Genomic DNA, 57671 nt, shown 5'->3' with positions numbered 1-57671 from the left:
TCTCCACCGCAGCACCCGGTGTGACCGGCACACCCTGCGTCTCGGCCGTGAGCAGCTCGTGAGCACCGTCGTCGTTGCGGATGTCGCGGGCCTTCAGAACCGCCGTCAGGGAACCCGCCGACGACTCCCTGGACCCGGTCATCAGCAGGGACGTCACCTTGACCCCGTCGGGGAGCACGACGTTCATGAAGCCATGGGCCTCCGTCTCGCCCTGCTGCTTCTCGACCATGTCGACGGCCTGGTCCCAGGCGGGTTTGGGGTCTCCCGTATTGGCATCCGGATAGGGCGTCAGGACGGGCACCAGCGTGAGGTGCATGACCGGCCTCGCGAGCCCGTTGATGATCGGGTTGATCTGGTTGTTCGCCAGGCCGGCGAATTCGTCCTCCAGCCGGTGGAACCGGTTGTTGAGGCCGTCGTCACCACCCGCCTGCACACGGTCCTGGTTGTCGATCCAGTCCTTGTGGCGGAACTTGGGTTGGTACTGCTCAACCATCACGGCCGTCCTTGCGTAGGCGGATGAAGGGGGACGAGAACGGATCGGCGACGTGGTAGGTAGGGAAGGTGTAGACGGGGAAGAGGTCGGCCCCGTCGGCCTCCAGCCCGGCCAGGGCGCGCAGCCGGTCGGTTCGGCATTCCACGCCGATCGGGTGGAACCAGTTGAGGATGTTGAGGATCAGGTCGTACTGCCCCTTGGTGACGGCCCCGGCGCCGGCCCCCGGCTCCAGCTCCGGCTTGAGCCGGATCTCGCACTGGTACGGCCGCAGGCCGCCTTCGCGCAGGTAGGTCGCTCTGATCAGGGCACGGCCGACCGTGACACCGGTGAGCGTGCTCACGGGGGCGGTGAGAGCCGAGAAGTCGGCGACGCCGTTGTCATCCGGGGTGGAGGACCAGACGACCTGCTCTCCCGCCCCGGTGCCCAGCGGCAGTTCGGCGACCAGGTGCGGCGGGGACGGCGGGTCCTGGCCGAGGTCTGCCGGATCGGCGAGGAGCACGGTTCCGCTGCTGAGCGGGGCCATGACGAGGCAGGGTCGGTACGGGGCCCCCACGGGGCTCGCGGCGAGGGCGGAGCCCCCGCGGCCCGGGCTGAAGATCTGCGGCAGCAGGCGGTCGGTGGCGACGTCGACGAGGTGCACGCTTCCGGCCGGCGAGGCCGAGTCCTCGGTGGCCGGGTCCTCGGTCACCACGTCCTTGGTCGCCACGTACAGCAACCCGCCCTCCCCGCTGAGGGTGAGCGCGGCCGGGACGGTGTCGACGGGGAAGCCCTCGACGGTGGCCGTGGGCTGCTCCGCGGGCGGACGGTAGACGCGGATCCGTCCGCCGCCGGCCGTGCCCGGGCACATCACGTACAGCTTGCTCCCGTCCCGGGTGACGACGGCGGCTCGCGCCTCGGTCTCGCCTGTCACGACGGTCTGCTCCAGGGTGAGCGTGTCGCGCTCCACGCGGCACCATCGGCCGCCCTCCACGATCACGTACAGGAAGAGGCCGTCGGGGGCGACCGCGATCGACCTCGGCGCGGCGGGCAGCGGCAGGGAGCCCGCTTCCAGACCGTTCGTCAGGAGGTGGGCGCGCAGGACCGGATGATCGCCCGCGAAGCCGACGTACAGCCGGTCGGCGTCGGTCGCCACGGCCGCCGGGCGGGGGCCGGTGATGTCGGGTGCGGCGGAGTCCAGGGTGACGGGGTCGAGGACCGAGACGCGGTCGCGCTGTTCGTGTGCCACGAAGAGGTGTCCGCCGCCGAAGGCGAGAGCTCCGGGGAAGGGGGCGACCGGTCGGGAGGTGTCCGGGGCGATGCGGGGGAAGCCGCCCGACTCGGACTTCCGCAGGGTGAGGGAGGTGACCCGGTGCGTTCCCGGCTCGGCGAGGTAGAGGCGTGCGCCGTCGTCGGAGAAGCAGGCGGCCGTGGGGTGGGCGGCGGGCACGACCCTGACGGGGGCGGACTCCCCTTCGACGAGTTCGGTCGGTCCCTCCACCTTCGCCTGTTCACCGGCGGCGACGGCCACACGCACCGTCTCGGGCTCCCCCGGCGCCGTCCCGGGCACGACCTCGATGTGGTCGAAGCCGGCGTCGAAGGCTCGCGCCGCGAGTGCCGGGGCGGTGAGTGCGGCGTGGTGGAGGACGAGTGCCCTGCCCTGGGTGTGCAGGTCGGCGGGTGGCGGGCCGGCGGTCGCGGCGGCCGGGACGTACGAGGTGAGCACGTCGAGTGCGCCGGGCGTGTCGTGGAGCCGGTCGAGCAGCCGGTCCAGGGCGTCGGAGGTGACCCGTTGCATCATCCTGTTCGTGTCGGCCTCCCCGTAGCGGACAGGGGTGGGAGACCGGGTGAGGTCGTCGGTGCGCACCCGCAGCATGTTCGGGTCGAAGTCGGTCGCGAGCGGGCCCGCGTCGTCCGTCTCCGTGGTGTCGCGACGGCCGGTGCCGCTGATGCTGTGCCCGGCCGCGAGGGCGGTGTCGGACAGTCCGATCCGGACGGAGCGGGTGCCGGAGGCGACGTGGCCGCGGCGCACGACCTCGACCCGGACGCAGACGTCGCCGGCGGCGCGCGCGAGCAGGGTGCCCGGCCGGTCCGGGCGGAAGGCGGCGTCGCCCGCGCCCGAGCGGAGGACCGTCCAGCGGGTCTGCACGTCGGGGAGATGGGAGGGGTCGGGCTCGATGCCGAGGTCCAGGTCCTCCCCTTCCCGTAGATCAGGGAGTCCCGTCACCGGTCCCGGGGTGGCGGGGGTGATGCGCAGGACCTCGCCGCGCGGCTGGGAGGCGTACACCCTGTGGTCCTGAACGTGCTGGACCCAGCCGAAGCCGGCCGCGTGGGCGAGCGCGGCGAGGTTCTCCGAGTGCAGGGTGTCGTGGTCCAGGAGCACGGCCCGGCCGACGGTGTGCAGGCCGGGGCCGGTGGCGTCGTACGCCTTGAGGACGCGGAGGGTGCCGGCCGGGGGCTCGGGCCGCGCGGCGAGCCGGTCGACGAGGGCGTCCAGGGTGTCGACGACGACGCGTTGCATCATCCGGCTGTCCTCGCCTCCGGCGAAGGTGAGGCCGGTCCGGTCGGGGTGACGGATCAGCCAGGCGGGGTCGAAGTCGGGCTCGTCCTGGTCGGCGGTGCCGACGGCGGACGCCTCGGTCGTGCCCTGGTCTCCGTCGGCGGTGAGGGAACGGCTCACCGGGAGCGTCTCCGGGAGGACGCGCAGCGTGTGGGTGCCGCCGGCTCCCGCGTCGCCGGGTTCCCGTACCTGGAAGGGCGCGGGGTCCTCCGGAGCGGCGGCGATCGGCGCCGCTGCCTGGTTGACGGCGTCCTGGAGGTTGCCGGGCGTGGGCAGCAGCCAGCGGTGGAAGATCCGGAGCCGGGCGCTGTACTGGTCGTCGCTCTCGCCGGTGACCGGTTCGAAGGTGGCGCGGGCGAGCCGGGTCAGCCGGACCTCTTCGAGGAGTCCTCGGTAGGGGGCGGGGTCGTCGTGGTCGTCCCGGCGTTCCGTGCCGTAGCCCATGACGAGGGGTGCGGTGCTGGTCAGCGGGCCGAGGGCCGGCCCGTGGGGGTCGGGGCGGTCGCTGCCGTCGGGGTCGTCGGGCGGCCCTCCGGTGACGCGGCGGGCGACTTCCGTTCCGTCCACGTAGAGGAGCGCGGTGGCGGACTCCCCCTGTCGGTCGACGACGCCCGCGACGTGGTGGAAGGCGCCGTCGCCCAGGTCCCGGTCGGCGAACAGGTCGACTTCCCTGCTGCCGTCGGAGAGGGAGAGGCGGACGTTGCGGTCTATGCCGCGGAAGGTCCCCACGGTGAGGGCCCATCCGGCGCTCTCGGGGACGTTGAGCGGGGCTCGTTTGGCGACGACGGTTCCGGTCGTGGTGACGTGGTCGGGCCGCACCACCGCCTCGACGGTGAAGGGGGCGGTGGCCGGAAGGTCGTAGTGCGCGCAGTTCGCGACGCTGATGCCTCCGGGGGCGGGCCCGAATCCGAAGGCGTGCGAGAAGCGCCCGGTGCGGCCGCTGTGCGCGCCCTCGTTGACGCCCCGGCGGTCGGGATCCCCGGGCGCGGCGGCGTCGACGACCGTGGCGACCTCGGCATCGGGGGCGGTGAGTCCGTTTGCTGCGTGGGGGGGGATGTCGTCCAGGTGGAAGAGCGCGAGCGTGTCCTCGTCGGGGGTGTGCGGGCGGGGCGGGAAGCGGGGTGCGCCCAGGTCGAGTCCGAGGAGGTCCAGGCTGGCGCCGTGGGCGGTGGTGGTGTCGCGCTGGGCCGTGACGTCGCGGAGGTGCCGGGCGAACTCCTCGTGCTCGGCCCCGATGACCCAGAGGAGTTTGGCGAGGTTCCCGAGGAGTGCGGTGACCTCCCAGGGGGCGTGGGCGAACGAGCCGGTGGGTTCGAGGGGGCGCAGGCCGACGAGTTGCAGGTCCCGGGCAAGGTCGCCCGTGTCGCCGGGGAGGGGGAGCGCGAGGGCGCTCCCGGTGCACCAGCCCGCCGGGATGTCGACGTCCACGTATTCCGGCTTGGCCCCGGGGGCCCGTCGATTTCGGTAGAGGACGCGGACGGTGAGCGGTGCCGTGATGTCCCGGCCGGGTGCGAGGAGGTAGCGGGGCAGCTCGGGGGGACGGCCGTAGCGCCGCTCGTAGGCCTGGAAGTCGTAGTCGGCGACGGGGATCGTGCCCTTCGCGGAGTCGCCGAGCGGGAGGACGAGCCGTTCCATGCCCCGGTCGTAGGGGGCGGGCAGCGCGGCCCCCATGACGTCGAGGACGTCGCGGGAGAGGGGGCCTCGGTAGGGCGCTGTCGTACTCATGTGGCCACGACCTGGATGTCGACCAGGGAGCTGTCCACGGAGAACTGGGCGATCTCGTCGGGTGCGAGGACGAGGTTCTCGCCCGCCGACAGCTCCTGGGCTCCGCCGTAGGTGGCGCCGCCGTAGTAGGTCTGGCCGAAGGCGGGGGCGAAGCGGCGCAGCCGCAGGTTCTGCACGTCCACGACTCCGGCGGCGGTGCGTGCGCTGAGGACGATGTCGGAGTAGAGGACGCCGTTGCCCAGGCGGAGTCGGTTGACCGCGCCGCGGACGGCGTCGAGGATCGCGCCCTTGGCGGCTTCCTGGTTGTGGCCCGCCTCGACGACGAGGGTGGCCCGCATTCCGATGTCGACCTGGTTGGCGGCGAGGACGGAGGGGAAGACGGAGACGGGCCGCCACTGGTCCACGGTCTCCAGGACCTGGTCGTACACGCCGGGGACGGACGTCTCCTCGCCGGTCCAGGGCCAGCCGGGTTCGGGGGCGACGACGATGTCGAAGAAGTACGGGGAGCCGGTCTGGCGCGGCCGGGAGAAGGCGCGGGTGCCGTAGCGGAAGGTGCCGTAGGCGCGGCGGGTGGCCTCGACTCCGCCGAGGGGGTCGAAGACCGCGGCGTCCCGTACGCCGTTGACGTCGAGGATTTCGGCGAGCAGGGCCTCCTGGGTCCAGACGGTGCGGGGCACGCCGAGCAGCCGTGCGCGGTAGACGCCGTCCGGCTCGCCGAGTTCCCCGCCCTCGAAGGCCGTCTGGACGAAGGGCGTGACCTCGGCGGTTCCCAGGTTGAGGTTGTGCCGGACCCAGGCGGGTTCGAGGCGCAGCTTCCTCCGGGTGTCGATGTTGCCGTCGGTTCCCCGTAGGACGGCTTCGGCGTCGACCGAGGCGGTGGCGCCGGTGGCGGAGAGGGAGACGGGCCGGTTGGTCCGGAAGGCCGGGGTGGGGGCGGGCTCGTCGGGGGCGGGGTCGTCGGGGACGGTTTCGACGACGGTGCCCTCCGGGAGCACGTAGACGCGGTCGGGTTCGGGCTGGGCGAGGGTCAGGCCGATCGTGCCGTGGGCGCGCAGCTCGCGGCGGGGCAGGCCGAGGTCCTTGCCGAGCAGGTCGAGGCTGGGTCCCTGGGCGGTGGTGACGAAGCCGGCGTAGTACTGGGCTTCCAGGGCGCGCCAGAGCTCGTGGGTGCCGACGGCGGCGGCGTCCAGGACCTTGCGCAGGGCGCTGCCCGAGGTGAGGTCGACGTCGTCTCCGAACATGGCTCTGGCGCGGGCCTGTTGGTCGGCGATGATCCGGTCGATGCCCTTGACGACGAACCCGTCCTCGGTGACGCCGAACCGTTCCTCGGAGGTCATGGGGTTCCCCTTGCTCGCAGGGTGAGGGCCGCGCCGGCGATGGTGTCGACGACCGCGTAGACGGTGTACTCGCGTGCCGCGTGTGCGGCGGCCACGCTCCCGCGGCGCGCCGCTGCGTCGAGGTCGGTGCGCGTCTCCAGGAAGCGGGGGTCGTCGTCGAAGAACACCTCGCGCACGTCGGTGACGCGCCCGTCCGAGCTGAGGCAGCGGACGAGTTCCATGGTGATGTGCTCCTTGCGGGAGGACAGGTCGTCGGCGTACGCGCCGATGGCGAGCCGGTCGAATCCGAACCGGATGTTGAGGCGGTCGCTGCCTGCCTGGGTGGCGACGGCCAACTCCAGTGCCTGGCCCAGGGCCTCGGCTCCGACGACGAGGGCGAGGTCGCGGGAGTGCCGGTCGAGGACGAGGTCGCCGTCGTCGAGGGCGAGGCTGCGGCCGAGGCTGGGGGCGCCGTCGCGGGTGTTCGCGCCGGGGAGGTACGGGCGGAGGTCGGGCAGGTCAGGGCCGCCGCCCACGGTGGTGCCGACGGCGTTCGCGAGCGCGCCGGCGCGGGGTGACGGTCCGGCCGCGAGGGGGCCGCCCGGCTGGCCGCCGGGCAGGCGGTCGGCGCCCGGCTCGGCATTCGGGCCGTCGCGGGGTTCCAGCGGTTCGCTACCGGTCATCAGAGGGTCTCCAGGAGGGTCTGACCAGGGTCGGTGACCTTCCAGGCACCGGCTCCCAGTCCGCTGACGGTGACGCCGTGGGCGGTGGCGAGCAGGACGGGCACGCCCCCGAGGGTGAGTTTCTTCGAGGCGCCGTCGGGCGTCGCCGGGGAGATCTGACAGGGTTTCGGCCCGTTGGCGTCGGTTGCCGGGCAGGGCGCGATCATGCCCGGTACGGCAGTGGCCGCGGAGCCGAACATGAGGCCGCCCTCCTTGCCGGCGAGGACGACGCCACTGCCCTTGACGGTGACCCGGGGATCGCCTGTGACGAGCTTCAGCTTTCCCTGGTGGGTGCATTCGATGACCGCGCCCTGGACGAGTACGAGGGGCATCAGGTGATCGCCACCTTTCCGTCGCCGACGGTGAGCGTCACTCCCTTGGAGGAGAGCACGACGCTGTTCCTTCCGCCGTCGACGGTGACGCTGCCGTCGGCGGCGATCTTGACGGTGGTCCCGGACGGGTGGCTGAGCACGAACCCCGTGTCGTCGATCGTCAGGCTGGTCCGGGACTTGTGGGTGAGCAGGAAGGCCTGGTCGTCGATGGTCAGGCTGGTCCCGGACTTGTGGGTGAGCAGGAAGGCCTGGTCGTCGATCTTGAGGCTGGTCCCGGACTTGTGTGTGAGCAGGAAGACTTCGGCCTCGCCTTCGGAGGGCCGGTCACCGACCGGTGTGCAGGCGGCTTCGCCGATCGCGACCTTCAGACCGATGGCTTCCACGACCCGGCGGCCGTCGGCGGCGATGAGGTCGTTGACGCCTTTGCCGGTCGGTTCCGGCAGGGGTCCGACGCTGAGGTCGGTGGGCAGGCAGAGCCACCAGTCGCCCTCCTTGGCCTTCGGGCGGTCCATCCTGCGCTGGTTGGACCAGAGGAAGCCGGTGACGACGGAGTCGTCGGGGTTGTCCCTGACCTGGTTGAGCAGGGCCCGCATGCCTTTGTACACCGGGACGGAGAGGCCCACCTTGTGCCAGGCGAAGGGCGAGGCGATCGGCTTGTCGTGCCGGAACGCGTCCCCTTCGGTGATCTCCAGGTCGACACTCGGCGAGGCGACGGCCTCGTTCGGGCGCTGACCGCTCTCCAGATCGGACACCCGCTGGTCCGGCTTGGCCCTGTCGATCCGGGCGACGTCGACGGAGGGGGTGAGAGTCGCGGCCTGCTGGATCTTGCCGGAGATCAGGTCCGCGACGGAGCGGGCGGTCGCCTTGCGGGCGAGCTCGCTGAGCCGTCGGTTGCCGTCGGTGCCGAAGGCCACGGCCCGCCCGGTGCAGGTGTATCCGTTGCGCGGCGAGAAGGTGTGGGTCAGCTGGAGGACGCGGAATCCCGTGAACGGGTTCTCGTACCCCTGGATGCCCGCCGCGACGAGTTGACCGGCCCGGAGGGTGGGCAGGCCGAGCACGGTGAAGTCGAACGCCTTCACCTTGGCCGGGTTCACCTCGTCGGTGAGGAGGTTCTGCTTGCCGACCGGCCCCAGGTCCACGGGCTGGAACTCGGCGAGCCGGACGGGGGTCATGGTCTTGAGGACCACCAGCGAGTCCTCGCCGGCGATGGCGGCGGTCAGGGCCGCCAGGTTGGGGACGGCGGAGATCGGGCCCGCGGGCGGGTGGGTGATCGCCTTGCCGAACTGCACCACGCCGTCCTGGACGAGGACTTCGGCACCGAACTGCCCGGCGATCTCCGCCAGCAGGGCGAAGGCGTTGACGGCCTGCTTCGCTATCTCCCGGTCGACGGTGTCGGGGCCGGCCCGGCCGACGACGTCCACGCCGGCGAGCCCGGCGATGTGCCGCACGGCATCGGCCGGCTTGGCGCACTTCATCGAGATCTTCGCCATGGGCGGCGTGACGCCGGGGTCCACCCGGGCCAGGAGCCGGTACGAGGCTTCCTCGTACCCGGTGAGGCGCATGGCGAGCGGCGGGTACCGGGTCGCCGACTTGATCGCCTCGACCCTCCCGGAGAGGACGACCTGCCGGCTGGAGGGGTCGTCCAGGTAGCCGAGGTGGATGTCGACGTCGATGCCGCCCTCCGCACCGGTCTTCTTCCCGAGTTCGGAGGCCAGGGCCTTGTGCACGTCGATCGGCAGGTCGGTGAAGGTGATGTCGAAGCTGCCCGGCTGGCCGATCTCGTACTTGATCCCGATCTCGGCGTCCGCCAGGACCTCGCCGCTGAGGACGTCGTTGGAGATCGACATGCGCAGGAGCGGGAAGTCGATCTTGTACCAGAGGATCACGCCCATCGCCGTGCCACCCCGATCACGATCCGGGAGCCGTAGTGGCCGCTGCCGTTGAGGTTGCCGCGTGCCACCGTCGCCTCGGTCAGTCTGATGGCCAGCGGGCCCGCCTCGTGGACGAGGTCCGGCTCGGCGACGAGCTTGCGCAGGAAGAGGACGCGCGGGCCGTCGGGGCCGGGGCCGGCGATCCTGAGCACCAGGTGGCCGGGCGGGCTGCTCTGCGGGGCCGGCGGGAACGGCTGGGGCGTGCTGCCCCACGCCGCGAGGTCGTACAGCGTCCCGGGCGGGTCGTCCTCGCCGCCCTCGAAGTTGGCGTACAGAGCGAAGTCGTACGTGGTGTCGCCCACGGGGCACCGGAAGACCTGGGGAAGTCCCTCGTCGGGCTCGATGGGCAGCCTGAGGAAACGCGGTACGTCGTTCACAGCCCACCTCCGAGCCGCTCGACGGCCAGTCCGAGGAAACGCGGCACGTCGTTCACAGCCCACCTCCGAGCTGGCGGCCGGGCGGGATCATCTCGCTCACGACGGGGATCGCGGTGGACCCGGCGGCCAGGGCGAGGTCCAGGGCTTCGCCGAGGATGGCGGTCAGGCTGGAGCGGGGGACCTGTTCGAGGTTGATGCTGACGTCGAGGGCGTCCCTCTTCTGGTTGGACTGGGTGAAGCGCAGGCTGGTGATCTGCATGTCGAGGCTGACGGTCATCCCGCAGACCACGGGCAGGCCGGCGACCTTCATCAGCGGCGCGGTGGATCCCGCGAGCGCGCGCGAGGTGAGCGCCATCGCCTCCAGGCCCTTCTTGGACAGGAGCCGGGTCCGGCCGACGAGCACGGCTTCGACGCCGATCGTCCTGGTGGTCGGCGACACCAGCTGGGTAAGGCGGCTGCCGGCGATCCTGGCCACCTGGTAGCCCTCGTTGAGGGTCAGGCTGGTGACCGTGAACAGCGGCACCGCGCCGATCAGGACGGGGACGTTCACACCGGCCGGCATGATCCGCGCCTACCTTTCCTGGTCATCTCGCCGATCCTCCTCGGACTCGGGCTGGGGCAGCCGCTTCAGCGACTGCTTCGGCACGTCTGCGGCCAGGTCCCCGGGAACGGCGCCCTGGCCGGGGGCGCCCGGGGCGGCAGGCGCCTTCGTGGCGCCTTCCTCGGGCTTCTCCGCCGGCGGTCCGGTCTCGGCGGGGGCCGCTTGCCCCTGCGCCGCCGTCGCCTTCTTCTTCGCCTTCTTCGTGGGCTTCTTCTTCGGCTGCTGCGTGCGCGGCGGGCGGGTCACCTCCTCGACGGCCTTTCTCCGCTCTTCCTCTTCCAGCCAGTCCAGGTGGGGGCTGTACTCCTCGAACCACTCGGCGAAGTTCTGCTTCTTCGCCCTCTTGGGCTTGGCGCCCTTCGCGCCCTTCGCGGCCCCTGTGCCCTTGGCCGCCTTGCCGCCCTTCGCGGCCCCTGTGCCCTTGACCGCCTTGCCGCCCTTCGCCGCCCCTGTGCCCTTGACCGGTCCGGGGTCGTGCCAGCCCTTGATGAGGTCCTCCTTGATCTTCACCATCTCCCGGATCACCCCCTCCTTGCCGCCCTCCTTCCGGGCCTCGACCAGCCGCCTCGTCACCTCCTTGAAGTAGTTGTCGGTGTGCAGCGTCTGATGGCGTGTCGCGGCCTGGGGGATGATCTTCGGGTCGCTGGAGGTACGCGGCAGGTAGATGCCGTTCAGCGGATCGTCGCGGGGCTGGATCCCCGCCCATTCGAGGATCTCCCGCGCGGGCCCGGCCCGGCGGTCGGACCAGGCGACGATGTGGTGCGCGTCGTGCCCGTAATGCTGGTGCTGACCGATCGCCTCCATGGCCTCCGCGAGGGCACGCGAGGCCCGCTCGGCCTCCGTCAGCGTGGGCCGCAGCCGGTCCCGGACGCTGAGCTCCCCCTGTTCCAGGACCCTGGCGTCCTTGCTCGCCTTCGCCTGGGCCGCCGCGAATTCCTCGGCGACCTGCCCCTTCGTAGACTCCTGGGTCTTGAGCAGTTCCTCGAACCTCTCCAGATGCTCCATCGCCGCAGCCGGGTCGGTCTCGTTCCTGCGCCGGATCTGGCGCAGCGCCGCCTCCATCGCCTTCGGGTCCTTGACCCGCTTCTTCGGAAAGCGCTTGCGCAGTTCCTTGATCCGCGCCAGCACCGGGGCCCGTTCGGCAGCGGTCGCCTTGACCGGAGGCCGGCGCGGCGGCCGCGGCACCTTCTCGGCCAGCTTTGCGGGGGGCCGGCGCGGCGGCGGCGCGACCCTCCGCCAGGCGTCATTCCTGCCGCGCCGGAGCTTGTCGAGGAACTCGCTGAACTCCACGGCCCTGTCGCCGGCGATCTCCTTCGTCCGGATCCTCTCGAGCCGCGCGAGCATGGCGTCGAGCTTCTCCCCCTCGCCGGAGGCGCGGATGTGCATCTCGCGGACGATGCCGATGCCGTACTGGTGGACGGCCTCCATGCGCCGGGGCTCCGCGGCGAGCAACGCCAGCAGGTCCGCCTTCACCTCGGCCCTGGCCCCGATCCGGCCGAGTCCGATCCGCTCCAGCAGGTGGGCGAACCGGCTCCCCTCGCCCTCCTTGAGCGCCAGGGCCACCGTGCCCACCTCGGCGGCCTCGAAGCCGTCCTTCCCGATCAACCGGCCGAAGATCTGCGCCAGTTCCGGTGTGAGCCCGCCCGACTTCGTCCCCAGTACGTACAGGACCTCGGCCTTCCGCTGGAAGTCGGAGACCACGGGGCCGAGTTGCGGATGCTCCACCAGCGAGGCCAGCGTGCTCCCCTTGGGCACCTCGACCTCGCTCAGGAGCGCGCCGAGGCGGGCACCGTCCTCCTCGGGCAGCAGGCGCAGCAGGTCCGCCACCTCGTGCTCGTTCTTGAGCCCCTTCAGTACGGTGCTGCCGCCGTGCAGGGCGGAGGCCAACCGGGTGAACCGGGCGGCGACCAGCTCGGCCTCGGTGGCCTTGAGCAGCTTGAGGAACCGCAGGATGGCGGCGATCCTCTCGATCTTGACCAGCGCCTCGACGACGGCCTTGATCTCCGTCATCCAGGTCAGCGCCTCGATGATCACGGCCCATTTGATCCTGGTCACGACTCTCGGGCCGACCCCGAGCAGGGCGGCTCCGCGCAGACCGTTGACGAGCGCCGCGCCGATGGGTGCGACGAATGTCTCCAGCTCTTCCTGCGCCTCCTTGTCACCGAAGTTGGCGCGGTGGCAGATGTACTGGAGGCGGATGAGGTGGTAGAGCCCGGCGAGGATCTTCTCGGGCTGGGTGAGCATCACTTTGAACGAGTCGAGCGTCGAGAGCACGAACCCCGTGACCGCTCGGGCGCTCTCCTCGAACTCGATCATCAGTTTGAGGCCGGGAACCGCGGTCTCCTCGTCCTCGACCGTCCGCTTCAGCGTCGCGTCCCGGTCCGTCCGCAGGTTGAACGCCTCGGTCACCAGATGGAGGAACTCGCCGGTAGTGAGCGGCTTGTGGTCGCCGAACTTCTTGCCGACCGCGGTGAGCAGCGCCCAGAGATCGGCGCCGATGTCGGCGAAGAGCTGTTCGTACAGGCCGTGCTGGATCAGTCGGTCCCGGACAGCGAGCAGCTCGGCCATGCTGTCCAGCGAACGCATGATTTCGACGATCGCGTGCCGCTGCTCCTCGAACGTCCAGGCCTTGACCAGGATTTGCAGGTACTTCTCCCTGGTCTTCTCGTCCACCAGCACGAAGGCGTTCGCGCTCATCTCGCCCAGCTGCGCGGCGGCCTTCTGGAGACTGTCGTCGTTCCCCGCGAGGCCGGCGTCGACCAGGCGGTCGAGGTCCTGGAAGGCGAGGGTCGCCAGCTGCTCCCGGGAGAGCCAGAGCTCCGGCGTCGACTTGCTGAGCCTGACCCAGCGCTTCCCCTCCTCCTTGGATCCGAACAGCCAGCCGCGCTCCTTGGTCCACACCAGCTGCACCCCGTAGCGGTGTCCGTCGAGCGTGGTGACGACGGGCAGGACGGTGAAGCCCTTGAACGTGCTGATCTCCTGGCCTTCGTACTGCCATTTCGACAGCGCGGCGCCCATGACCTCGTCGGTCACGGTCGGTGCGGTGGCGACGGCCCAGTGACGGCTGTCCCGGGTGCCGATCGGGCCCTCCAGAACGGCGAAGGAACGGGCGCCGAAGAGCTGGTCGCCGAGCTGGACCGCGTGGACGAAACTGCGCGAGCGGGCATAGCGGGTCGCCTCGCCGAGCAGGACGAGCTGGGTGGCGCCGATGACCATCACCGCCCGTCCGTCGACCGGGCTCTTGCCTTCGACGACTTCATCGCGGGTGTCGGTGACGACGTCGTCGGGCCCCTCGGTCGGCGCGTCCAGCGCCGCGGCCTCCCCCGGCGTGACGGGCTTGGCCGGGCCGGTCCGCGTCTCCTCCACCACCGTCGTGGCGACCTCCTCGGAAGGCTCCTCGGAGGACACTCCCAGGTCCTTGTCGGCGGTCGCCCCGGGCGCCGCCCCAACGGGCGCGGCGGGCGCGGGCGACGTCTGCGGACCGGCGGTGGGGGCCGGGCCGGTGGCGGAGGCCTGGCCGGCGGCAAGGGACGGACCGGTAGCGGGGGCCGAACCGGTGGCCGCCTCGGGCCGCGTCGCGGCGCCGCCGGACTTGGCGCTCTCGCCCTGGTCGACCGCTCCGGCGGTGTGCGCGGCTCCGCCCTTGCCCTCTTCCTCCGCTTCCTCCTTGTCCTGTTGCTGTTCCCGTTGCTGTTCCCCTTGCTGTTGCTGTTGCTGTTCGTCGTGCGCGTGCGCTTCCCCGCCGGCCATCGCCGCCCGGTCCCCCGTCCCTCCGTCGCCCGCGTCGGGCACGGCCACCGCGAAGGTCAGCACACTGTGTCCGCTCGTGGCAGGGGCCGCGGGAGCCTCGTCCATCTCGGGTGTCGCCGCGGTCCCCGCATCCGCCGACACCGGCGACGGCCCGGCGATCCCTCCGTCGAAGTCGTCCTCCGCCAGCGCGTCGGCGACCGCCCGGAGCAGAAGCCGTTCCAGCTGCCCTCCGTACGCGAACCGCTCCAGGTCCCCGGTGAAGGCCACCGACCGCGCCAGGTGGAGCCGCCGGTACGCCACGCCTCGTACCACCGTCTCCTCGACGGCGGGAGGTGCGGCTCCGGCGGCGGGGTTCACGGCCGTGCCCTCGGGTGGTCCGCCGCGTCGGCCGGGACGATGTCGGGGTACCCGGCGGCCGCCAGGCGGGCGCGGGCGAGCCGCAGGCGCGCCGCGACCGCCTTCTCAACCACGTCACCGAGGCGCTCCAGGGCGGCGGGCGAGGGGGTCCCCGTGATCGTCACGGTGATCGGGAAGTGACAGGTGATGGTGGGCATGGGAACACTCCGGGCCGGGGGTTCAGCTCAGGGCCTCGTGCAGGGCCTCCCAGATTTCCGCCACGAGGTCCTGGCGGGTCTCCTCGGCGATGTCTCCGGCCAGGACGACTTCGATCGGGAAGTAGAAGTGAAGGTCCGCCCCCGGACCGGAGACCACGACGGGCTCCGGCCCCGCGGCGTCGGGCGGCGTGGTCCGGGGTTCGAGCTGCTGGTCCGTCATCGGGTCCTCCGTACTCCGCTCAGGCGCTGGTGGCGGTGACGGCCAGGCAGACGCAGTTGAAGGTGGTCGTCGGCACGCCGTCGATCACGATGGTGCTCGCGGCGGACGTGATGTAGCAGTCGTTGAAGGCGATCTGCTGGAACGTCCAGTCGGTGCCCGAGGCCTCCTGGACACCGATGTTGAAGGTCTCGTGGTTCAGGGCGATCTGCGTGAGCTTGGCCACCGCGGGGCCGATCGCCTTCACGGCCATGGTGAAGGTGAAGGCCTTGGGCTGGACGATGTGGGCGACGTTGTCCGCCTCCAGCGAGTGCAGGGGCTGCACGGGGCTGTTGAACGTGGGGTTGAACGAGTCGATCGGAGTGATCACCGTCGTGCCGATCATCACGGTCAACCGGGTGTCCCACTTGACCTCGGTCATCACACGGCTCCTTAACCCTTGAGGGACAGATTGACGGTGATCCGGTGGATCACGCCCGCGTAGACGACGGAGACCGCCATGTCGATGCTCCGGCTGCTCCGTATGTTGCCGATGAGTGTCACCTCGTCGGCGGTCAGCGTGGCGCGGTCCCTCTCCAGCAGCACGAGGAGCGGGATGTGGATGTCGTAGCTCTCGATGACCCCCGCGGACACCAGGGGAGAGAGCACGGTCTGCACGAGGGTGACGACCGTGCGCAGGCCGGGCCGGTCGATGCGGAGGTCTCCGACGGCCTCGATCAGCGACGCCTTGATGCGGAAGGCGACGTCGTCGAGCGTCCGCACGATGTCGATGTACTTCTTGTTGCCGCTCGAGTTGGCGGTGAGTCCTTCGCCCAGATAGAGGCCGCCGCCGGGGAGCAGCGCCGGACTCGTCACCCAGTTGATGGAGCCCGCGACGAATGCGTCGATGTCGTCGACGGTGAAGCGGCCTGTCATGTCGATCGAGAGCGGCTTGAGCAGGAGGGAGATGTGCGGCTCGTAGCCCGCGATCGCTCCGGCCACCGCCGCGGCCACGTCGTCCTTTGAAGCCTTGTGGGCGATCAGGACCATCCGGTCGGTGTGGATCGCGCCTTGGTTGAGTCCGACCTGTGTGGCGACCGTCAGTGAATCGTCGAGCATGGCGACGCCGATTCGTTCCTTGCCGTCGCCTCCGGTGTTGGAGACGTCGACGACGTGCTTCGCGAGGAGTTCGACGGGGTGGTCGGTGGTGGGCGTCTGATTGAGCGGGGTGTTGGCGAGCACCACGATCTGCACCGCGAGTTCCTTCGCCACGGCCAGCCCTTTGTCCCAGTCCGGCTTGGTCTCCGCCACCTGGACACCCCAGATCCGGGTTGGGGGCGGAGTCTGCCGGAAGGCGACGGAGATGGCGGCGGCGAGGTCGCTGAGGCCGTGTGCCACGACGTTCTCCCCGGCCGCGTGCTCGGACGTCAGCCCCTTGTCGAGGGTCCAGTTGAAGGTGTTGTCGTTTCCCGCCGCCGTTGCGCTGATCGTACGGTCCTCGGCGGACTCGCCGTCTCCGATCGTCACGACCGTGCCGGCCGGGAAGTCGAACTTCGTGGTGAGGGTGGTGGCCTTGGCCGCGGCCTGCGTTGTCAGTTGCGCCACCCCCTTCGGGTAGGCCTTCGCGGCGGCGTCCGGATCGGCGAAGGGCAGGGCTGTGCTCGACGCGGCGCTGCCGATCGCGCCCTTGCCGATGACGACGATGTCTCCGAAGGCTCTGGTGGCGGGCGCGAACAGGTCACTGCTCGCTTTGACAGTGACGTAGTTGAACGGCATCGACTGCTCCTCACCGTGATCGCGACCGGCCGTCGCGGACCGGCCGCCGCCGGCTGTCGCCGGGGCCTTCAGGGCACCGTCTCGAAGACGGCTACGAATCCCTGCGTCGCCAGCAGCGCGCCGACCTGTTGCTGGGTCGCCTGTACTGCGGGGGTGTCGGGCGTGGTGGCGGGGAAGACCGCCAGCCACGCGCTGGAGGCGAGCAGGGGGCCGCCGTCGTAGACGTCGGGCCGCGGGCTCGCCGCGTCGACTGCCCGTCTGGCCTGGATGAGCCGGCGCAGGGCGTCGACGAGGTCGAGGCGGTCGAAGAAGAGCGCCGACACTCGCAGGGGGAAGCTGCGGGGCGGCGCGGTCGGATCGAAGGGGGGTGTGTCCGTGTACTCCAGTTGGTAGGGCCCTTCGAACGTCTCGGGTCGTGCCCCGGGGCCGGGGGCGGCTGCCCAGGCCTCCGATTCGACGGAGGCGAGAACACCGCCGCCGGCCGCCGTGCTGGCCACGACCATGGTTTCCAGCGACATGTCGATCCACTGCACTGCGGGTGTGGCCGGGATCTCGACGGTGGCACGGGCCTGTTCCGTCGCGGGGATCGTCTTGTCCCACGACCCGTGCACGGCGATCGAGGCGTGTACGGCGGTCTGGAACTCCTTGTGGAGGACCTCGACCGACTCCACCGACCTGACGTCGAGGAAGGTCGGGTCGTAGACGGAGACCAGCAGCGCTCGCGCGCGCTGGTGCTCCGGGTCAGTCCCGGGCACGAGGAGCGCGTTCACGTTCTCCGGCAGCAGGTACCGGAGCGTGAGTTCGTCCGTGAAGCCGTCGGTCGCCGCCATCTCTCTCTGCCGCCTTCCCCAGGTGTGCGATGCGGGTGAGCGGGCGCGCTAGCCAGTGTTGACGTCGGGGAGGCAGTACGCGCACCCGTCGTAGCCTCGGGCGAGCGCGTCATCGAGGGTGAAGTACGGGACTTTGCTCGCGGGGCCGAGCTGGTCCCAGAAGGGGCAGGTGGAGACGTGCACCTCCTGGCTGTGGGGGTTGCCGAAGAAGATGCCCTCGAACTCCGTCACCGCGGTGATCTCGATCGTGATGCGTCCGGCGACCTCGTTGTCCTGCATCTGGGTGGCGACGAAGTCGTAGTCCTTGAGGTTCACGGCCTCATGGGAGAAGTCGATGACGATCTCGGCCGCAACATCGGCGCCGGCTTTGAGGGTGAAGCCGTCCACGACCGCCGTGCTGCCGCCCTTCATCTGGAGGGTGGAGCGGACGTCTCCGGTCTCGGTCACCTCGACGTCGGTGAGGGAGGCCGAGTTCACCAGGCTGCTCAGGGTCTTGATGGAGATGCGCGTGTCTTCGGGCATCGCGGTCGCGTCGAGCTCCCACGAGTCGTTCGTGGCCTTCGGTCCGCCCCGGAGCCTGATGATCATCTTGTTCTGGCCGCCGAGAACGGACTTTCGGGGGTAGACGTTGCGCTGCCCCACGTTGTTGTCGTACTTGACGAGGAGGTGGTGGGGCACCGACTTCTTGAGCGAGACGAGGATGTCGGTGACGGCCGGGTCGTCCGCTCCGCTCACGACCGCGATCAGGCACTCGTGGTCGGCGATGGTGGGGGTCCAGGGGAACGGTCCGACGCGCACCGATCCGCCGGGCGGGATCACTTCGTGGATCGTCTCCTTGCTGATCGGCTTGAAGTGGTCGGGCCAGATCATCCCGGTCCCTGGGTCGCACCGCCAGGTCTCGACCTTGAACCGGTCGGCCTCGGCCGCCTCAGTTCCGCGGTTGTGCACGCGTACGTAGAGGTAGTTCGGATGCTTCTCGATGGGTTCCTGGTGACCCGCCTCGGGGTCGTCACCGGTGCTGACGTCCTTGTTCCGCACCCAGATGTCCGGTGAGACCCAGAAGGGATCGGTACTCGGAAGGATGCCGGTGTCGGCCGGACTGTCAGCGATGAACAGGTCGACGGGCCGCCGGGCCCACAGCCCCTGGCGGACGAACGCCTCGTCCATCATCTTGCTGTAGACACCGCCGGTGAGGGCGACGTCCGCGGCGATGCAGCGCTCGGCCAGCTGGATGGCGTTCTGCTTGCTGTCCCCGGTGTCCGCCGGTACGAGCGGCAGCATCTCCAGGATCGTCTTGATCATCTGGTCGGCTGCCGCCTCCCGCACGCCTGCGTCGCTGTTCGCCCCACCGATCCCGAGGTAGCACTGCCACAGGGCCGTGGCGAGCATGGACGTCCTCAGGTCGGCGGCGTAGCCGTCGAACCCCGCGTCGTCGAAGCGCTGGGACAGGTCGAGCCGTCGCACCGAGTTCGGCACGTCCTTCGCGTTGTTGTTGAAGGGGAACGTCTCGGTCCGGCGATGGAGGTTGGGGTTGAAGCGGTCGCGGTAGATACCGGCCATGGCGTCGCAGACGCTGTGCTCGTACTCGAGGCTTCCGGTAAGACCCGTGCGGAGCCACTGCACGACTCCGTGCGTGTACTCGTGCACGATGACGCCGAGGTCGGCGCCCCCCGGTACGCCGGTCAAGTCGAAACGGATCCGCGGGGGCGTCGTCGATCCGATCCATTCGCTCAGCCCGGCGCCCACGGTTCCCTGGGGGTCGACCTCGACCTTGGTCATCCTGTCGTTGAGGGCCTTGTTGCCCAGGTCGCGGAGGTAGCGGGCGAAGGTGTCGATCCAGAAGTAGACGTTTGCGCTCAGGAAGGTCTTGTCGTCGGGGTAGTTGGTGAAGACGAAGGTCGCTGTCGACGGCTCCGGCTGGGAGAAGGCGGGGGGATCCCAGTCGAGGCACCGGCACCAGTCGCCGTCAAGACGGAACTTTCCGCTGGGGTCGGCCGGTGCCACCTCAGCCTGGGCGTCGTGCATGAGGCCGACGAGGGCCGCGTTCTTCGTCGTGCTGTCGAAGGAGGTGTCCGACTCGGTGACCGGATCGGGCTGGAAGACCTTGAACGTCGCGGTGGCGTACCTGCCCGCGTTCTCAGTCCAGAGCAGTTCGCCGGCGACGGCGTCCACGACGACCCGGAAGTGTTCGAAGGGGCCGGTGGTCTCGACGACGAGGTCGTGGACGAGATGCAGCCGGCCGTCGGGGCGCCGCCTCCCTTGCTTCAGGAGTGCGAGGGTTGCGGTGGGCCGGTCGGCGTCCGGCAGCGCGGGCCTCGACGTGTCCCGCAGGTAGACGAGTTCGTCGCGGACGATCGCGGCGGAGTCGTAGTCCCCCCGGAAGGGGTCCAGCGCGGCCTTCCCTACGACGTCGGGCCCGCGGTCCTCCCGCACGTCCGGTGCCTCGGAGACGTCGATTTCCATCGTGTTGGCGACCTGCACGACGGCTGCCCGCCCGGTGTCGGCGGCCACCTGGAGCCCGGCACCCAGGACGCGAAGATCGTTGTGGAACTGCTGGTAGACAACGTTGAGCGTGGCCCTTCCCTCGTCGGCCGCGACCTCGCGGATCTCCGTACGATCGGTGCCGAGATCCTTCGAACGCTCGCGTACGAAGGTGTCGACGGCTCTTCGGGCGGTCGCCGCCGGGGAGAGAGTGGCTCCGGGGTCAACGTAGGAGCGCAGGACGCCGTCGGCGTCCCTGTGCTCCCCCACTCCGGGGACCAACCGCAGGGGCCGAGCGGCCCCGGCGTCGGGTTGGATTCTCTCGCGTCCCTCGTTCCTGCCCATGATGTGTTCCTCCGCACACGCGGATCGATGCCCCTTGCGGCCGCCGCGGGCCCGGTCAATCGAGGTACTTCGGGGCGTACGCGGACCACCCCCTCGTGGAACGCCGCAAGGTCCGGCTCTCTCACCCGGCTACGGCCACACGGATGATGGCTGGAAGCGGCAAGGCGTCTCCGCGGGGATACGGGTGTGCCGGGGAGCTCTCTCTGTAGACCAATTCTTTGAGGTGCGGCACGTCTTCGCAACGCGGACTGTTGGTAATTACGCGCCCCCTGAACGTTCAATAGAAGAAAGTGTAAGCACCCAGCTCCCGAGTAGGTGATCACTTCCACCAGCGTGCCGAGCGAGACGTCGCCGGGTGCCCAGCGGCGGAAGTAGGACGTCTCGCCGGTGCAGCGGTGCCGCCGCGCGACCAGCGCACTCGTCGCGGGCTCCTTCTCGTTCCGGTTCTCGTCGGGAGCGTCGTCGGGGCGGACATCGAGCCAGGCCCAGTCGTACTCGCGGGTGCCCTTGGTGCCGTGTCCGGTCCGCCGGCGCATCCACTGCCCGGGCCGCACCTTGTTGATCGTTTTACGGGCCTCCCACCGTCGCCCGGTCCCGTCGATGACCTGGTGGGTGGCGGGGATACCAACGGTGTAGCCGAGCCTCAGCGCCCGTATGCTCCGGCGTAGTTCGTGGCCGCAGTACACCTCGTCGCTCGCGAACCAGCGGGCCATCAGCCCGGCGGCGAACGCGTCGGGTGACCACTGCCAGCGCCTGCGGCTTCGTCGTGCAGTCCGAGCATTACCCCCGTGTCCTGGCGATCCCGCGCGACCTGGTCGGCGGCGGCGTACTCCAGGTGCCCTCCAGCGTCGCCGACATGACCAACCCCGAGACGCGGGCCGACGTCGACCGCTCCGTCCACAGCCCCGGCGCCGCGGCCGAAGAACGCGTGAAGCTGTTCAAGCTTGCTGGAGACGCGGTCGGCAGCGAATTCACCGGACATCACCACCAGTACGAACTCTTCTACGCCGGCGCCCCGTTCGTGGTGAAGGGCTACGCCTTCCGCACCTACGGATTCGACGGCCCGCTCGCCGACGTCGAAGCCTTCCTGTCGAGCTACGGCCTCGAGACCAACCCCGCCTGATCGCTGCACCAACCGGAGCAACGCAGCATGAGCAAGCCCGAGTACGAGTTCTTCCCGGTCGCCTACGTCCCCTACACCGTCTGCCCGGGCGACGGCCCAAAGATCACCGAGCGGATCCTCGCCAAGGGCCCGGACAGCGGTGTCGCCACTCGCATCCTGTGCTATGAGGCGATAGTCGCCTCGAACGCCGAGCGTCGAGTCATCTACGGCGGCCGCGATCACCCAGAGATCGCGGTGTTCGCCAACGGACGACTTGTCGCCGACATCCCCGGCGCCTGCGGCGAGACGATCCCGGACGCCGACCTGCCACTCCGTACACCCGATCGCCCGGCCGAACTACTCCTGACGCACCTTCCATGAAGGCGACCCGCCCAGGGACAACCCCGGCGGCCCACAAGCTGCTCCGTCCACTCCCCTGCGCCGCGTGAGACACGGACGGCGCTGCCTGCGGCGGCGCGGAAGGGTTGCCGCGGAGCAGGGAGGTCATGAATGCAAACGGTGAGGGTATGCGTGAGTGAACCTGATCATTCGCAGAAAGTGATGCCTGCCATGGCCGATACTCGGGACGTCGTCGAGCTCATCCTTCAGGACCACCGGCGGATGGAGGAACTGTTCCGCCAGATGCGCAGTGTCGAGGCTGACCGGACGGCAGCGCTCCAGGAGTTCGCCGACCTGCTGACCGCCCACGCGCTGGCCGAGGAGGCCAAGGTCTATCCCGCTCTGAAGAGGTACAAGAACATCGACGACGATGAGATCGAGCACGGCGAGCATGAGCATGACGAGGGTAACAAGGCCCTTCTGGACCTCCTGGAGGTGGAGGAGGTCGGCTCCGAAGAATGGGACTCCAAGCTGGAGGAACTGGTGGAGGCCGTCACCCACCACGCCGACGAGGAGGAGCGCACCATCCTCAACGGGGCGCGCGAGCATGTGGCCATGGACCGACGTGAGGAATTGGGAGTGGCGTTCCTGGAAGAGCGCGAGCGTCAGCTGAAGGTTGGCTGTGGCTCACTCGACAACGTTCGCCGCATCGTCAATTCCTGACCGCGCCCAGCGTGCGGGATCCCTCGCCGGAGCCAGGGCGGCGGCCCCGGCCCCGGGTCCGCGCGGTCGCGTGATCACCGGCAGGTGATCGACGCGATCGCGTTCAAATACCGCACGGGCAGGCAGGGGATGGACCTGCCCGAGCACTTCGGCTCACGCAAAGGCGCCCACAACCGCTGGCCACGGCAGCAGACCCCGACCGCGCCCTGCTGCGGCGCACCTGGCAGGGCCGACGAACTCGGCGCAGCGGTCTACATCAGCACCGACGCCAACGGAGACATCACCTTCCGCAATGCGCATCCAGCACCAGCGCACCTGCAGTACAGGAACGGACACCGTTCAGCGGCACCGCACACGCGAGCGGCGTCGGCAAGAGCTGCTGGCCCAGCTCACCTTCACCGCCCGCGTGGATCGCCTCACCCGCTACCCGTCGTTCCAGCTCACCGGCCGCACCATCACCGACAAGCGCAGACTGTTCGGGCAACTCGACGGACCCGGACCCCACTCGGCGCAGTTCGACCTTCTCGAATACTCCGACACCGAACTGTGCGTGGCCTACTCCTGGCTTTGCCCCACCGGGCCTCCAGCATCGCACTGTCCCTGCCCGTCACCGAGCACCAGCGACTCATCGACACCGCCCGCCTTCTGAGCCGGCGAGCAACCGGACTCCTCCGGGCCCCCCTCCTCACCGATGACATGCCATAGACCAGCTCACCGCCCAAGCCACAGGCATGGCCACAACCGCCTGCAGCCGACCGAGCCCTGCCATAGCGCCGCCACGACAAGACACCCCAGGCAAACCCATCGCAGGCCAAGAAGAAGCATCAGTACCTGCAGCGGCCGTCTGCGCGAGCAGCGGCATCACGTGGTGGCTGCGCCTGCTGTCTCGCAGGCGATAACGTGGCCGGCCCGAGGAATGATCCCTGGCTCAGCGCCGGGCCTGCACGCCTACCTGCCCTGGCGCAACGCCAACGCCCGCCACCGAGACGTCCTGGCCGCCGAACGCCGCGAACGCGCCCGGGTCCGCAGTGAGAAGGGCATCCGGTGGACACCCTCCTCAAGGCCGCACGCTGACGCCATGCCCTGCGTATCAGCTGAGGGTCTCGGCCGCCTTGGTCATCGGCCCTCCTGCGTCACCGGTGTTGATCGTTCCCGCCGGTTCCAGCAACAGGATCGCGGTCTCCTCGTCTGCCACGGGGCAGTGCTCGATCCCGCGGGGAACCACGAACAACTCCCCAGGCTCCAGCACCACATCGGCATTCCTGAGCTGGATGGTGAGCCGCCCGCTGATGACCAGGAACAGTTCATCGGTGTCCTCGTGGGTGTGCCAGACGAATTCCCCCTTCAGTTTGGCCAGCTTGACCTCGTAGTCGTTGAGCACAGCCACTTTCTTCTGCGCCCACAGCTCGCTGAACTGCGACAGCCTGTCAGCGAGATTGACGGGAAAAACAGACCTGGACATACGGCACCCTTCCTCACGGCCGGACAACCGGGAGGAACCTCTCAGTCCCTCCGGCCGGCGTCACGAGCCTGCCGCGTCTGGACTCCGCCGGTCTTGTACGTTCCTGACATGACCGAAGACCGACCCCGCACGTCCATCAGCGCCTGGAGGCCGTCGGTCCCTGGGATCACCGAGGTCTTCCACGCGCACTTCACCGACCACGCGTACCCGGCTCACACCCACGACACATGGGATCTGATGATCCTCGACGACGGCGCCGTCGACTTCGCACTCGACCGCCGCCGCCACGGGGCGACCGGTACCTCCAGTGTCCTCCTGTTGCCTCCCGGCGTCCCCCATGACGGTCGGACCGTCACAGCGTCAGGCTTCCGCAAGCGCAACATCTATCTCGACGAGACCGTACTCCCGCAGCGTTTGGCCGACCGCGCGGTGGACGCTCCGGTCTTCAGCGACGGGCTGCTGCGCCATCGGATCGGCCAGCTGCACGCCGCTCTCGCCCATGCCGGAGACGGCTTCGAAGCCGAGTCCCGCCTCTCGTTCATTCGGGAACGGCTCCACTTCCACCTCGATGCGCTCCAACCCCGCGCACCGGGGCGTGAGGCAAACCGGCTTGCCACCGAGCTGCGGGAACTACTGGACTCACGGATACACGCCGGCATATCCCTGCGCGAGGCCGCCGGCATCCTGCATGCACACCCCACCCACCTGATCCGCTGTTTCAAGCAGACATACGGCCTGCCGCCACACACCTACCTCACCGGCAAGCGCATCGATCAAGCACGCCGGCTTCTCCTCGACGGCCGCCGGCCCGCCGAGGTGGCCACAACCGTGGGATTCCACGACCAGGCCCATCTGAACCGACACTTCACACGCCACGTGGGCACCACACCCGCGCGTTACAAACGCACTCTCACCAGTGTCGACTCGCTACCTTTCCTTACGGATGAAGGTGGGGCGCGGGTGAACGACCGGGAACGAATGACCACAAAGGTGTCGACTGCCTACGGAGCTGTAGACGCACGTCGGCCGAGGAGCGTTCCCGGATGACGGGCACCGCGCGAAAGCCGTCCGTGGTCACACAGCCGGCCCACCTCGAAGCCGCGTTCCATGCAGGTGTCGAGGATGCGGGGCAGGGCGCCGAGGGCCGAGCGCCAGGCGCCCGGGGCGGAGGTGCAATCGGAGTCGTGGAGCAGGATGGTGCCGCCGCCGTTCAGATCGCGGGCGACGGTGCGGTGGACGGACTCCGGGGTTGCCCGGGCCGTCCAGTCCTCCCCCCAGCAGGTCCACAGGACCGGGGTGAGGCCGAGGCGGCGGGCCGCCAGGTGCGCGGCGGTCGACATGACACCGTACGGCGGCCGGAACAGTTCGGGTGGTCGGCCGGTGATCGCGGCGACGGTGTCGCGAGCGCGGGCGAAGTCGTCGTAAGTGGCGCGCGGGCCGCGCAGGAGCAGGGGGCGGTGCAGCCAACCGTGAACACCGATCTCATGGCCGGCCGCGGCGATCTCGCGGACCAGGCCGGGCGAACGGTGCGCCTGCTCGCCGAGCAGGAAGAAGGTCGCGTGGACTCCGCGCTCGGCGAGTAGTCGCAGGAAGTGGGGGGTGGAGTGGGGGTCGGGGCCGTCGTCGAAGGTCAGGGCGATGTGGTCCGGACGGCCTCGGCCCGCAAGGCGCGGCATGGCGCGGTTGCGCAGCGGTCCGAAGGTGGAGACGACGGGTGCGGCGTGGGCGGCGGCGAGCGCGGGCAGGACCGTCAGCGCGGCTGTGCGGAGAGTGTGTGCGGCGGTCATGAGTGGTGTCCTTCCGGCCGGTCGCTGTGATGCGGGCCGAGGTCGTCCGGGTCGAGGCCGTGACCGATGGCGCTCGCCAGGCCGTGGCCGTCGTATGACGTTGCGACGCCCGTTCCGACGGCGCACGCCCATACGGCGCACGCGGCTGCGACTGTGGTGGCGAGCCGCCGTGTGCTGGGCCGCCGACGGGTGGCGGGGCGGGCGCTCGGCTGTATGACCTCGGCACCGTGCATGCGTGCAATCTCGGCGGCCGGGCCGTCGTCCGGCGCCCCGGCGAACAGGGCGAGGCCCGTCTCGCGCTGGCGTGTTCCGCGCGGGCCGTCGATCAGGTCGTGCAGTACGGCCTTGAGGTCGGACCGTTCACGGATCCACACCGCCACGCCGGCCTCGTCCAGGGCGGCGGCGTTGGTCAGGCCGTGGCCGGGTATGCAGCGGTAGCCGGCGACGGGCAGGCCCGCGGCGAACGCCTCCAGGGAGGTGAGCCCGCCGGCGTTCTGGACGAGGACGTCGGCGGCGTGCATCAGGCCGGGCATGTCGTCCACCCAGCCGTAGACGTGCTCGATGCCGTCCGCGCGCAGTTGGGCGGCCAGGGCCTGGTTTCGGCCGCAGACGACGACCGGTATGGCGGCGCCGCAGTCGCGCACCTCCAGCGCGACCTGCCGCACCGGCCCGACGCCCCAGGATCCCGCGACCAGCAGGGCGAGCGGGCTGTGCGGAGGCAGCCCGAACCGGGCCCTCGCCCGGTCGCGTTCTTCTCTGCCGCAGGGCCTGAACCGGGGGTCGGTGACCGGCCCGCACACCCGTACGTCCACCGCGCCGGCGGACCGTGCCTGGGCAGCGGGCACGGCGTGGGCCGCGAGGTGAACGTCCACGCCGTCCGCCACCCACAGCGGATGCACCGAGAAATCGGTCAGATAGGTGAGGACCGGGACGGTGAGCCGCCCGGACAGGCGCAGGCTGCCCAGTACCCGGCTGGCCCCGGGATAGGTGGACACGACCGCTCCGGTCCCCGGGGTCAGAGCGCGCAGCACCCGGTCCTCGGCGGAGCGCAGCAGCGCCCGTGCCACCGGGCCGCCGCCTCCGGCGCGCTCGGTGCTGGCATAGATCCGCTGGTAGGCCCACGGCGCACGGACAAGCATCCGGTGGTAGCCCTCCTGGACGGCCCGGCCGAGCTGCGCGGGCAGCAGGTCCAGCAGGTCGTACCGGTCGACGGTGAACCCGTCCGCTGCGACGCGGCGGGCGAGTTCGGCGGCGGCGCCGTCGTGCCCCGCGCCGACACTCGCGGAGAAGATCGCGATCCGGCGGGAGGGCAGCGTGGCCTCGCTCCGCGGGCGCGGTACGGCGCCCGCGCGTGCGGGCACGGGGAGAGTCTGTCCGGCGTGGGGCATGGGGCTGGATCCTCCGGCCGTCGGGTGAGAGCGGGCAGCTCTACAAGATGTAGTAGTTCGCGTTTCAAAGCCCGGAGCATACCTCCTACAACTAGTAGGAGGTGACGCGATAGCCTGTGCGGGGCCAAGATGAGGAAGGGCGGATGGTGAGCGACCCCGAGGATGAGGAGACTGTGGGCGGATCCGGCAGGCGGGCGCGCGGCGAACTCGAGAGCGACGTGCTGGCCGCGCTGTGGGCCGCCGACGCCCCGCTGACCGCCCGCCAGGTTCTGGAACGGCTGCCGGGCGACCTGGCGTACACCACCGTCCTGACGATCCTGTCCCGCCTCCACGACAAGGGCATGCTCGTCCGCCACAAAGAAGGCCGCGGATACGCCTACACGCCGGTCCGGGATGAGGCCTCGCACACGGCCCGGCGCATGCGGTCGCTGCTGGAGGAAGGCTCCGACCGGGAGGCCGTGCTGGTCAGCTTCGTGTCCGAACTCTCCGCTGAGGACGAGCAGTTGCTGCATCAGCTGTTGTCCGGCCACGAGCCGCGGGACGAGCGCTCCGACGGGAAGCGGTGAGCCAGTGCTGATCAGTGTCTACGTACCGTTCGCCGTCACGGCTGTCCTCACGCTGCTCGCGCCCCGTCTCGCAGGACGGCTCACTCCTCGCCCTGCCGCCTGGGCCCTGGCCTGCGCCGCGCTCGTCACGGCGATCGGCTGGACCGGTTCACTCATCCTGCTGGCCTTCACCGGCGTCGCACAGATCCCCCAGGTCGCGGCCGAGGGCCACTGGTCGGTGACCGCGCTGCGCGCCGAGGACCCGGTGTACGTCGTCGTCGCGGCCGTCAGCGCGATTGTTCTGGCCGCGAGTCTCGTCTCGCTGGGCGTGGCAACCCTCCGACAGGTCCGCCAAGTCGTGCGGGCCCGCCGGGAGTGCGCCGGGCTGCGCGGTGACACGGAGCTGGCCGTCGTCGACGATGACGCCCCGCTGGCCTTCGCCCTGCCCGGCAAGCCCGGACGGATCGTGGTCTCCCGCGGCATGCTGTGCTGTCTCGGCGACGCCGAGCGCGCGGCCCTGCTGGCGCACGAGCGGGCCCATCTACGCGGAAAGCACCATCTCTTCCTGAGCCTGTGGCGGCTCACGGCGGCCCTGAACCCGCTGCTGCGTCCCCTGGCCGACACCGGCGCCTTCGTCCTGGAGCGCTGGGCCGACGAGGAGGCCGCCGCGCAGGTCGCCGACCGGGCAGTCGTCGCCCGCGCGGTCGGCCTCGCCGCCCTCGCCTCCGCCGGCGCGCCCCGCCCCGCCCTTGCTGCAACCGGCGGAGAGGTTCCCCAGCGGGTACGGGCCCTGCTGGCGCCGCCTCCCGCCCGCCGAAGTCTGCCCTTCCTGGTCGGCGCCGTCCTGCTGACCGTGTGCTGCGCGAGCCTGGCCAACGCCGCGTCCGACAGCGACGGCATGGTCGACAGTGCGAAGCGAGCGCAGTGTGCGGCGCTCATGGGGACCGCGGGCGCAACGCCGAATGGCCCCCGGCGCGGCGGCCCCGGCTTCTGCGGCGGACCGCACCACCGCGGTGACCGGGGGGAACACCGCCCGTGAAGCTCCCGCGGTACGGCCTTACCCGCCGGCCGACGCGTCGGCCGTGATCGACGACACCATCCAGGACAAGGAGTAGGCGCCTTCCGCCACCGCCCCGCGACGTGCAGCGGACGGTGCCCGCCGGCCGCTGCCGGGCAGCCCTCGCGGCAGCGGCCGGGGCGTGTCCCTCCACCCGCCGACTACCCCCGCCGGCAGCCTCCACCTCCCCCGCGAGGCCCGACCCCGGTCCAGCCGGGGTCATGTCCTGCCGCTCGCTCACCCGGACGGAACAGACGCGGTCACGCTCACCGCCGGACGGTGATGTGTTAACTGCACCTTCTCTGACTTCTTGCGCGAGGACAAGATTTCCAAGGCGGCGGACGCCAAACGCCACAACGACTGAGCCACGCGGAGAGCGATCCGGCCTGCGGGTGCGGCCGGAATTTCACTTACTCGTCATCTCCCGGCTGCCATTGATGCCATGTCACGCTTCCTGAGGATCCAGTTCACTGGGGCGCGCCCTCCACCGGATCTGAAAGAGGGACGCATGTTGAGACGCACGCTGAAGCGCGGGCTTGTCACGCTCGTGGCCGTCGGTCTTGCCTCATCCGTGGGGTCGGTGGCCACGGCGTCGGCGGCCGGCGGTCCACTGACGCTCGCCGTCTTCGGCGACTCGCCGTACGGCAGGTCGGCGTACGCGCCTGCGGGCCAGACGGCCGACACCTCGCAGTTCCAGAGGACCCCGGCGTTCATCGGCACCATCAACAGTGACCCGGCCATCAGCGATGTCATCCACGCGGGCGACATCCACTCGGGCAAGGAGTTCTGCACCGAGGACTACGACGCCTCGATTGCGTCCGTGTGGCAGACCTTCACCAAGCCGCTCGTCTACACGCCGGGCGACAACGAGTGGGCCGACTGCCACAAGGCATCGAGCCTCGCCTCCCCTGGTCAGGGCGGCGGCTTCTACGACTCGGCCTCCGGTGACATCAACTACATCGGCACGAGCGGCCTGTCGACCAACACGCAGGATTGCGTCAGCTACCACTGCGGCAACCCGCTCGACAACCTCGCCGAAGTCCGGCAGGACTTCTTCGCGCAGCCCGGCCGCACCCTCGGCAGTGGGACACTGAACGTGGTGTCCCAGGCCACCGCCTACGACCCGAGCCACCCGGGCGACGCACAGTACGTCGAGAATGTGATGTGGGCGCAGAACGACATCGTCTTCGTGACCATCAACGTGCCGGGCGGCTCGAACAACGACGCCGACCCCTGGTACAAGTTGCCGATCGCGGCCCAGGCGCAGACCGACGAGCGGACCAACCGGACCGCGGCCGACGTCCGCTGGCTCGATGCTGCCTTCGCCGCCGCGCAGGCCAAGCACGCCAAGGCGGTGGTGATCACGGCACAGGCCGACATGTGGGACCTCGACGGCAAGACGAAGGACCACCTGACGAACTACGAGCCGATCATCAGCGAGGTCGCGGCAAAGACGACCGCGTTCGGCCGTCCGGTGCTGATGCTCAACGGTGACTCGCACCTCTACCGCTCGGACAACCCGCTGTCGCCGACGGCGACGTGCACCGGCGAGACGGACCCGGCCACCGGCGCCGGCGTGTGCGCCCACGACCCGGGTAACAACGCGTGGAACGAGCACCCGTACTACCACGTCTCGAACTTCCACCGGATCGTCGTGCACGGCAGCACCACCCCCCTTGAATGGCTGAAACTGACCGCAGACCCCAACGCCAACTACGCCGTCACGGGCACAACCTACGGACCCTTCAGCTGGCAACGGATGCCGCAGCCACAGCTGTAACCGGCCGAGCGCACACGACCGGCCACGGTGTCCCCTGCGGACTCCTGGCCGGTCGCGTCGAAGCGGACGCCTTGCCACGGGTGCCCCGGCGCGGCCGGCACCCGTGCTTCTCGCCGGCTCGCGCGCCGCGTCCTGGCGCAGCGGTGTACTGCGGCCGACGCAGCGCAGCGTGCTGGTGTCGTCGTAGCGGCCCAGCAGCGTCTGCGGGCGTTCCAGACGGCCTGTGATGGCGCCGGTGATCCCTTCCCCCTGGAACTACGCGAAAGCGGCGCCGACTACCGCAGGGGACGCATGCCCCTGCGCCACTTCATAGAGGTCGACCGCAACCTCTACACCGGACAGAACCCCGCCTCCTCCGAACTTCTCGCCAAGCGGCTCGTGGAGGACCTGGACACCTGAAGAGCGAGAGGTCAGCCTCTACGACGGGCGGCCTCGCCTTCGCCGATGACCGTCAGAGTAAGGGCCGGCCCTCATCGACGCCGGGAGCCCGGGCTGCTCCCCTTTTCAGAGTTGGCCGGGTCCGCCCACCGGGGAGGCTGTCAGTCGGTCAGGTGGCTGATGAGGAACTCGCACAGTTCCTCGACAATGCTGGTGTGCACGGTGTTGGAACTGCCGCACAGGAACGAGTCGAAGGAGCTTTCCTCGGGATTGAGCTGGCTGATCTCGGCGTACAGGCTGTCCTGTTCGGTGACATCGCGGATGTCGACCGCGCTGACGGCGGGTACGAAGCACACCGACGCATGCGTCAGCTCTGCCGTGCCGCCGGCCTCGCGGATCTGCTTGGCCACCAGGCCGTAAGAGGCCAGGGTGCCGCCCGGAGCACCGTCCAGTTCCGGCAGCCCGTTGGTGGTCACGACCTTCTCGACGAAGCCGCCGCCCCACTTGTGGCGGCGCAGCCGGGCGACCTGCGCGCCCTGGCCCTGGCCCTGGGTGTAGAAGGTGGTTCCGGGGAAGGGCCGGTCCCCGGTGCTCTGGACGGCGACCTGGCCGGACTTGAGGGTGGCCTGGCCGTCGGCGGCGCCGTTGGCCACCGCGATCCGGCGGAACGGTTGCCGGGGCCACGTGCCGACGGCGTGGAGATCGTCCAGGAATTGCTCACGCAGGGGGTCGGTGCCGACGCTGCCGTCCTGGTGGTTGTAGTAGTACGCCAGCATCTGCCGGGCCGCGGGACTGCTGAGGTAGCGGTAGAAGTCGCTGTTGGGGTCGGGGGCCTACCCGAGGGCGTTGGGCACGAACGCGGCGAACGCCTGCAGGGCGACGGGGATCACGGCGCCGCGGTGCGGGGTGTCGTAGGAGAAGTACACGGACGCGTCGTGGCTCTCGCCGTCGCTCTCCATCTTGGCCAGCGCGTAGCGGGCCAGGAGGCCGCCCATGCTGAAGCCGCCGACTGCCAGCGGGGCCTCGCCGTCGCGGTGGGTGAGGGTCTGGCGGACCGCTTCCCGCACGGCTTTCTCGTTCTCGGTCAGGGAGGCGCTGCGCTCCTGGAAGCCGATCAGCACCACGCTCCTGTCACACTCGCGCAGCCGGTCGAGGAAGTGGTAGCGCGGCCGGTCCGGGTTCTGCTCGTCGGGCAGGTTGTCGTTGAGGCCGTTGTAGAGGGTGGTGTGGTCGGAGGCACCCAGTTCGAACCCGTCGGCGATGAGCACCGGGTTGCCGAACCGGCCCGAGCTGTCCGGATGGGCCCACGCCGTACCACCCGGCAGAGGCCACTCGTGCAATGGCTCCGGCACCTGCACGGCGGACCTGCCGGCCTTGGTGGTGAGCGGGGTAGCGAACGTCAGTCTGCCGAACGACGCCTCGGACCGTACTTCTTCCTCAGCCATGAGCACTCCTGGGACACGACGCGAGCCCGACCGGGCGGTGCCCGGAGGGGTGGGACGACGTCAGCGTGGTCGCCCCCGGGAGCCGTGCCGAGGAAGAATCGTTTGCCCCTCACCCGTTTGAGGACCCTAAACATCCGAGGCCGGGCGTGTCCCCTTTGAGGCGATCTCGCGGTCCGGGTCGCGGTGCCACTGGATGAACGGTCGGGCGGCTGTGCGGCGGGCGTCGCAGGCAGGCGGACTTCCATCCGGACGCCGGTGACCAGCGGGCTGTGCAGCGCAGCAGGAGTTCGGTGCCGCATCGGGAGCAGGGCCGGGCCGGAGGCGTGGTCGGCCTCGTCGAAGGCGACCGGCGCGGTGTCCCCGTGGCTGTGTGCAGGGCTGACCGCAGACGTCTTCGCTCCCGCCGGCGACGGCATCCGCGACTACTTCATGGACAACTACCTCAACGTCCTGAAGAAGAACCTGGACTGAGACGCGCAAGGTTCCTTCGGCTTCGAAGCATGCTCAGGGGCCGGCCTGAGGGATGCGGAACCGTCCGTGCACGGTGTCGCCCGGCCGCGCGTACGCCGGCCGTTCGCCGGACGTCGGGCGCTGGAGCGGGTGGAGGCGGCTGGGTGTGCCGGCCTCCTCCTCGAACGGGATCGGGTCTTCGATCCCGGCCTCGTCCAGGACGAGGTTCTGCCGGGCGGTCGACTGCTGGTCGGTCGAGACGCGTGGTCAGCCGGCGGGGGCGTCCAGGGCAGGCTTGCGCTTGACCTGGGTCAGGTCGACGTCCTCGTTCTCGGGTGCGCCGAAGGCTTCGACCACGGCCGTGGACCGGGTGGCGGTGATCTCCAGGGCGAGATGACTGCCCATCGTGCGCAGGTCGAGGCGGGCGCGGGGGCTGCCGGACTGGTCGGGCATGCGGTGGATGCGTGCGGCCGGGTATCCCAGGGTCGTGAGCTTGCCGGTGAGCTGGGTGTAGTCGTTCGTGCCGGCGTCTCTGAACGCGTCGGTGATCCGCTTGGTGTGGGCCTGGCCGGTGCAGACCTCCAGGGCGTTCAGGGGCACCTCGTCCATCTGGGTGGCCTGAGTGGAGTCGGGGGTGGGCTGGGCGTGGTCGCCTGTGTCGATGGGGATGTTGCCTTGGGCGTCGGGTGTGCCGGGCGGGGTGGCGCCCGCCGGGTAGCGGGGGCTGGGAGTGCTGCCGCCTGGGACGTCTTCGGGACGGGGTACGTCGCTGCTGCCCGGCGAGGCGGTGCTGGGCGCGTCGGGGGTGCACTGCTGGGCGATACGCGTGTCAAGCTCCATGAACTTCAGTTCGGCGCCATCGTCGGTGGGGCCGGCCGATACGGCGCTTCCGGCGGGGGCGCTGTCAGCGGGTTTGGGGGCGCCGCAGGCGGTGAGAGTGAGGCAGGCCAGGGCCAGGGCGGTTGCGGATCGGGGCAGGGTGAAGGTGCGCATGGGGTGCAGTGTGCGGCATGCCGTCGGAGCGTACATGAGTACCTGTACCTAGATCGTCGGTAGCGCAACTCGCCTTTATATGTGGAGGAGTTGGCTCCATTTTCTACACCTTGTGTAAGAGGTTGGTAAATGCTTAGGGTCCGTTTGCCCGCCTGTCAGTTCGACCGGCGGGATCCACTGAAGGGACCCTTGTGCGCAGAACCGCGCTCCCTGTCATGGCTGCTCTGTCGATGGCGCTGTTGCTTCCGCAGCAGGCTCACGCCGAACAGCCGCCCACGCCCACCCTGGCCTCCGGGGCGATCACCCCTGTCGGACCTGGCATGTATGACGCCAACACCGGCAGCTTCCAGATCTCCGAGAACGACGTTCCGGCCGGCCTGATGGGCCGCTCGCACACCGTCGCCCACCAGTCGTCCGGCGCCGCCGAGGCGCAGGACGCACCGTCCACGCGCACCGACCTGGGCGTCTTCGGTCCCAGTTGGCAGACCGAGTTCGTCGGCGGGCAGCTCAACCGCAAGCTGGTGCAGGGCTCGGCCAAGGTGACGATCACCGACCTGGACTCGGCCGAGGCCACCGTCTACGGCCAGAGCGACACCATCTCCGGTACCAACGGCGGCTACACCACCACCTACAAGGCGGCCGACGGGTCGACGCTGGTCGACAACACGGTCTTCGATGACCTGTCCGGCAGCCTGAAGACGACCATCACCGAGACGCTGAACATCGACCTGACGAGCGCTCAGGCCGCGTCCGGTGATGACGCCCCCACCGATGCCACGGGGGCGGCGTACAGCAAGCAGGACCTGAAGCCGTCGTACACGTGGAAGCAGGTATCCGGCGGAGGGGACACCTGGCGCGTGACGGCCGTGGGCAACACGGCGTTCAAGGCGACCACCATCAGCTACGACAGCACGGGCCGCGTCTCCACGGTGAAGGACCCCGTCCGGGCCGACACCCCGGCGCAGACGCTGAAGGTGAACTACGCGACCACCACCACCGCCACCGGTACGGCGCTGGGTGATGTGGCCGGACAGGTGAAGAACATCACCGTCACCTCCGGCGCGGACGTGACCACCCAGGCCCACTACGCCTATGCCGCGTCCGGCCTGCTGAAGAAGGTCGACAACCCTGCCTCGGGGCAGGACCTGAACACGTACGCCTACGACAGCGCCGACCGCGTCACGCAGGTGACCACGGACGAGGGCGCCAAGTGGGACCTGGCCTTCTCCGGTGACGCGGCGCAGCCCGCCGCCAGTGAGACCACCGGCACTGTGGCCGCCCCCGGTTCGACCATGTCGGGTGCGCCGTCGATCTCTGAGCCGGACGGGGTGACTCCGGCCCGGTCGGACTTCCAGGACCCGGGCACGGCAACCGCCAGCGCCTACCCGTCGTACTGCTCCACCGGTCCGACGTGGATGTACTACCTCTACAGCGGGTGCGCGACGAAGGTGGCGCACTACGGCTGGCACAACCCGTACTGGTTCCAGACGCCGACGGGTGCGTGGGTCGTGGGTATCTACCACGACTACTGCACCAACGCGCTGGACCAGCCCGGCGGATGGAACTTCAAGCCGGCCTGCGCAAGCCACGACTACGGGTACGGCACCATCGGCAACAGCTGGAAGGGCTACAAGTACTACCTCGACCGGAACAAGGGCTTCAACGTGGATGCCACGTTCTACAGCGAGCTGTACTACTACACCTGCCCCGCGTACAGCCGCCGCGCGTCGTGCCGGACCACCGCCTACACCTACTACACGGCGGTCTTCTACTTCGGGCACCCGAAGAACGGCGCCAACGCCACCTGAGCAGACGGCTGAGCCAACGCAAGCTGACACAACCTGCCTGATCTGAAGGGGGGCTGTGCGGCGGAAACCTCTTCCCCGCACAGCCCCCCTTCTGCATGCCTGGAGATGATGGATGAAAACTACCCTGTGGCGCGTGGCGTGCGCCTCGGCGGCGGCCCTGGTGCTGACCGCGATACCCAGCGGGACGGACCCCTTTGGCCCGGCTGCCGCGCATGCTGCCGATGCCGGGCCGGTCGACCCGCCGCTGTTCGACGCCATCGCCGATGGCGGCACCGTACGCGTGAACGTGATCACCGACCAGCGCAGCAACATAACCGGTGCCGCGTCCGAGGGCACCACGCTGGTCTCCTACGACACGCTGCCGATGGTGACCCTGCGCGTGGACAGCGCCGGGCTGAACGACTTGCAGACCAAGCCCGGTGTGCTGTCGGTGACCGAAGACGTGCCGGTGAAGCCGGAACTGAATGAGTCGACCGTGAAGATCGGCGCGGACAAGACGACCGCGGCCGGCAAGACCGGCTCTGGTGTGATGGCCGCGGTACTGGACACCGGCGTGCAGACCAACCATGCGTTCCTCGGCGGCAGGGTGAAGAAGGAAGCCTGCTACTCCGTCAACGACGAGGACTACGGGGCCAGTTCACTGTGCGCCGACGGCACCCAGGCGCAGGAAGCCACCGGAGCCGCCAACAGCGGCAGCGGCCCGTGTGCCACGCTGGGCAGCGCCTGCGACCACGGCACCCACGTGGCCGGGATTGTCGCCGGTAACGGCACGGGTATCAGCGGGGCTCCCAAGCAGGGCGTGGCCCCCGGGGCGGACCTGGCAGCGGTGCAGGTGTTCTCGAAGTTCGACAACGACACCTACTGCGGTGCCGGGAACAGCCCGTGTGTACTGTCGTTCACCAGCTCTCAGGTGAAGGGCCTGGAGAAGGTGCTGGCCTGGAAGCAGGCCGGTGCGCCGATCGTGGCGGCGAACATGAGCCTGGGCGGCGGCAGATGGACGACCGCCTGCGGAGCGGACCCGCGTAAGCCGATCATCGACTCGCTGAAGATGGCGAACGTGGCCACCGTGGTGGCGGCCGGGAACAACGGATACACCGACGCCGTGTCCGCTCCCGGCTGCGTCGACTCGGCCGTGACGGTGGGTGCGACCACCGACGACGACCAGGTGGCGACGTTCTCCAACCGGGGCCCGCTGCTGGACCTGTTCGGGCCGGGCACGTCGATCGTGTCGTCGGTGCTGGGCGGCGGCTACGGGTCGAAGAACGGCACCAGCATGGCGGCGCCCCATGTGGCCGGGGCGCTGGCCGTGCTGAAGCAGGCGTACCCCACCGAGGGTATCGACAGCCTTGTCTCCCTGCTCGCCACCACCGGTACCCCGATCTCCTACACGGGTGGTCCGACGCCGCGTATCGACGTCGCCAAGGCCGCCACGGCGGTCGAGCCCAAGCCGGAAGAGACGGCCAAGCCGCGCGCGTTCCACGTCGACAACGACAAGGACTACGACATCCCCGACGGAGTCGGGTCCCCCGCTCCCGGGCCGGCGGTGAACTCTCCGATCACCGTGGCGAACTACCCGGGCAACGCGTCGAAGAAGACCGCCGCCTACGTGAGCATCACGCACACCTACCGGGGCGATCTGAAGATCGAGGCGGTCTCCCCCACCGGCAAGGCGTACCTGCTGAAGCCGTCGTCCGGGTCGGACAGTGCGGACGACGTACTTGCCACCTACACGTTCGACGCCTCGGACCAGCCTGCGAACGGTACCTGGAATCTGCGGGTGACCGACGTCGACGACAAGGACATCGGGAAGATCACCACCTGGTCACTGATCTTCCCCACGCCGTTCGAGTCGACGGCCACGCAGGCGATCCCCGACGCCGGCACTCTGGCCTCGACCATCACGGTGGACCGTGTGGGCGGTAAAGCGGCCGGGCCGTTGCAGGTGTGGGCGAACATCACCCACACCAACCTGGGACACCTGCGGCTCACGCTGTCCAGCCCGGACGGCAAGAGCTACGTGCTGAAGAACTTCGACGCCACCCCCGGCGGCACCCTGGCCACCACTTACGGGGTGGACGCCACCGACGCCACGGCGGACGGCACCTGGACGTTGAAGGTGACGGACTCCACCGGAGGGTCGACCGGCAATCTGAACGGGTGGAACCTGGGCTTCCCCGCGTATGAGAACCAGACGGTGAAGCCGATCCCGGATCTCAACTACGACGAGATCTGGACCAAGGTCGACGGGCTGTCCGGTGTGGCCGGCGCGAAGTTGCAGGTGTACGTGCATGTGGAACATCAGCGCCTGGCCGATCTGAAGCTGGACCTGGTCGCCCCCGACGGCAGCATTCACCTGCTGAAGGCCTCTGGCGCCCCGACCGGGGGCGGAACCCTGAAGAAGGTGTACACGGTGAACGTCGACGGGCTGCCGGCGAACGGCTGGTGGAAGCTCCGCGTGGACGACGTCACCAGCGGCAACACGGGCACGGTCAACAACTTCCTCGTCAGGTTCTGACCCCCTCTCGCCTGACGGCGCCCCCGCGCCCCCGCCGCACGGGCGGCGGGGGCGCGCGCCCTTACCAACGAGAGGCCTGTCGTCGGACGGCTCCAGCTCGATGAAGGGGCGGTCTGTCAGCCGTTCTTGGGGGAATCGGACACCGGCTCCCGGCGGCCCGCCGTGAGGTGCTCGACGAGGACGAACGTGACGCTGATCAGCAGGGACCAGGCGCCGAACTTGGCCAGGGGCACCGGCTGCCAGCCGTCATCGCCGCCGCGAGCGGCCAGCGCAGGTCGGGCATCCAGTGGTGGGTGAAGAAGTTGACGTAGACAGCCGCGGCCACCAGGGTCGTGGCCGCGGCACGGTAGCGGGTGTAGTGCAGCCGCATCAGGCGCCGGGCCCGGCACACGTAACTGGCCACCGCCACGTACATGAAGCCTCCGTACAGCGGGACTCCGGCGATCTTGGTGAAGGCATGTTCCGGGTAGGTCCACGAGCCCAGGCGCACCTTCACCAGTTCGAACAGCAGCCCCACCCCGTGGCACACGACGATCACGGCGGTGTCCCTTCGTGTCTCCCAGCCCACCCAGCGGGCGACGAGGGTGAGCAGCACGCCGTAGACCAGAACCAGGTCGTAGCGGGCCACGGGCAGCGGCGGCAGCAGCCGGGAGGCTCCTATCCCGGCCAGCAAAGCCACGGCGAACGCGCAGGCGCGGACCTGGACCACGCCGAATCGCAACAGTTGCCTGATCCCGTGCCGGAACCTTCTCGTGGCCGACCTCTCCTCGCGGCACATGGCCCCTCCTCCGTGCGACGGCGAGACCGTGATCATAGAGCCATATTTGAACGTGTTCAAATACCCGTGGAGCGCGGGGCCTGCAGGTCTCGCGTGGCTGCCAGTTGCCCTGTAGGGCTGGGGGCCGTCGGCAGCCATTGCGTAAACAGTCCCTGGCCAGGGATGATGCCACGCATTGTTCGTGCGGCAGGGGTGGAAGAACTGTGAACCAGGAAGCCCGCAATGGCCGAGCGGAATCGTCGGGAATGGTCGGCCGAGTCCGCTATCGGGCTTCGTGGCAGCAGTCCTTGCCACTGGGTCTGATCCTCGGTGCCGCCGTGCTGATGCAGTTGTCGAACCCCTCACTGTGGGCGCACCAGCGGCCCGGACTGCCCGGCATGCCCTTCGGGTTGCGGGTCCTGGCCATGGTGCTGCCGTTCTTTTTCACGCTCGAAGTGTGGGTGCTGAGCCGCTACGTCGGGGTAACCCTGACCCCTGAGGCCGTCGTCGTCCGCAACCTGCGCCGCCGGACCATCCCGTGGACCGACGTGGCCGAGGTCGCGGTCGAGTCGTTCACCGGCGGACAGCGGGTGGTCCTCTACGAGATGGACGGGCGCCGCACCCCGCTACGAATGCCCAGCTCCGGTCTCCTCTTCCGCGACCGCCGGTTCGACGACAAGGTCGCGACCATCCGAAGCTGGTGGCTTGCCAACGGCGGCGCGGCCCAAGTCGAGGACACAGTTGGTGAACTCGGCGGCTGGGGGCATACCAACGGCCGGCTGCCCGAACGACTGGGCATGCGACCTGCGCCGAGCCGGTCGGTGCCGACGGTCCTGCTGTGCGGCTGGCTTGCGGTTGATGCAGTGATGGCGGGGTTCGGCGAGGGCCCCGGCGCTGATCATCCGACGCTCCTTGGCCGCACGCTCGGTGCACTCGTCGCGATCGCGCTGCTGGTCGGCGCGGGCTTCCTGAGCTTCGGCAGAGGCGTCGTCCTCACTGCCGAGCACCTGGTCATACGAGGACTGCGGCACCGAACCGTCCCCTGGGGCGAGATTCAAGGGATCGCCGTGGAGCGCCACCGCGGCGGGCGCAGGCTGGTCGTCCTTGAAGCGAGCAGTCGCCGAACGCCATTGCCGGTACCTCGTGTCGGACGCGTGCTCTGGGACTCGGAGTTCGAAGCGAAGGTCCAAACGCTACGTCACTGGTGGGGCACCCACGCGGAGATTGGCACGACCCCGACCGGAGCAGCGCTCCAACCCTCGGACCAGCCACCGCTCCTCGCCTACCGCGGACCGCGTCTGTGGCAGAAGGGAGTGTTGGCCCTGGCCTGCATCGTCCTCGGTTACGAGATTCTCCTGTCGGTTCTGGTCGGAGCTCTGTTCCTCACCATCGGCCACTGAGAGATCTCGGCCGAGGCTGCGCCGATCTGGTGTGCTGCGTTGGTCCAGCCGAAGACGATGGCGCTGTCGTCACCGTAAAAGGTGACGCGCTCGCCGACTGACGGACGGGCGGGCGGGTGGGCGGGCGGGCGGGGCACCCGTGCAAGGTCCTGCAGGTTTTGACACTTCCTTGACGGGCCGGTGATCGCTCCTGGCGTAGTCTTGACAGCGGTGTGCCGGGAAGCCTGGTCGGCGAAGGTCCTTAAAACCGTTTCTTCGAGAGGTCCTCGCGTGGCTTCCACCCGCCAGACTGCCGGCCCCAGGGCGGCGTCCCTCATAGCGCGCAGCCGTTCGCCGCGGCGCTCGGTGCTGTTCTTCGCGTTCGCCTTCGCGGTGATCGCCGACCCGGTGTCCTCCGTCGCGTACGCCATCGAGGCGGCGCTGCGCGCTCTGCACGGGGACCTGGCACTGCTGCTGCCCACCATGGGCCTGGTCGTCGGGCTCGTCGTCGTGGTGACCGCCAACTACTGGCAGCTCGTGCGCCGCTTCCCCAAGGGCGGAGGCGCGGCTGCCGCAGCGGCGCGGGCGTTCGGTTCTCGCTGGACGTTTCTGCCGATCGGCGCCCTGGTGGTCGACTTCGTCCTGACCATCGGCATCTCCATCTCCGCCGCGGCCAGCGCCGTGATCGCGCTGTTCCCCGGCCTGGCGCCGGCCCGCATCCCGCTGGCGCTGCTGCTTCTGCTCGTCCTAGCCGCTCTGACCTGGTTCGGGCACGGTGGCCGGCTGCTGTTCGCCGTCATGACCGTGGCCTTCGTGGTGATCGCCGTGGCCGTGGTGGTGCTCGGCTTCACCGCCCCGCACACGATGGGGCACGCGGCGGCGCATGCGGACCCCGGCCACTCGGCCGTCCTCGCCGTCGTCCTGGCCTTCCCGGTCGCCATGGCGCTGGCCACCGGCGTCGAAGCCCCGTCGACCGCGATCGCGCAGCTCGGCCAGCTCGACGACACGCACCGGCGCCGCTTCGGCCGTGGGACCCTGGCCCTGCTCGTGATCATCGTCGGCGGCCTCACCCTGGCGCTGACCGCACTCGCCGTGCGTCTGGACATCGGCATCCCGGACGCCGACTCCACCCAGATCGCCGACATCGCCCACGCCGCGGCCGGGCCCGGCTGGCTCTACGGCGCGTTCCAGCTCACCAGCTCCCTGCTGCTGCTCGCCGCGGCCAGTTCCTCCTTCCAGGCGGGCCCCGGCCTGCTCAAGGCACTGGCGGGTTCCCCGGAGCGTCCCGGCGTGCTTCCTCTCGTGCTGGGACGCACCAACCGCCACCACACCCCGTACTGGTCCGTGGTCGTCTACCTGGCCGCCGCCGCAGTGATCATCGTGGCCGCGGCCGGTCAGGAGCAGGAGCTCGTCCTGTTCTACGCCGTCGCCGTCTTCGTCAGTTTCCTCGTGGGCCTGGTCGCCATGGCCCGCTTCGCCGGCCGCGAGCGCAAGGCGGCGCTGGCGTGGGTCAACGGCCTCGCCGCCGCGGCCGTCGCCTTCACTCTTCTGATCAATCTGCTGCGCGGCTGGCCGGTGCTGTCCATGGTGGCCACGCTGCTGATCGCCGGCGGCCTGTACCTCCGCTGGAACCGGGCCGGCCGCCCGACCGGGATCGAGGACGTCGAGGCCGGCGCCGAGACCGGCTGAGACGAGCGCTGCGCCGGCGAAATCAGCCAGTGCCCCACCATCAAAGAACCGCGCAGTACCAGATCGGGCCGGTGACGCTGCGAGGTACGCGGAGACCCGCCCCGGTGGATCCGCCCGTGCCACCGGGCGCGATTGCACCTGGAAGCCCCTCATGGAGAGATTCGTAGGCACTGGCCGACGGATCGTCTGACCGTCGCGACGTCGTGCGGTTTCGCCGAAGCAGCCTTCCTTCGGCCTGCCCTGCCCTGCCCAAGGAAATCGTCCTGCTGGCGACGCCGGACGGCTGGCGCAGTTCTCACCGCGAAAGGCGGGATGACATTCCGGCCAGTGTCAACAACCCGCATGGTCAATGCATTGAGCTTTCGGCCCGCGCCTTGAGCTGGGCGATGTCCGACCGTTGCCCCGGCACGGCTCCGCTGGTTCTGTCCACGGCACGCTTCTGGCATGCACCAGTCAAATCTGTCACGCTTTTGGCAGTCGGCGCCCCAGACCCAGGGGGTACCGCCGGCTGACCCGTACCGATCACGCAAGCACCGTCCGTGGCCGCCCCGGCGCACCCCAGCCGGCCGGGTGGTCTTCGAGCAGGCCGGGATCCCGGCCGCCGCAAAGGAGTAGCGTGTGAGATCGACCCCCCACAGGGCCCTCGGCGCCGGCGCGCTCGCCGTCACCGCGCTGGCCGCCCTCTCCCTCACCACCACCGCCCCCGCCGCGTCCGCCGCCCAGCCGACCGCGCGGCACAGTGCGGCAGCCACCTGCACCACGGCCCAAGTGGTCGCCAACAGCGGCTTCGAAAGCGGGACTTCACCGTGGAGCCAGTCCTCGTCCACGGTCATCACGAGCCGTTCCGGTCAGAGCGCCCACGGCGGCAGCACCTACGCCTGGCTGGACGGAGTCGGCAGCACCCACACCGACACCCTCAATCAGAGCGTCACCATCCCCGCTGGCTGCACCACCGCCACCCTCACCTTCTGGCTGCACATCGACACGGACGAGACGACCTCGTCCGTCGCCTACGACAAGCTCACCGCCAAGATCGGCGCCACCACGCTGGCCACGTACTCGAACCTCGAGGACACCACCGGCTATGTACAGAAGTCGCTCGACGTCTCCGCGTACGCCGGCCAGACCGTGCCCCTGTCCTTCACCGGCACCGAGGACTCCAGCCTCCAGACCAGCTTCGTCCTGGACGACATCGCCCTCGCCACCTCCGGCGACACCACCCCGCCCACGACCGACGCCACCCGCACCCCGGCGGCCCCCTCCTACACGGTGAACCTCACCAGCGACACGAGCGGCACCGTCTGGACCGGGCACGAAAGCGTCAGCTTCACCAACGCCTCCGCCACCGCACTCGGCGAGGTGTATCTGCGGCTCTGGGACAACTACCACGGCACCTGTGACGCGATGCCCATCCGGGTCAGCAAGGTCACCGGCGGCACCGCGGGCGCCCTCTCGGTGGACTGCACCTCCCTGAAGATCGACCTGCCGAGTCCGCTGAGCCAGGGCCAGAGCGCCACCATCGGCTTCGACCTCGGCATCACCGTGCCCAGCGGCGCCGACCGCTTCGGCCACGACGGCGCCTACAGCTTCATCGGCAACGCCCTGCCGGTCCTCGCGGTCCGCGACAGTGCCGGTTGGCACCTTGACCCGTACACGAACAACGGCGAGTCCTTCTACTCCCTGGCCGCCGACTTCAAGGTGACCCTGGACCACCCCAGCAGCCTGCTCGTCCCGGCCACCGGCACCTCCACCGACACCCCCGGCTCCAGCGGCCGTACGGTCACCACGGCGACCGCGGCAAAGGTCCGTGACTTCGCCTGGGCCGCCGGGCCCTTCACGAAGATCTCCGGCACCTCCGCGGCGGGCGTCCCCGTCACCGTCTACTCCGTCTCGGGCATCAGCTCCTCCAGTGCCCAGTCAATGCTCAGCACCGCCAAGTCGGCCGTGGACGCCCACGCGGCCCGGTTCGGCGCCTACCCTTACGGCGAGCTGGACGCGGTGATCGACAACAACTACTGGTTCGGCGGAATGGAGTACCCGGGCTTCGTCCTCGACCTGGTCAGCACCACCGCCCTCACCCACGAGATCGGCCACCAGTGGTGGTACGGCATCGTCGGCGACGACGAGTACAACAGCCCCTGGCTGGACGAGGCGTTCACCGATTACGCCACCGACCTCGCCCTCGGCAAGACGGGCAGCAACTGCTGGAGCAGCGTCTCCTGGGCCTCCAGCGCCGAGAAGATCACCAACTCCATGGCCTACTGGGACGCGCACTCCTCCCGCTACTCCACCGTGGTCTACGGCTACGGCAAGTGCGCCCTGCACGACCTGCGCCGCGTCCTCGGTGACACCGCCATGGCCAAGCTGCTGAAGGACTACGCGGCGGCACACTGGTACGGCGTGTCCACCACGGCCGAGTTCAAGGCCGCCGCCCAGGCCGCCACGAGCACGGACCTGACCTCCTTCTGGTCCCAGCACCGCATCGAGGGCTGACCCGGCACCCTCGCGGGCTGAGCCCGTACCGGCCCGGTCACGGCCGCCCACAACCCGTGGCCGGGCCACCCACATGGACCAACCCCGACCCGTCGCGGCATCGTTGGGCGGTATCCGGAATGCGGTACCGCCCGACTGCGGGTCAGATGGATTGCGTGCGATCTTCCATATCTCCCGGCCCCCGTGGCCCGCGCCTGGCCGTCACCGCTGCTCTGACCGGCCTGCTGCTGGCCCTGTCCACCCCCGCGGCACTGCCCTTGCCGGACCCTGTGACACCCGAGCGGGGCAGCGCCTTCATGGGCATGGGCGTCCCGGTGCACGACGGCAGCGAAGCCGTCGCCGATGACGCCCTCGCCGCCCGCGCCACCCAGACGCAGGGCGTGGACGTCTCCAGCCACCAGCGCGACGTCGACTGGCCGGCCCTTCGGGACGGTGGCGCCAGATGGGCGTACGCCAAGGCCACGGAGGGCACCTACTACACCAACCCCTACTTCACCCAGCAGTACGAGGGCTCCTACGACAACGGCATGATCCGCGGGGCCTACCACTTCGCGACCCCCGACTCCACCGGCGGCACCGCGCAGGCCGACTACTTCGTCGACCACGGCGGCGGCTGGGCCAAGGACGGCAAGACCCTGCCCGGCGCCCTCGACATCGAGTGGAACCCGTACGGCGACGCCTGCTACGGCAAATCGCCCAGCGCGATGGTCGGCTGGATCCGCGACTTCCTGACCCGCTACAAGGCACGCACCGGCCGGGACGCCGTCATCTACACGGCCACCAGCTGGTGGACGCAGTGCACCGGGGGTTACTCGGGCTTCGGCGCGAGCAACCCGCTGTGGATCGCCCGCTACGCCGCGACGCCCGGACCGCTCCCCGCGGGCTGGACGTCGTACACCATGTGGCAGTACACCTCCACCGGTACGACGGTGGGCGACCACGACCGCTTCAACGGCACACAGACCCAACTGGGCGACTTCGCGACCGGCTGACGGGCGGCCGGAGCCGGGACGTTGACCGAGGGGACGTGGACCATCAGCCACTCCTCCACTTCCTTGGCTCAATCACGCCCAAGAGCGCGGCCGCAGCAAGGCGGCCGCGGCTGGCCCGCAACGCGCACCGGGATCGCATCCGGCCGAAGACGCCCCGCATCAGCTACGCCCGTCACTGGCAGATCTGGGAGGGGGTCCGGCTGGAGGGTCCCGAGGGCGCTGCTCGGTATACCGTGGTCGGGGGATTCCCGGCACCATCACTGCTGGGAATCCCCTTCCCACGCTCACGCTGTTGCTCCGGGCACGCCTCTTGGGCGTTCCCCGTCAGAGCGTGAGCCGTTGGCGCGCAGCGATCAGACCATGTCGTCGCTGCGCTTGAGGTGGAGCACCTTGCCGTATGCCTCGTCCAGCCAGAGGCGGTGTGCGGGGTCGGTTCCCTTCATGCGGGGGTTGGCGAAGAAGTGGGGGATCTTCGCGCTGGGGTTGACGGTGACGTCCGCCCACTCCAAGCACCAGGCGGGTTCGGGGCCTGCCGGCTCGAAGCGGAGGTAGACCGGGTAGCGGTCCAGGTCGTCGGTGTCCAGCGGAGGGGTGGCGGGGTCGTTGTGCTCGGGATCGGCCACGTTGGCGTCCTGGCCCAGGACGTAGGTGTACTTCTCTCCCTGCTGGTTGGCCTGGCCCGAACCGGCCTGCGCCTTGCTGAGGCGGAACTCCCGTCCGGCGATGCCGAGGTAGACGCGGCCGTCGGCGCCGGCGTGGGCGGTGTCCGCGGTGTAGACGTACGCCTTGATCTGAGTGATGTCTGCCATCTTCGACTCGTCCTTTCTCTGCGACATGGGGACCAGTGCGGGGCCCGGCACGACGGCAGCGGGTATGCCGGGCTGAGCAGCGCGGACGGCGGTGAGAGTCAGCCGCGACCGCCGCCTCCGACGTTGTAGGGCTCCAGCCGCAGGGAGGAGTACCGGTTGTCGTACCAGCCGCTCTCCTTGCCGTAGTCGTCGTTGAAGTCCGCCGACTCGCCGGGCAGGAGAGTCAGAGGCACCCCGACGTAGCTGTAGTTGGGGTACAGGCGCACGATGCGGTCCGACGTGTTGTTGTAGACGCTGCTGGTGACGTCGTTGAACTCGGCGGGCCTGACCGTTCCGTCCTCCCAGTGGGCGGCCTTCGTGCCGAGGTTCTCGATGTCCTGGTCGGTTTCGAGCATCCGCCCGCCGTCCCTGTTGAACCGCGGTTCCGCGTAGAGGCAGACGTAGCCCCTGCTGCAGGCGCGCGTGCCACTGGCGGTGAGGACGTTCGTCGTGCCCCTGGGCGCGGCGGAGGCAGCAGTGCTCGCTGCCATGGCCAGCAGACCGGCGCTGACGCCGAGCAGAACGGTACGCTTCATGGAAAGTTTCCCCTCTCCGTGAATGCCGGACGAGTCTTTCCCTCCGGCATGACGAGCGATATGCGTTCACCGCCGGATTGGGGTGACGCTCATATCGCCTGCAGTACTGGTTCCGCTTCTCCGCTACGGAAAACGGCGGTGAAGACGGCGCAGAGTGGCATGATTTTCAGCGAGACTCGCGACCGTTTCCCCTGGGACCACCGGTGCACTGACGTGCGCTTATCTGACTTTTCCAACTCATCGTGGCTACGTGGGCGTCAGTTCGACGAGGCGTTCACCCGTACCGGAGTGGGCCCCGGCCCGGCAACCACGCACCCCGGGAACGGCAGCATCGTCGGCGGCGCCCTGCGAACACGTCAAAGGCCGCGCCGGGCGGGCTCGGGAACCGTCCGTGGAAGTAGGGCGACCACCCTGCGGCCCGGCGCCGGGGCGGCCCGTGCCGCGGACGAGTGGCCGGCACAGCCCACTTCCTGGCGTTCGATCTGCTGAGGCTGTCCGGTACCGGCACGACCAGCCAGCCGTGCCGGGGCGCAGGACCGCGCTCGAGTCCGTGTCCCCGCCCACCGTCTGCGTGGGAATGCAGGAAGCGGCAGGCGGCCACAGGTTCGCTGGAGCAACTCCACAGCGGCGAAAGCCGACTTGAACTGCTTGCAGTGCGGGTCCAGGCCTCCGCCCTCCGGGGCTGAGGGGCGTGGGCTCGAGCGCTCGCTCCTTGCCGCCGGTTTCGTAGGCGTGCCGTCGCCGGGTGTGGCTGTCCGTGCTGTCATAGAACACGTGACGGCAAGGTTCGTAGTCGCAGATGTGGACACAGGACCCTGCGCCGTCGGCCACTGCACAGGTGACGCCACTTGAAAACAGGGTCGCCGCCCACTTGCCGCGGTTGCACTCATGGCCCGGCCCGGCCTGCTCGCACGGATCATGCGCCGGCCGCATACCTCGGCGATGCATCGGGGCGTCGGCTCATGTGTACCGGGCCGAGCGAGTGGGCCAGGACGCGCGTGCCGCCTGGGATCTCTGAGAGGACAAGAAAATGAGTGAGATCAGGCCTCGCTTCCGGACGATCGACGGGCTGTCCATCCGGTATGCAGAGAGCGCCGTGCCCCGCGGCCGCGAGGCCCTGCTGCTCAGCCCATGGCCTGAAAGCCTCTATGCCTACGACGCGACCTGGTGGAAGCTGGCCCGGCACGCTCATCTGATCGCGGTGGACCTGCCTGGTTTCGGGCATTCCGAGCTTCGCGAGGACCTGCTGTTCCCTACCGCGATGGGTGACTTCATCGTGCGGATCGCCGACGAGTTCGGGCTGGCGAAGCCGCACGTCGTGGGCCCCGACATCGGCACTCCGGCGGCGCTGTTCGCCGCAGCCCGGTACCCGAACCGGTTCCAGAGCCTGGTCGTGGGCGCCGGAGGGGCGGCAGTCCCTTTGAAGCTGGGAAGCCCTCTGAAGGACTGGGTGCTCGACGAGGACCTGTCCTCTTATCGGGCCATGAGCCCCAAGGCCGCCGTGACGGCCGCGATCAACAACATCAACGGTTACGCACTGCCGGACGTCGTGCGGGAGGACTACCTCGCGGCCTACGCGGGCCGGCGGTTTGTCGCCCAGTTGCCCTACGTCCGCGCGTATCCCGCCGAGCTGCCCGTCCTCGGTGAGCTGCTGCCCACGCTTGAGACTCCGGTCCAGATCATTGCAGGACGCAACGACGCGGTCGTGCCCCCGGAGAACGCCGAGTATCTGCAGATGCACCTGCCCAACAGCAAGCTGGACATCATCGACGTCGGCCACTTCGCCTGGGAGGAAGGCGCCGACACCTACGCCGACATCGTCACCCACTGGTGGGAGGCCAACTGACCGCTCGGACGGGGTGCTGCGTCGTGCAGCACGACCTGGCAGGCGCGGGTGGGCCGGCTCAGCGCGTTGTTCGTGGAGGTTGCCCTGGTCCGGTGCGGTCTGTTCGGCAGGCTGCGGCTGAACGGTGTGCGGAGGCTCGGCCGGCCTGGTGCCGGTCATGATGCTTCGCCGGGTGTTGCAGCGGACCGCGCGATCAGTCGGTGCAGCCCCTTGCGGTCGTAGTAGAGGGTCATGAGGAACCCGAACAGCAGGGCGAGGGTAACGCCGATGGCGATCCTGACCCACCCGCGGGTCAGCCCAGCGTCAGCCCGGGCGTCGAAGTAGAGGATGGCCCGCACACCGTCACTCAGTTGCCGCATCGGTTCGAACAACGCCAGGAAACGGTAGAAGCCCGGAACGGCATGGAGGGGAATCGTCGCCCCCGAGGACGGCAGGGCCAACGCGATGAAAACGAACATGGACACCACCTGGCCGATCCCGCCGAAGGCCGCGTTGATGGCCTGCACTCCCAGGCCCACGGCCAAGCTCGCGCAGTAGGAGAAGATCCACAGCAGCGGCAGGTGTGTTGCGTCCATGCCCAGAATCCAGATGGCGGCGGTCATCAGCAGGCTGGTGGTGAGAACGGCGATTCCCGCGGTCATGAGCATCTTCAGCAGCAGTGTCTGGGTGCGGCTGATCGGCACCGTTGGCCGCCGGGTGTGCCAGGGCCCGATCTCGTTGTCGGTGTAACCCAGGCCCGCGTCGACGCCGCTGTTGATGATGTTTCCACCGACGAACCCGGTGAGCACCAGGAGCAGAGTGAAATAAAAGGCGGTCAGGCCGAGGCCGCTGTGTGTGCCGATGGGGTGGCCCACCCGTGTGGTGACAGTGATCGGGTCGCCCAGGAGCGTGCGGGTCGTGGCGTTGGCGCCCTCGGCGGCTGCCTGCCTCGTCAGCTGACGGCCGATCTCCAGGGATGCCTGATGCGCCGCGCGCTGCGTGATCTGGCCGGCCAAGGAGGAGCCGAGGCTGCCCAGCCCGGGGTTGGTCAGGACAGTGAGGGCGGGCCGTGCCGTGCCCCGGGGGGTCGTCAGCGCTGCCACCGAGCGGGTGAAGTCGGCTGGGATGACCAAGGCTCCGTACGCCTTGCCCGACGCCAGCTCATCCTGCATCTGGGCCTGGCTGAGCTGGTGCCACTGCACGGTGCCTGCCGGGGTCGCTGCGATGACCGACTGGCTCACCTGCGCGCCCAGCGTCTGTTGTTGTCCTGGCAGCGGCGGTCCCTGGTCCGTGTTGACCAGGGCAATCGGCAGACGGTGCAGGTTCCCTTGAGGGTTGAGGATGCCGCCCATGTAGAGCAGCGTCAGGAACAGCGCCACCAACGCGGACAGGACGGTCGGCACCAGCCACAGCTTCCCATTCCGCACCACAGCAAAGGAGCGCGCGAGCGCTTGCGGCTTTCCGGAACCCGCCGAGGTCATGGGAACTCCAATGAGGACACGGTCCTGCCTGTCCGATCTGCCTGCGGGGTCAGCCGTTGCGCAGGAGCCACACAGTGCACCTTCCAGGGAAGATAACCGTCTGCCATCAGAGCATCACTCAAAGACACGACCACGGCGGGCCCGCAACCACCCGCGTCGAGCGGTGCGAGCCTCGTACGCGGCCAGGAACCTGCTCGAGCGGAGTGCTGGGCGAAGGTGCATTCTGAAAAGGTGGAACATTCAGGTCGGTGAGCCTGCCCAGTAGGCCCTCACGAGCCAAGGCACCGCACCTCAGCAGGGCCGGGTTGCGAGCCGGCGTCGGCCGTAAGTCGTTCAAGGAACCGCTGCACACCACGTAGTCGCGCCGCTACTGAAAAGACGCCGTCAGGCGACAGGGCCGCCCCTCGTGGCCCCGGGCACCGGAGAAACGCATGAGCACCTATCGAGCTGCGCAGGTCAACACCGAACGGGTCCTTCCGGATCGTCGAGCGCGAAGTTCCGCGCCCGAGCCCCCGTCACGTACGGATTGCAGTCGAGGCCTGCGGAATCTGCCACAGCGACGCCCTCTTTGTGAGCGCCGCCATGCCCGGCGTGCGGTTCCCTCTGGTTCCGGGCCACGAGGTCGCCGGGCGCATCGAGGAACTCGGAGAAGGGGCTGAGGCCGGCGACTGGAACGTGGGGGGCCGGGTCACGGTGGGTTGGTTCGGGGGGAGTTGCGGTCACTGCACTCCCTGCCGTCAGGGCGACTTCATCGTCTGCGACAACCTCAAGATTCCTGGCTACGCCTACGACGGAGGCTTCGCCGAAGCCATGATCGCGCCGATCGACGCCCTGGCCCGGATTCCCGAAGCCCTGAAGGCGTCCGACGCGGGGCCCATGGCTTGCGCCGGCGTCACGACGTACAACGGTCTGCGGCGCAGCTCCGCCCGGCCCGGCGATCTCGTGGCCGTACTGGGCATCGGTGGTCTCGGCCACCTGGGGGTGCAGTATGCGGTGGCCATGGGTTTTGAGACCGTGGCCATCGCCCGAGGTGCGGAGAAGGCCGAGTTCGCCAACTGGGAGCGCACCACTACATCGACAGCACGGGGTCGACACCGGTCGCGGAAGCCCTGCTGTCCCTGGGCGGGGCCCGGTCCGTACTGGCCACGGCCGGAAGCTCCGACGCCATCGCGGCAACGGTCGACGGCATGACGCACCGAGGCGAACTCGTCGTCATCGGAGTGAGCCCCGACCCGCTGGGGGTCAGCCCGCTCCAGCTGCTTGTGCGCGGCAGGACCGTACGTGGGCACCCGTCCGGCACCGCGCAGGACGTGCAGGACACCATGGCGTTCAGCGCCCTGCACGGCATTCGCCCCGTGGTGGAGACCCTGCCGCTGACAGAGGCCGAGGGGGCCTACCGGAAGATGCTTTCGGGCACAGCACGCTTCCGGATGGTGCTCACCACCGGCTGACGCTGCCGGATTCCGGTGATCTCCCACCGGGTGCAGGCCCATCAGGGCCACGGTCAGTCGAAGTAGTCGCGATTCCGGCGGACGAAATCGGCGAAACCGACGGGTGCACGGCCCGTGAGGTCGGCCACGGTTGAAGTCACCGTCTCGGCACCGCCATTGCGGTAAGCGCGGGCAACCCCGATCAGGGCATCGACGTGGAACTCCGGCATGCCGCGACTCAGCATTGCCGCGCGCGCTTCGTCGTCCGGCAGGCCCACGTATCGCACCGGCTTGCCCAGGACGTCGGAGAACTCTTCGGCGGCCTCAGCGTAGGTCAGCGCCGTCGGCCCGGTGAGGTCGTAGACGCAGCCGTCGTGGCCATCGGTGGTGAGAACTCTCGCTGCGACATCGGCGATGTCGCCGACGTCGATGAAGCTTATGGGCGCAGTGATCAAGGGAAGGCTGAACTCCCCCACCGCGCGGATGGACGGCTGGCTCAGGAAGTTCTGCAGGTAGAAGTTCGGTCGCAAGATCGTCCAGGGCAAACCGGACGTAACCAGCGACTGTTCGACGGGCTGATGGAGCCGGGCGATCGGTGAAAGTCCTTCATCCGCCCTCCAGACCGACAGCTTGACCACCCGGACACCCGCTTCACGGGCGGCTTCCAGCATGTTGAGTTCGTGCGTCGTTTGGTCGGGGCTCGTTGCGCCGAGAAGGAATACGGCCTCGATGCCATCGAGGGCAGCACCGATCGTGTCCGGCATGGCCAGATCGAGCGTCACTGCCCGACCGCCCGCCTTGGTCACCCGAGCCGTGGTGTGCGGATCACGGTAAGCCGCCCGCGCGGCCACGCCATCGGCATGAAGACGAGCGAGGAGAGCCGTTCCGACTTTCCCGCTCGCGCCAGTCACCAGAATCATCGTCACATGATCCCAGGCGATTGCAGCGAATGTGCCAAGACGGACTGGACGCCTGTGCGGAAGATGCATCTGCTGGACGACGCGACAGCACGGCAGTTGTTGCCTCAAGCCGCCCGGGACGGCGGCCTTGCCCTCGGCCGTAGCCTGGGAGGGGTCAACGGCCTGCAGAAGACCTCCTGGTCAGGCTCAGTGCAGCCGGTCGGTGGGCTCCGTCGCCTGGGCGGGAGTGGCTGCCAGGCTGGCGAGGAGCTTGAGGCGCTCTTCGGAGGTGCTGCCCGGTTCGGCGGTGTAGAGGCTCAGGTCCTGCACGGCCCGTGGGGAGACGGGCAGGTCCACGGACTGGTAGGTCAGCTCCAGTTCGCCGACCTCGGGGTGGCGCAGCCGCTTGATGCCGTCGTGGCGGATGCGGACGTCGTGGGCGGCCCACAGGGTGCGGAAGTCCCCGCTGAGGGTGGACAGTTCGCCGATCAGCTCGCGCAGGGCCCGGTCTTGAGGCTCACGCCCGGCCTCGGCGCGCAGCAATGCGACGGTGACGGCGGCGCCGGCGTCCCAGTCGACGAAGCAGTCGTGCGAGCCGTCGTCGAGGAAGTGGTGGCGGGCGAAGTTGGGCCGGCCCTGCTTGCCCGTGGTGGGGCTGTCGAACATCGGCGCGTGCGCAGCCTGGCCGAGGGCGTTGTGGGCGATGACGTCCAAGCGGCCGTTGCGTACGAAAGCGGCGGACATCGTGACGGAGTCGAGCAGCCACTGGATGCGGGGTGCGACGGCGACGTCCCTGCGGCGCGACGGCGTGCGGCGAGCGGGCCGGGCGGCGCGGGCCAGGTCGAACAGGTAGGTGCGCTCGTCGTCTCCAGCTGTAGCGCCTGGGCGACCGCGGCGAGGACGTCCTCGGAGACTCCGCCGATGTGGCCTTTCTCCAGCCGGGTGTACCACTCGGTGCTCACCCCGGCGAGCACGGCGACCTCCTCACGCCGCAGTCCCGGGACCCGGCGCCGGCCGCTGGTGGGCAGCCCGGTCTGCTCCGGGGTGATCTTCGCGCGGCGGCCGGCGAGAAAGTCCCGGATCTCCGTGCGGTGATCGTGTTGTACCCCCTATAAACACGGCCTTCTCCGCCTGCGCCGAAGCCGGTCTCCTGGGACACGTGCCCCGATCACGACCCCACGGAGATGAACCTTGAGTACGCGAGGAGGAACCCTCCACGCCCCCGCCGAAGCACGGGCCGAGCAGCCTCAGCAGGCGGGGCCCGCACGGCTTCCGCTCGTCGTGTACGCGCTCTCGCTGGGCACGTTCCTGATGGGCACCACCGAGTTCGTCGTGGCCGGCCTGCTGCCCGAGATCGCGCAAGACGTACAGGTCGGCGTCGCCCAGACCGGCTTGATGATCACCGTCTTCGCGGTCGGGGGTGATCGTCGGCGCGCCGTTGATGGCGATGTCACGCTGCGGCTGCCCACGGCTGACCCTGATGCTCGCCCTGGGCGTCTTCGCCGCAGGTCACGTCGCCGTCGCCGTCGGCTCCAGCTTCACCCTGCTGCTCGCGGCGCGCTTCCTGACCGCGATCGCCACCGGTGCCTTCTGGGCCGTGGCCAACGTGGCGGCCACCCGCGCCGCGGGCACGGCCGCAAGCGCCCGTGCCCTCGGTCTCGTCGGCGCCGGGGCCATGCTCGCCAACGTCGTCGGCGTGCCGCTGGGCGCGTTCGCCGGACAGCTCGTGGGCTGGCGCGGCCCGTGCTGGGCCCTGGCAGTCCTGGCCACCGCGGCCGTCCCGCTGATCGCCCGCACCGTCCCGCACGACGGTCCGGCCCAGCACACGGGATCGGTCCGCTCCGAGCTGACCGCACTGCGCTCGACCCGCCTGTGACTTGTCCTGGCCGCCTGCGCCACCACCACGGGAGGCGTTCTGGCCGCGCACTCCTACATCGCACCGCTGCTGACCGACCGCTCCGGTCTGGCCGCGGGTCTGGTGCCGCTGGTCCTCGTAGGCTTCGGCGTCGGAGCGCTCGGGGGCTCGATCGTCGGCGGCCGTCTGGGTGACCGCCGCCCCCACACGGTGACCCTCGCCGCCGCCGCGGGCGCCACCCTCCTGCTGCTCGCGATCGTCCTGCTGGCCGGCTCCGCGCCTGCCACCATCGTCCTGGTCGCTCTGCTCGGCCTCTTCGGCCTCGGCGCCAACCCGGTCCTGATGGCCCTGGCCGTCCGGTACGCCGGTAAGGCGCCCACCCTGGCTTCCGCCCTGACCGTCTCGGCGTTCAACCTCGGCACCGCCCTCGGCTCATGGTTCGCCGGCCAGGCCCTCGACTCCGGCATGGGCTCCCCCGGCCCCGCCGTGGTCGGCACCACCATCGCCGCACTGACCCCACCGTCCTCGCCCTGAACGGCAACCGCCGCGCCACGGCGTCCGGCTCGGCTGACCTTCCGAGTGCGCCCGCCGACCGTGCCGAACAAGCTTGAGACCGGCCAGGGCGCGCACTCGCCCATGAACCACTGACCAGCACCCGCCCCGTTCGCGATCTCCGACAACACCTGCGAGTTCTGCCGTGAGCGCCTGCACACCTCCTGCGCCCACCCGCAGGCCAACTTCTGGGACGGCGAGGCGGAGGAGGGCGGCCAGGCCGAAGCGGCCCGCGTCCCGCTCGCCGACGGAACCCTGGTCAAGCTGCCCGTCGCGGCGGACTCCGCCCTCATCCCGTCCCTGATGACCCTCTCGGACGTCTTCGGCACCGGCTACCACGCCGCCGTCGCGGGCGGTGTCAACGAGCGCACCTGGGTCACCGTGATCGGTGACGGCGCCATCGGTCTGCTGGCAGTCCTCTCGGCCAAGCGGCTCGGCGCCGAGCAGGTCATCCTCATGGGCCGTCACCAGGCACGCACCGACCTCGGTCGCGAGTTCGGCGCCACCGACGTCGTCTCCGCCCGCGGTGAGGAAGGCGTCGAGGCTGTCCGTGCGCTGACCGGTGGGCACGGCACGCACGTGGTCCTGGAAGCGGTCGGCCACATGTCCGCCTACGAGCAGGCCCTCGGCGTCGTCCGTCCCGGCGGCGTGATCAGCCGCGTCGGCGTGCCCCGGTACGAGGAGGCGTCCATCGGCTTCGGCAGCCTGTTCCGCCACAACATCCGCCTGGCCGGCGGCCCCGCACCGATCCGCGCCTACATCGAGGAGCTGATGCCCGCCATCCTCGACGGCACCATCGAACCGGGGAAGGTCTTCGACGCCACCACCGACCTCGATGGGGTCCCGGCCGGCTACCAGGACATGGCCGACCGCAGGAGCCTGAAGGTCCTCGTCGAGCCCTGACCCAAGAACGCGAGGTGTGTGGGGTGCGGCCCAGTCCGCATCCCACAGCTGCTCATGGCCGACCATTGGCACAGTTACCGTGGGCAAGCAGACGGCGATTCGGGCGCGGGTGTCGAGAACGTGGTGGCGGCTCCGTCCCAGGGACATGGCGGCCACGAGTGGCCGAGCGACAGCAGAGGAAGATGATCATGGACCCCCAGCAGGTCGCACAAGAACTGGCCGACGCCCACGAGCTGTTGAGCCAGGCGTCAATGGCGCGGCTGGCATACAACGGACTCGACGGGCGGCCGCGGGTCATCCCGATCGGGATCTTCTGGACCGGCGACGAGATCGTCATGTCCACCGCGGCCACGGCGCCCAAGGTGAAGGCGCTGTCCGCCCGCCCCGAGGTCGCCCTGACCATCGACGCCGGTGACAGCCCCGGCTCGGCCAAGACGCTGTCGGTGCGCGGCGTCGTGCACCTGACCATCGTCGACGGGGTGGTTCCGGAGTACCTCGCGGCCGCGCGGAAGAACTTCGACGCCGAGTCCGCGGCCGAGTTCGAGCGGAACTGCCGGGCCATGTACGACCAGATGGCGCGTATCGCTGTCGAGCCGCAGTGGGCGCGGTTCTACGACTTCGGTGCGGGGCGAGTGCCGCAGTTCCTCGCCGAGCTCGCCAAGAAGTTGAGCTGACGGCGGCCGAGCAGGTCGGCCACGCCGCACGACCGCTTCCGTGCCGGCCTGGCCGGCGCCGACCTCGTGCCCCGGCCGGATCGGCTTCATGGCTCGACCGCCGAAGGCCGGCAGGGTCCGTCAGGGGAGTTCATCGCGCATGGCATGCGCGATGACCTCTCCAATGAGTACGGCTGTCGCCGCTGGGCCCCGCAGGGGGGCCGTGGGCAGGATCGAGGTGTCGGCGACGCGGAGAGCGTGAACGCCGTGGACTCTTCCGTACTGGTCGACCACCGCATCCGCGATGTCCGGGCCCATCGGGGCAGGCCCGCACGTGTGGTGAGCGGTGCCGAGGTTCCCGTTGATCCACCCGTCCAGCGCGTGATCGCAGTTGAGCACGTCCGGACCCGGCTGGAGCAGTCCACTCGCGCGGTTGGGGAAGGCCGACTCCCGAGCCGAGCTGATCCCCCAACCGGGTGTGATGACCTTCGCGAGACGGGCGCGGCCCCATGTGGTTGGCGAACATCTGGGCATGACGATTCAGAAGATCAACCCGGACACGATCGCGCCACCGCACGGCCACGCGCAGGTGATCGTCGCAACGCGACCGGCAGCAAGCACGTCTACATCTAGGGGCAGATCGCCATCGACGTCGACGAAAAGCTGCTCGGCGAAGGGGACTACGAGACGCAGGGCTACCACACGGTGAAGAACGCCTACGCGGCCATCGCTGCGTCGGGCGCCAGGCCGAAGGACGCGGTCCGGCTGATGGTGTACGTCGTCGACCCGACCCAGGAGAACCTCGAGAAGCTCTACGGCGGGCTGGCCAGGGCGACCGCCGAGGCCGGCGGCAGCACCACCGCCATGACCCTGATCGGCGTCGTAGGCCTGTCCACGCCCGGTGCCCTGGTCGAGGCGGACATGACCGCCATCACCGACTGACGAACCGCTCGCGTGCCTCCAAGCCCGTGTCCCCCACCCTCGAGCAACGCCGCGACGGCGACTCCCGTGCGCCGCGCATCCCCGATGCACAGTCATACGACACCGGGGGTGGACGCATGCCCCGTGAGGTATGCCGTCTGCGGGAGATGGCTCGTACGGGGCACGGGCGCGGGCACCGCGCACATCGAAGACATCGAGCAGGGCGCCCCCATCGAAACGGCCGAGCGGGCCGCGGAGTGGTCGTGGCCTTCGGGAGGCCGCCCCTCGATCGTGCGACAGCACAGCGTGCGGGGCGGAGCCGCTGTCGTTGTCCGCAAGCCGCGCCACGGCCGAGAACCGCAGCTTGCCGAGCCCGGCCGCCTCCGGGGTGTCATGCTCTGCGATACCGCAGGTCCACGGCCTGTGTGGGGTCGCCGTCGTGAACGCGGGCCCACCGGACCGGCTCGATTCCGGGAGCGTCGAACAGCCGCACTCCGGACCCGAGCATGACGGGCGCCAGATGCACGCGGAACTCGTCTACCAGCCCACGCTCCACACACTGCCGCGCGATGTCCTGGCTGTGGAGCTCCAAGTCCTTGTCCCCCGCCGCGGCCAGCCCGATCTCGACAGCCTCGGCGACGTCGCAGTCGAGGAACGTGACACCCGGATCCGGGATCGCGTCTTCGGGATGGTGCGTCAGGACGAATACGGGACCGCTCCA

46 protein-coding genes and 6 pseudogenes (2 of these 52 only partly in view) are annotated in these 57671 nt (G+C 69.7%); 22 read left to right on the top strand and 30 right to left on the bottom strand.

Annotation, left to right across the window (positions count from 1 at the left end; all coding sequences use genetic code 11):
- The 16 genes and pseudogenes from AC0B9F_RS17980 to AC0B9F_RS17905 form a co-directional block, all read right to left on the bottom strand.
- A protein-coding gene (locus AC0B9F_RS17980; protein WP_472003639.1) for a hypothetical protein crosses the window boundary here: on the bottom strand, positions 1–493 show its 5' portion. The gene continues 101 nt to the left of window position 1, outside the view; only the first 493 of its 594 coding nucleotides appear in the window; it begins with the start codon at positions 491–493; its stop codon lies beyond the left edge, outside the window.
- Complete coding sequence (locus tag AC0B9F_RS17975; protein ID WP_472003637.1) at positions 486–4754, bottom strand: LamG-like jellyroll fold domain-containing protein; 4269 nt, start codon at positions 4752–4754, stop codon at positions 486–488. The genes AC0B9F_RS17980 and AC0B9F_RS17975 overlap by 8 nt, the downstream gene beginning before the upstream one ends.
- A complete protein-coding gene (locus AC0B9F_RS17970; RefSeq protein ID WP_472003636.1) occupies positions 4751–6091 on the bottom strand; it encodes a baseplate J/gp47 family protein in 1341 nt (446 codons plus the stop codon). The genes AC0B9F_RS17975 and AC0B9F_RS17970 overlap by 4 nt, the downstream gene beginning before the upstream one ends.
- Complete coding sequence (locus AC0B9F_RS17965; RefSeq protein ID WP_472003635.1) at positions 6088–6753, bottom strand: hypothetical protein; 666 nt, start codon at positions 6751–6753, stop codon at positions 6088–6090. The genes AC0B9F_RS17970 and AC0B9F_RS17965 overlap by 4 nt, the downstream gene beginning before the upstream one ends.
- A complete protein-coding gene (locus AC0B9F_RS17960; protein WP_472003634.1) occupies positions 6753–7124 on the bottom strand; it encodes a hypothetical protein in 372 nt (123 codons plus the stop codon). Before AC0B9F_RS17960 ends, AC0B9F_RS17965 begins: the two co-directional genes overlap by 1 nt.
- Complete coding sequence (locus AC0B9F_RS17955) at positions 7124–9016, bottom strand: hypothetical protein (protein ID WP_472003632.1); 1893 nt, start codon at positions 9014–9016, stop codon at positions 7124–7126. The genes AC0B9F_RS17960 and AC0B9F_RS17955 overlap by 1 nt, the downstream gene beginning before the upstream one ends.
- Positions 9007–9432 carry a hypothetical protein gene (locus AC0B9F_RS17950; protein WP_472003630.1) on the bottom strand — a complete coding sequence of 142 codons (426 nt, stop codon included), beginning with the start codon at positions 9430–9432 and terminating at the stop codon, positions 9007–9009. The genes AC0B9F_RS17955 and AC0B9F_RS17950 overlap by 10 nt, the downstream gene beginning before the upstream one ends.
- 52 nt (positions 9433–9484) lie before the next feature.
- Complete coding sequence (locus AC0B9F_RS17945; protein ID WP_472003628.1) at positions 9485–9994, bottom strand: hypothetical protein; 510 nt, start codon at positions 9992–9994, stop codon at positions 9485–9487.
- Between the two features lie 9 nt (positions 9995–10003).
- On the bottom strand, positions 10004–14140 hold the full coding sequence (locus AC0B9F_RS17940) for an AHH domain-containing protein (protein WP_472003626.1): 4137 nt from the start codon (positions 14138–14140) through the stop codon (positions 10004–10006).
- On the bottom strand, positions 14137–14337 hold the full coding sequence (locus AC0B9F_RS17935) for a hypothetical protein (RefSeq protein ID WP_472003624.1): 201 nt from the start codon (positions 14335–14337) through the stop codon (positions 14137–14139). The genes AC0B9F_RS17940 and AC0B9F_RS17935 overlap by 4 nt, the downstream gene beginning before the upstream one ends.
- A 22-nt stretch (positions 14338–14359) precedes the next feature.
- Positions 14360–14557, bottom strand: a complete 198-nt coding sequence (locus AC0B9F_RS17930; protein ID WP_472003622.1) for a hypothetical protein — start codon at positions 14555–14557, stop codon at positions 14360–14362.
- 19 nt (positions 14558–14576) lie between these two features.
- Positions 14577–14975 (bottom strand): hypothetical protein, encoded by a 399-nt coding sequence (locus tag AC0B9F_RS17925; protein WP_472003621.1) that lies wholly within the window; start codon positions 14973–14975, stop codon positions 14577–14579.
- An 11-nt stretch (positions 14976–14986) separates the two neighbouring features.
- Positions 14987–16309: a hypothetical protein gene (locus AC0B9F_RS17920; protein WP_472003619.1), complete on the bottom strand. Its 1323-nt coding sequence runs from the start codon at positions 16307–16309 to the stop codon at positions 14987–14989.
- Between the two features lie 68 nt (positions 16310–16377).
- Entirely contained in the window at positions 16378–17139 is a 762-nt protein-coding gene (locus tag AC0B9F_RS17915; protein WP_472003617.1) for a hypothetical protein, read from the bottom strand.
- Positions 17140–17187: 48 nt separating this feature from the next.
- Positions 17188–19890, bottom strand: coding sequence for a gluzincin family metallopeptidase (locus AC0B9F_RS17910; protein ID WP_472003615.1), 2703 nt, complete (start codon positions 19888–19890; stop codon positions 17188–17190).
- A gap of 392 nt (positions 19891–20282) precedes the next feature.
- Positions 20283–20730, bottom strand: a pseudogene (locus tag AC0B9F_RS17905) (IS701 family transposase); the annotation flags it as partial.
- Between AC0B9F_RS17905 and AC0B9F_RS17900 the strand changes: the two are divergent.
- The 4 genes from AC0B9F_RS17900 to AC0B9F_RS17885 all read left to right on the top strand — a co-directional run bounded on the left by AC0B9F_RS17900 (position 20702) and on the right by AC0B9F_RS17885 (position 22778).
- Positions 20702–21088, top strand: a complete 387-nt coding sequence (locus AC0B9F_RS17900; RefSeq protein WP_472003805.1) for a 4-hydroxyphenylacetate 3-hydroxylase C-terminal domain-containing protein — start codon at positions 20702–20704, stop codon at positions 21086–21088. The pseudogene AC0B9F_RS17905 and the gene AC0B9F_RS17900 sit on opposite strands and share 29 nt — an antisense overlap.
- A gap of 27 nt (positions 21089–21115) precedes the next feature.
- The gene (locus AC0B9F_RS17895; protein ID WP_472003613.1) at positions 21116–21448 is read left to right on the top strand and encodes a hypothetical protein; all 333 of its coding nucleotides are present in this window, start codon (positions 21116–21118) and stop codon (positions 21446–21448) included.
- 189 nt (positions 21449–21637) lie between these two features.
- Entirely contained in the window at positions 21638–22129 is a 492-nt protein-coding gene (locus tag AC0B9F_RS17890; protein WP_472003611.1) for a hemerythrin domain-containing protein, read from the top strand.
- Positions 22130–22421: 292 nt separating this feature from the next.
- Complete coding sequence (locus AC0B9F_RS17885; protein WP_472003610.1) at positions 22422–22778, top strand: hypothetical protein; 357 nt, start codon at positions 22422–22424, stop codon at positions 22776–22778.
- 441 nt (positions 22779–23219) lie between these two features.
- On the opposite strand, the gene AC0B9F_RS17880 is transcribed toward AC0B9F_RS17885, so the two are convergent.
- Positions 23220–23591, bottom strand: a complete 372-nt coding sequence (locus AC0B9F_RS17880) for a cupin domain-containing protein (protein WP_472003609.1) — start codon at positions 23589–23591, stop codon at positions 23220–23222.
- A 108-nt stretch (positions 23592–23699) separates the two neighbouring features.
- On the opposite strand from AC0B9F_RS17880, the gene AC0B9F_RS17875 reads away from it, so the two are divergent.
- The gene (locus AC0B9F_RS17875) at positions 23700–24638 is read left to right on the top strand and encodes a helix-turn-helix domain-containing protein (RefSeq protein WP_472003607.1); all 939 of its coding nucleotides are present in this window, start codon (positions 23700–23702) and stop codon (positions 24636–24638) included.
- Here AC0B9F_RS17875 and AC0B9F_RS17870 read toward each other — a convergent pair.
- Together AC0B9F_RS17870 and AC0B9F_RS17865 are read right to left on the bottom strand one after the other, a co-directional pair.
- Entirely contained in the window at positions 24593–25378 is a 786-nt protein-coding gene (locus AC0B9F_RS17870) for a polysaccharide deacetylase family protein (RefSeq protein WP_472003605.1), read from the bottom strand. The genes AC0B9F_RS17875 and AC0B9F_RS17870 overlap by 46 nt on opposite strands.
- Positions 25375–26739 (bottom strand): MGDG synthase family glycosyltransferase, encoded by a 1365-nt coding sequence (locus AC0B9F_RS17865; RefSeq protein ID WP_472003604.1) that lies wholly within the window; start codon positions 26737–26739, stop codon positions 25375–25377. The genes AC0B9F_RS17870 and AC0B9F_RS17865 overlap by 4 nt, the downstream gene beginning before the upstream one ends.
- A 170-nt stretch (positions 26740–26909) precedes the next feature.
- Between AC0B9F_RS17865 and AC0B9F_RS17860 the strand changes: the two genes are divergently transcribed.
- The 4 genes and pseudogenes from AC0B9F_RS17860 to AC0B9F_RS17845 all read left to right on the top strand — a co-directional run.
- A complete protein-coding gene (locus tag AC0B9F_RS17860) occupies positions 26910–27332 on the top strand; it encodes a BlaI/MecI/CopY family transcriptional regulator (protein ID WP_472003603.1) in 423 nt (140 codons plus the stop codon).
- Between the two features lie 4 nt (positions 27333–27336).
- Complete coding sequence (locus AC0B9F_RS17855; protein ID WP_472003600.1) at positions 27337–28350, top strand: M56 family metallopeptidase; 1014 nt, start codon at positions 27337–27339, stop codon at positions 28348–28350.
- 526 nt (positions 28351–28876) lie between these two features.
- On the top strand, positions 28877–30148 hold the full coding sequence (locus AC0B9F_RS17850; protein WP_472003598.1) for a hypothetical protein: 1272 nt from the start codon (positions 28877–28879) through the stop codon (positions 30146–30148).
- Positions 30149–30403: 255 nt separating this feature from the next.
- Positions 30404–30547 (top strand): annotated as a pseudogene (locus AC0B9F_RS17845) (type 1 glutamine amidotransferase domain-containing protein); the annotation flags it as partial.
- A gap of 140 nt (positions 30548–30687) precedes the next feature.
- On the opposite strand, the gene AC0B9F_RS17840 reads toward AC0B9F_RS17845, so the two are convergent.
- From AC0B9F_RS17840 to AC0B9F_RS17830, 3 genes are all read right to left on the bottom strand, one after another.
- On the bottom strand, positions 30688–31302 hold the full coding sequence (locus AC0B9F_RS17840; RefSeq protein ID WP_472003596.1) for a hypothetical protein: 615 nt from the start codon (positions 31300–31302) through the stop codon (positions 30688–30690).
- 57 nt (positions 31303–31359) lie between these two features.
- Entirely contained in the window at positions 31360–31971 is a 612-nt protein-coding gene (locus tag AC0B9F_RS17835) for a lipase family protein (RefSeq protein ID WP_472003594.1), read from the bottom strand.
- Positions 31972–32688: 717 nt separating this feature from the next.
- A complete protein-coding gene (locus AC0B9F_RS17830) occupies positions 32689–33414 on the bottom strand; it encodes a hypothetical protein (RefSeq protein WP_472003592.1) in 726 nt (241 codons plus the stop codon).
- A gap of 215 nt (positions 33415–33629) precedes the next feature.
- Between AC0B9F_RS17830 and AC0B9F_RS17825 the strand changes: the two genes are divergently transcribed.
- Entirely contained in the window at positions 33630–35222 is a 1593-nt protein-coding gene (locus AC0B9F_RS17825; protein WP_472003590.1) for a phospholipase A2, read from the top strand.
- Between the two features lie 112 nt (positions 35223–35334).
- Positions 35335–37737: a proprotein convertase P-domain-containing protein gene (locus tag AC0B9F_RS17820; protein WP_472003587.1), complete on the top strand. Its 2403-nt coding sequence runs from the start codon at positions 35335–35337 to the stop codon at positions 37735–37737.
- Positions 37738–37853: 116 nt separating this feature from the next.
- On the opposite strand, the pseudogene AC0B9F_RS17815 reads toward AC0B9F_RS17820, so the two are convergent.
- Positions 37854–38515 (bottom strand): annotated as a pseudogene (locus AC0B9F_RS17815) (DUF817 family protein).
- 203 nt (positions 38516–38718) lie between these two features.
- Between AC0B9F_RS17815 and AC0B9F_RS17810 the strand changes: the two are divergent.
- The 4 genes from AC0B9F_RS17810 to AC0B9F_RS17795 all read left to right on the top strand — a co-directional run bounded on the left by AC0B9F_RS17810 (position 38719) and on the right by AC0B9F_RS17795 (position 45047).
- Positions 38719–39894, top strand: a complete 1176-nt coding sequence (locus AC0B9F_RS17810; RefSeq protein WP_472003585.1) for a hypothetical protein — start codon at positions 38719–38721, stop codon at positions 39892–39894.
- 270 nt (positions 39895–40164) lie between these two features.
- Positions 40165–41562, top strand: coding sequence for an amino acid permease (locus tag AC0B9F_RS17805; protein WP_472003583.1), 1398 nt, complete (start codon positions 40165–40167; stop codon positions 41560–41562).
- A 618-nt stretch (positions 41563–42180) separates the two neighbouring features.
- A complete protein-coding gene (locus AC0B9F_RS17800; RefSeq protein WP_472003580.1) occupies positions 42181–44055 on the top strand; it encodes a M1 family metallopeptidase in 1875 nt (624 codons plus the stop codon).
- Positions 44056–44201: 146 nt separating this feature from the next.
- Positions 44202–45047, top strand: coding sequence for a lysozyme (locus AC0B9F_RS17795; RefSeq protein ID WP_472003575.1), 846 nt, complete (start codon positions 44202–44204; stop codon positions 45045–45047).
- 353 nt (positions 45048–45400) lie between these two features.
- On the opposite strand, the gene AC0B9F_RS17790 is transcribed toward AC0B9F_RS17795, so the two are convergent.
- Together AC0B9F_RS17790 and AC0B9F_RS17785 are read right to left on the bottom strand one after the other, a co-directional pair.
- Positions 45401–45856, bottom strand: coding sequence for a hypothetical protein (locus AC0B9F_RS17790; protein WP_472003573.1), 456 nt, complete (start codon positions 45854–45856; stop codon positions 45401–45403).
- Positions 45857–45954: 98 nt separating this feature from the next.
- Positions 45955–46431, bottom strand: a complete 477-nt coding sequence (locus tag AC0B9F_RS17785; protein WP_472003571.1) for a peptidase inhibitor family I36 protein — start codon at positions 46429–46431, stop codon at positions 45955–45957.
- 1030 nt (positions 46432–47461) lie between these two features.
- Here AC0B9F_RS17785 and AC0B9F_RS17780 point away from each other — a divergent pair.
- Positions 47462–48277, top strand: a complete 816-nt coding sequence (locus tag AC0B9F_RS17780) for an alpha/beta fold hydrolase (protein ID WP_472003568.1) — start codon at positions 47462–47464, stop codon at positions 48275–48277.
- Positions 48278–48432: 155 nt separating this feature from the next.
- Here AC0B9F_RS17780 and AC0B9F_RS17775 read toward each other — a convergent pair whose 3' ends face one another.
- Positions 48433–49737 carry a YhgE/Pip domain-containing protein gene (locus AC0B9F_RS17775; protein ID WP_472003566.1) on the bottom strand — a complete coding sequence of 435 codons (1305 nt, stop codon included), beginning with the start codon at positions 49735–49737 and terminating at the stop codon, positions 48433–48435.
- 431 nt (positions 49738–50168) lie between these two features.
- Between AC0B9F_RS17775 and AC0B9F_RS17770 the strand changes: the two are divergent.
- Positions 50169–51188, top strand: a pseudogene (locus AC0B9F_RS17770) (alcohol dehydrogenase catalytic domain-containing protein).
- A 53-nt stretch (positions 51189–51241) separates the two neighbouring features.
- Here the strand turns inward: AC0B9F_RS17770 and AC0B9F_RS17765 are convergent.
- Positions 51242–52087, bottom strand: a complete 846-nt coding sequence (locus tag AC0B9F_RS17765; protein WP_472003564.1) for an SDR family oxidoreductase — start codon at positions 52085–52087, stop codon at positions 51242–51244.
- Positions 52088–52273: 186 nt separating this feature from the next.
- Positions 52274–53148: pseudogene (locus AC0B9F_RS17760) on the bottom strand (helix-turn-helix transcriptional regulator).
- Positions 53149–53507: 359 nt separating this feature from the next.
- Between AC0B9F_RS17760 and AC0B9F_RS17755 the strand changes: the two are divergent.
- From AC0B9F_RS17755 to AC0B9F_RS17740, 4 genes and pseudogenes are all read left to right on the top strand, one after another.
- Positions 53508–53942 carry an MFS transporter gene (locus tag AC0B9F_RS17755; RefSeq protein ID WP_472003563.1) on the top strand — a complete coding sequence of 145 codons (435 nt, stop codon included), beginning with the start codon at positions 53508–53510 and terminating at the stop codon, positions 53940–53942.
- A 6-nt stretch (positions 53943–53948) separates the two neighbouring features.
- The gene (locus AC0B9F_RS17750; protein ID WP_472003803.1) at positions 53949–54455 is read left to right on the top strand and encodes an MFS transporter; all 507 of its coding nucleotides are present in this window, start codon (positions 53949–53951) and stop codon (positions 54453–54455) included.
- Positions 54456–54578: 123 nt separating this feature from the next.
- A pseudogene (locus tag AC0B9F_RS17745) lies at positions 54579–55376 on the top strand (zinc-binding dehydrogenase); the annotation flags it as partial.
- Between the two features lie 188 nt (positions 55377–55564).
- Positions 55565–56050, top strand: coding sequence for a pyridoxamine 5'-phosphate oxidase family protein (locus AC0B9F_RS17740; protein ID WP_472003562.1), 486 nt, complete (start codon positions 55565–55567; stop codon positions 56048–56050).
- 120 nt (positions 56051–56170) lie between these two features.
- Here AC0B9F_RS17740 and AC0B9F_RS17735 read toward each other — a convergent pair whose 3' ends face one another.
- The gene (locus AC0B9F_RS17735; protein ID WP_472003560.1) at positions 56171–56563 is read right to left on the bottom strand and encodes a GMC oxidoreductase; all 393 of its coding nucleotides are present in this window, start codon (positions 56561–56563) and stop codon (positions 56171–56173) included.
- 105 nt (positions 56564–56668) lie between these two features.
- On the opposite strand from AC0B9F_RS17735, the gene AC0B9F_RS17730 reads away from it, so the two are divergent.
- Positions 56669–56971: a Rid family hydrolase gene (locus AC0B9F_RS17730; protein WP_472003800.1), complete on the top strand. Its 303-nt coding sequence runs from the start codon at positions 56669–56671 to the stop codon at positions 56969–56971.
- A gap of 370 nt (positions 56972–57341) precedes the next feature.
- Here AC0B9F_RS17730 and AC0B9F_RS17725 read toward each other — a convergent pair whose 3' ends face one another.
- Positions 57342–57671, bottom strand: partial view of a dihydrofolate reductase family protein gene (locus tag AC0B9F_RS17725; protein WP_472003558.1) — the 3' portion only. Its footprint extends 216 nt past the window's final position; the window shows 330 of its 546 coding nt (coding positions 217–546); its start codon lies beyond the right edge, outside the window; it ends in the stop codon at positions 57342–57344.

The organism is Streptomyces sp. NPDC097129, assembly GCF_055668065.1.
The sequence above is the reverse complement of the archived record's forward strand: the minus strand, read 5'-3'. Positions and strand labels throughout refer to the sequence as shown.

Excerpts from the sequence above, each read along its gene's own strand:
- AC0B9F_RS17975 (WP_472003637.1), bottom strand. The coding sequence starts at position 4,754 with ATGAGTACGACAGCGCCCTACCGAGGCCCCCTCTCCCGCGACGTCCTC.
- AC0B9F_RS17970 (WP_472003636.1), bottom strand. The coding sequence starts at position 6,091 with ATGACCTCCGAGGAACGGTTCGGCGTCACCGAGGACGGGTTCGTCGTC.
- AC0B9F_RS17965 (WP_472003635.1), bottom strand. The coding sequence starts at position 6,753 with ATGACCGGTAGCGAACCGCTGGAACCCCGCGACGGCCCGAATGCCGAG.
- AC0B9F_RS17960 (WP_472003634.1), bottom strand. The coding sequence starts at position 7,124 with ATGCCCCTCGTACTCGTCCAGGGCGCGGTCATCGAATGCACCCACCAG.
- AC0B9F_RS17955 (WP_472003632.1), bottom strand. The coding sequence starts at position 9,016 with ATGGGCGTGATCCTCTGGTACAAGATCGACTTCCCGCTCCTGCGCATG.
- AC0B9F_RS17945 (WP_472003628.1), bottom strand. The coding sequence starts at position 9,994 with ATGCCGGCCGGTGTGAACGTCCCCGTCCTGATCGGCGCGGTGCCGCTG.
- AC0B9F_RS17935 (WP_472003624.1), bottom strand. The coding sequence starts at position 14,337 with ATGCCCACCATCACCTGTCACTTCCCGATCACCGTGACGATCACGGGG.
- AC0B9F_RS17930 (WP_472003622.1), bottom strand. The coding sequence starts at position 14,557 with ATGACGGACCAGCAGCTCGAACCCCGGACCACGCCGCCCGACGCCGCG.
- AC0B9F_RS17925 (WP_472003621.1), bottom strand. The coding sequence starts at position 14,975 with ATGACCGAGGTCAAGTGGGACACCCGGTTGACCGTGATGATCGGCACG.
- AC0B9F_RS17920 (WP_472003619.1), bottom strand. The coding sequence starts at position 16,309 with ATGCCGTTCAACTACGTCACTGTCAAAGCGAGCAGTGACCTGTTCGCG.
- AC0B9F_RS17915 (WP_472003617.1), bottom strand. The coding sequence starts at position 17,139 with ATGGCGGCGACCGACGGCTTCACGGACGAACTCACGCTCCGGTACCTG.
- AC0B9F_RS17895 (WP_472003613.1), top strand. The coding sequence starts at position 21,116 with ATGAGCAAGCCCGAGTACGAGTTCTTCCCGGTCGCCTACGTCCCCTAC.
- AC0B9F_RS17890 (WP_472003611.1), top strand. The coding sequence starts at position 21,638 with ATGGCCGATACTCGGGACGTCGTCGAGCTCATCCTTCAGGACCACCGG.
- AC0B9F_RS17885 (WP_472003610.1), top strand. The coding sequence starts at position 22,422 with ATGCGCATCCAGCACCAGCGCACCTGCAGTACAGGAACGGACACCGTT.
- AC0B9F_RS17880 (WP_472003609.1), bottom strand. The coding sequence starts at position 23,591 with ATGTCCAGGTCTGTTTTTCCCGTCAATCTCGCTGACAGGCTGTCGCAG.
- AC0B9F_RS17875 (WP_472003607.1), top strand. The coding sequence starts at position 23,700 with ATGACCGAAGACCGACCCCGCACGTCCATCAGCGCCTGGAGGCCGTCG.
- AC0B9F_RS17870 (WP_472003605.1), bottom strand. The coding sequence starts at position 25,378 with ATGACCGCCGCACACACTCTCCGCACAGCCGCGCTGACGGTCCTGCCC.
- AC0B9F_RS17860 (WP_472003603.1), top strand. The coding sequence starts at position 26,910 with ATGGTGAGCGACCCCGAGGATGAGGAGACTGTGGGCGGATCCGGCAGG.
- AC0B9F_RS17850 (WP_472003598.1), top strand. The coding sequence starts at position 28,877 with ATGTTGAGACGCACGCTGAAGCGCGGGCTTGTCACGCTCGTGGCCGTC.
- AC0B9F_RS17840 (WP_472003596.1), bottom strand. The coding sequence starts at position 31,302 with ATGCTGGCGTACTACTACAACCACCAGGACGGCAGCGTCGGCACCGAC.
- AC0B9F_RS17835 (WP_472003594.1), bottom strand. The coding sequence starts at position 31,971 with ATGGCTGAGGAAGAAGTACGGTCCGAGGCGTCGTTCGGCAGACTGACG.
- AC0B9F_RS17830 (WP_472003592.1), bottom strand. The coding sequence starts at position 33,414 with ATGCGCACCTTCACCCTGCCCCGATCCGCAACCGCCCTGGCCCTGGCC.
- AC0B9F_RS17825 (WP_472003590.1), top strand. The coding sequence starts at position 33,630 with ATGGCTGCTCTGTCGATGGCGCTGTTGCTTCCGCAGCAGGCTCACGCC.
- AC0B9F_RS17820 (WP_472003587.1), top strand. The coding sequence starts at position 35,335 with ATGAAAACTACCCTGTGGCGCGTGGCGTGCGCCTCGGCGGCGGCCCTG.
- AC0B9F_RS17795 (WP_472003575.1), top strand. The coding sequence starts at position 44,202 with ATGGATTGCGTGCGATCTTCCATATCTCCCGGCCCCCGTGGCCCGCGC.
- AC0B9F_RS17790 (WP_472003573.1), bottom strand. The coding sequence starts at position 45,856 with ATGGCAGACATCACTCAGATCAAGGCGTACGTCTACACCGCGGACACC.
- AC0B9F_RS17785 (WP_472003571.1), bottom strand. The coding sequence starts at position 46,431 with ATGAAGCGTACCGTTCTGCTCGGCGTCAGCGCCGGTCTGCTGGCCATG.
- AC0B9F_RS17780 (WP_472003568.1), top strand. The coding sequence starts at position 47,462 with ATGAGTGAGATCAGGCCTCGCTTCCGGACGATCGACGGGCTGTCCATC.
- AC0B9F_RS17775 (WP_472003566.1), bottom strand. The coding sequence starts at position 49,737 with ATGACCTCGGCGGGTTCCGGAAAGCCGCAAGCGCTCGCGCGCTCCTTT.
- AC0B9F_RS17765 (WP_472003564.1), bottom strand. The coding sequence starts at position 52,087 with ATGATTCTGGTGACTGGCGCGAGCGGGAAAGTCGGAACGGCTCTCCTC.
- AC0B9F_RS17755 (WP_472003563.1), top strand. The coding sequence starts at position 53,508 with ATGGCGATGTCACGCTGCGGCTGCCCACGGCTGACCCTGATGCTCGCC.
- AC0B9F_RS17740 (WP_472003562.1), top strand. The coding sequence starts at position 55,565 with ATGGACCCCCAGCAGGTCGCACAAGAACTGGCCGACGCCCACGAGCTG.
- AC0B9F_RS17735 (WP_472003560.1), bottom strand. The coding sequence starts at position 56,563 with ATGCCCAGATGTTCGCCAACCACATGGGGCCGCGCCCGTCTCGCGAAG.